A 57671-nucleotide genomic window follows, 5' to 3' on the forward strand; every position below is an offset into this window, starting at 1 on the left:
CCCGCGTACGTTTTCGCGCCGTTTTCGCGACAACAGTTTCGACACGCGGAACTGCGTTCCGCAAATTGACCTTGGCGCACCGGGCGTGGCATATTTGAAATGAACCTGCCCACGAACGAGAGGCAGGGCCAGAGCCTCAAGGCTCTGGCGGTGAGATAGGAAACGGCCAGGCAAGATGCCCAACAACACTGATAATAATGATGACGATAAGGATCGCCAGTTCGTCACCGCCCTCGCACGCGGTCTCGAGATCCTGCGTGCCTTCAAGCCTGGTGACGGGGGTCTCGGGAACCAGGAGCTCGCGGAGCGCACCAAGCTGCCGAAGCCTACGATCTCGCGCCTGACACATACACTGACAAAGCTCGACTATCTGACCCTAGATGACAGCACCGGACTCTATCAGCTCGGCCCGAGCGTGCTGTCTCTCGGCTACTCCTTCCTTTCCAATCTCGATATCCGCGCCCGGGCCCGCCCGCTGATGCAGCAGATGGCGAATGATGTGGACGCGGCGATCTCGCTCGGCACGCGCGACCGGCTCGAGATGCTGTATCTCGAAACCTGCCGCGGCGATGGCGCATTGACGCTACGCCTTGATGTCGGCTCCCGCCTTCCAATCGCGGAAACCGCCATGGGCAGGGCTTTTCTCGCGGCTTTGCCCGCAGACGAGCGCGAATATCTGATGGACCACATCAAGCGCAAGGACCCGGAACGCTACGCCAAGGTAAAAGACGGTGTAGATCAGGCGGTAGAAGACATCGCCAAATACGGCTTCACGTTCTCGCTTGCCGACTGGCACAAGGATGTGCATGCCGTAGGCGTCCCCGTCATCATGCCGGACCGTTCTGCCGTGTTCGCCCTCAATTGCGGCGGCCCGAGCTTCCTGCTGTCCCGCGAGAAGCTTGAGACCGACCTCGGACCGCGTCTTGTCCGGCTCGCGGAAACCCTGACCATGGGAAGTCAGAGTATTCGTGTTGTCGCCTCGAACACCTGAACCAGTTCACCTGCCTCCAGCTTACCTGTCGACCGGACGGACCTGAAATGACCGAGAGTTTCGAACGCAGCTTTTCCAAGGGCTCGTACCTTCACGCGATCACCGACCGCAGAGCGGAAGACGCTGCAGATCGCATTCTCTTGAGCGATGCCGAAATCGCGCTCGACGGTCGTGGTCTTAAAGAGGCTGTCGACAAGGCCGCCGACGCGTTGGAACTCTATGGCGTGCGTGGCGGTGACCGGGTCGTGCTGGTGAACGAGAACGCCGCCGCCCTGCAGGTCCTGATCTTCGCGCTGTCCCGGATAGGTGCCTGGACCGTGCTGGTCAACGCCCGTCTGACTGGCAACGAAATTCGCAAGATCACCGAGCATGCGGGTGCTCGTACCACACTCTTCACCACCGGCGTCTCGCCGGACGCGACGGCTCACGCTGCCGCCGCCGGTGCTGTACCGTTCGATATGGCGCCCCTCACAGGCGTTCAGATCGCCCCGCTAAACGACGCTGCCGTTGCCGAGCCGCTCGGCCGGGACGGGGCCGACCAGGTCGCTGCTCTGATCTATACATCGGGCACAACCGGACAGCCCAAGGGCGTCATGCTGACCCATGACAACCTGCTGTTCATCGCCGAGGTCTCCGGCAGCCTCCGCGCCATCGGCCCGAAAGATCTCGCCTACGGGGTCCTGCCGACATCCCATGTGTTCGGGCTGGCCTCGGTCTTCCTCGGCACCCTGGCACATGGCGGACATCTGCACACCGTCTCCAGGTTCGCGCCTAAAGATGCAGCCCGGGCTCTCGCCGAGGACGGTGTCACCATCTTCCAGGGCGTTCCGGCCATGTATGCCCATCTGCTGGAACTCGCGGCCAAGAACGGCGCCCCCCTGCCCGCCCCCAAGCTGCGCTATCTCTCCGCCGGCGGTGCCCCGCTCGACCTTACGGTCAAGGCCAAAGTCGAAGCGATGTGGAAGCAACCTCTGCATAACGGCTACGGGCTGACCGAAACCTCGCCGACCGTGACCACCACACGTATGGATGATCCGGCGAAAGACGAAACCGTCGGCCCGGCAATTCCCGGCGTAGAATTCAGGATCGCGGACCGGGATACCGGCCTGCCGAAGCAGACCGGCGATGTCGGCGAAATCTGGATCCGCGGCCCCAATGTGATGAAGGGGTATTATCGAGATACCGAACAGACCGCTCAGGTCATCACATCTGATGGCTGGTTCAGGTCCGGCGATCTCGGGCGTGCGGATGCCGCCGGCAATCTCTATGTCGTCGGCCGCCTGAAGGAGCTGATCATCCGGTCGGGCTTCAATGTCTACCCGGCCGAGGTCGAAGGCGTTCTCGCCCAGCATTCAGACATCGCCCTGTCAGCCGTGGTTGGCCGGGTGTCAGAAGATAATGAGGAAGTGGTCGCGTTTATCCAGCCCGTAGCCGGTCGGACAATCGAAAAGGACGCACTCGAATCCCACATGCGGGCCAATCTCGCGCCCTATAAATGCCCCAGCCACTACGTTTTCCTGAAAGCTCTTCCGGCAACCGCCACGGGCAAAATCCTGAAGGCTGAACTAAAAAAACAAGCGGACATCATCAGCTCCGGATGATCAATCAAGGCCGTCCCGGACACGCCGCGCAATGCTGCATTGCGCAATCAATTCCTTGACTTCCTTCACTTTAACCATCACTTCTACTGCCAAGCGGGGTAATCGCGCGACGGTCTCAAGCGGACTTTCTGTTACCCTGCAATTGGATAAATCTCCGTTTGCTCCAGGTGCGCGTGGAAGACGGGCTAAGACGATGCCCTATCGATCGTCTCCGGACTAGATAGCGCTACGTTGCAATGGACCAAATGACTCTGTGACTAGTAAGACTTTTTCAGAACTCGCCTTGTGCGAGCCCATCCTGCGTTCCCTGACGGAAGCCGGATACGAAACCCCCACTCCAATCCAACAGCAATCGATCCCCCTGCTTCTGGACCGCCGCGACCTGCTCGCGATCGCCCAGACCGGAACGGGTAAGACGGCTGCATTCTCGCTGCCGATATTGCATCAGCTTGCTGAAGCCGACAAAGCCGGACGCCGCAAGACAGCCCCGAAAACCGTTCGGGTTCTGATTCTCGCCCCGACCCGCGAGCTCGCGGTTCAGATCGGCGAAAGTATCTCGACCTACACCCGGCACCTTCGCCTGAAGAAGGTCGTTGTGGTTGGCGGCGTTGCCTTTGGCCCGCAGAAAGCTTCCCTCGGCAGCGGAGCGGATATTCTTATTGCGACCCCGGGCCGTCTGCTCGATCTCGTGAACCGCAACTGCCTTATCCTCGACCAGGTCTCGCACCTCGTGCTCGACGAAGCCGACCGTATGCTCGACATGGGCTTTATCCATGACGTGCGTAAGATCGCGAAACTGATCCCAGCCTCCCGGCAGAGCCTGTTGTTCTCCGCCACCATGCCGCCGAAGGTCGAACAGCTGGCTCAGTTCCTGCTGAAAGAGCCGGCCCGTGTGGAAGTGACGCCGGAACAGCTGACCGTCGAGCGTATTCACCAGACGGTGCACCACGTACCGTCCTCCTCCAAGCAAAGCCTCTTGCTTGAGATTCTGTCGAACCCCGACTTCAACAAAGTCATCATCTTCACCCGGACCAAGCATAAAGCGGATCGGGTTTCGAAGATGCTCACTGCCTCCGGGATCGAATCCGAAGCCTTGCATGGAAACAAGACCCAGAGCGCGCGTCAGCGGGCTCTGCAACGGTTCCGTAACGGCGCTTGCCGAGCACTTGTTGCGACGGATATCGCCGCACGCGGGATTGATGTCAGCGACGTCACCCACGTGATCAATTTCGAATTGCCGAACGAACCCGAAAGCTATGTGCACCGTATCGGACGCACGGCGCGGGCCGGCACCGAAGGTTCGGCTCTGTCGCTCTGCGATCCGGAAGAATTCGCTTACCTGCTCGATATCGAACGTCTTACGGGACAACGGATCGAAGTGATCGGCGGATCGGCTCCCGAGCGGCATCACGCGAACGACGGTGGAAAGCGTCGTGGCCAGCGCCCGAACGGACCGGGCAAAGGCCGTGGCCAGAACCGGCGTGGCGGTCAGTCTTTCGCGAAGAAAGACGGCAATGGCGGCGGTAACGGTTCAGGCGAAAAGTCGGATCGCCGTCCGCAGAAGCCTGGCAACAAGCCGAAGGCTCCGCACGGGAAACCGAATGGCGGCGGGGGTGAAACCCTCCGGCGCAAACAATCGAAACGCCGCGAGGCAGCTTAAGCTGGCGTTCGAATCATAACCGGTCCGGGCCATCGGGCCGGTTATGAAACTGGCATTGATTTAGTAAGGAGATGAAAATGGCGACAGGGACAGTTAAGTGGTTCAACACCACCAAAGGCTACGGGTTCATTAAGCCGGACGACGGCGGCGCCGATGTGTTCGTTCACATCACGGCACTTCAGACCGCTGGTCTGGACGAGCTGCCTGACGGCACCAAGATCACCTTCGATCTTGAAGAAGATTCCCGCCGTGGCCGGTCTTTTGCCGCAAATCTGAAAGTCGACTAATCGACATTCATGTCCCCGACCCTATCTGGGGTCCGGGACGACCTTCTCCCGATAGCGTGACTTAGAGACCGGTCCGTTCCAGCAGGGAAAGCCAGTTCTCCGCAGCAATCTTGCGGATCAGCGTCTCTCCGTATCCCGCCTGCCGATATCTCTCTATCAGCCGGGGCATGCCAGCAGCATCTCCGAGCGCCGCCGGCACGGTACAACCATCGAAATCAGAGCCGAACGCGACACCGTCCTCGCCGAGCTTTTCCAGCAGGTGGTCGGTATGCGCGACGATCTGATCAAGATCGGTTCGCCTGTCCTTGGCGCCGTCCGGCCGCAAAAACCCGACATGGAAATTGATGCCGACGAGTCCTCCACTCTCCCGTACAGCTTCCAGCTGTCGGTCAGTCAGATTGCGTGGCGATTGACAGATCGCATGCGCGTTAGAGTGCGAAGCCACCAGCGGCTTGGTCGAAAGCCCCGCAATATCCCAGAAGCCTTTTTCGGTAATATGCGAGAGATCCACCATGATCCCCATCGTATTGCAGGCGCGGATCAGGTCCCTGCCCGCGTCGGTCAGCCCGCTTCCGGTATCGGGCGAACCCGGGAAATCCATCGGCACCCCATCCGCGAACGCATTTTTCCGGCTCCAGACCGGCCCGAGCGACCGTAGTCCCGCCTGATAGAGCGCGTGCAGGTTGGAGAGATCGGGGCTGAGGCATTCCACACCCTCAATATGAAGGACGATCGCCAGTTTGCCATCCGCCATCGCATGCCGGGCTTCGCTGACCGAACGGGCGATAACAACATCGCCGCCGGACAAGCGTTCGATCGAGAGCGCCATATCGATCATCTTGCGGGTAAAGGGCTCCGCGTTTTCCTGCGACACCGGAGCGAAATTAGCGGGATCGTCCGGCGACAGGTCCAGAGATTCGTCATCGCGCAGGCGGGATGGTGTGAACATGGCAAAGAGACCGCCGCAGAAGCCACCCTTACGGGCACGCGGAAGGTCTAGATGACCGCTCTCTCCCTCTTCGAAAAAGCTCTTCGCGTCCCGACCGCCTCCAGCCAGAACAAGTCGCAGGAGCGTGTCGTTATGGCCGTCAAAAACGGGGATAAGGTCGGCAGACATGGCGCTTCCTTCGAGGCAGGCGTTTTGGGTAACAGGGGCAGCAGGATTTTGCGGGCTACTTGTCCAAGGATTGGACGGCCGGTCCCCTCACGAAACTCTGGACGGCATATTCGCGTCCGGAAGGAATTTTTTCCAGTCGATTTCGGTCAGCCACATTTCCAGTCTTGGGCTGACTTCTGTAATTTCCGGGAAATTCTTGTGATTTTAAAACAAAGAGACATCAGAAAGTCACGTAAAAGCAATCACTTCGTTACGCGACTCACCTAGAGAGAACGGGCGGCGCGGCAGGCGGCGGATGGCAACGGAGGCGCAGGGTAAACCAGCACAAGCAATGCCTTTCGTCGCAGGACGGCTCCAAACGAGAGCCGTCCCCCGCCGCACCAATTTCCCGTGCTATCCGATAGCTGCTTCAGCTCTCCGCCGATTCATCCGGGCAAAGAGAAGGACAGGCACGCTGAGGGTTCCGCCGATGAGCGTCATGTGCAGGTGCGACAGTCCCGGAATAACGTCCCCCGGAGCGGCGAAGAACAATCCCCCCACCAGAAGAAGGCCCCGTGCCGCCATCGGCAGCATCCCGGACCCGATCGTACCAAAGCCCGCGACATAGCCCTGTAGCGCACTGCCGAGGAGGTAAACACCGAGCAGCGCGGTTGCCAGTACAACGATCACCTCCGCCGTATCGCCCTCACCGATCAAAGCCGGGTTGAGCACGAAGAAGAACGGCACGAAATAGATGATGCTGCCAAGCCGCATGGCTTCGACACCGGCGGCAAGCGCATTGGTCCGGGCCATGGTCGCAGCGGCAAAGGCACCGAGCGCCACCGGCGGCGTGATGTAGGACACCATTCCCCAATAGAGGATGAAGAGGTGCACGGCGAGCTCATTGAGGCCAGCCTTTACCAGAGCAGGTGCAAGCACCACGGCGAGGAAGATGTAGCAGGCAGTGACCGTCATCCCCATGCCGAAGATGAAGCTGGTGATTGCCCCCATGACCAGCAGCATGAAGACAGAGCCGCCCGCGAGGAAGATCAGGTCATTGACCAGTGTCCCGGCAAGTCCGGTCGCCGAGAAAGCGCCCACAATCAGGCCAATACCAAGCAGCACCGCGACCAGTTCGGTCAAACCGCGTCCGATGCTGTAGATCAGATTAAAGAAGCCCTTCACGTCGAACCTGTGCTTCTTCGAGATCTGGTTGATTATCAGCAGCAGCGCTGTCGCATAGAAAGGCGCCCAGGTTTCCTGTCGCAAGAACATCATCAGGAAGATCAGCAGGGCAAAGACAAAGAGATAGTACCAGCCCTCTTTCATGGTCTCCCAGATTGACGGCAACTGTTCGCGCGGAATGCCTTTCAGATTATGGCGGGCCGCATAGGCATCGATCTGGATGAAGAGACCGAAATAATAGAGCAGCGACGGAATGGCCGCGGCCGCCGCGATTTCCAGATAGGGCCGCCCCAGAAAGGACGCCATGACGAAGGCCGTGGTGCCCATGACCGGCGGCATCAGCACGCCGCCAGTGGAGGCACAGGCTTCTGTGCCGGCTGCATAGCGCGCCGGGAAACCTGTCTTCTTCATCGCCGGGATGGAAATCGCACCGGTCGTCAGCACATTCGAGATGACACTGCCCGAGAGCGAGCCCATGAAGCCGGAAGCAAAGATTGCCACCTTCGCCGCACCGCCGCGCAGGTTGCCGACAAGCGCCAGCGCTAGGTTGTTAAAGAACGCGCCGCCGCCGGTATATTGCAGGGCCGCGCCGAAGATGATGAAGCCAATCACCAGATTGCCGAAGGCCCGCATCGGAATGCCGAAGGAGCTCTCGGACGAAATGATGTGATACGGGATCACGTCGACGAAAGGCTGCGCAAAGCCCGATATCGGGCCCGGCATGACATCGGCAAAGGTAGGATAGAGCGAGAAGACAAAGACGATCAGGAAGATCACCAAGCCACCGGCGCGCCGGGTCGCCTCCATGATGAGCGCCCAGAACAGGAAAGAAATCCAGCGGGCCGTATCCGGCGGCGCATATTCCCATCCCTCTTCGAGGCTGAGGTCGGCCGTGTAGGCAAAATAACCGGAAACACCTGCGGCCAGTGCAGCCAGAACCCAGTCATACCAGGCAACCGAGGCGCCAGGCTCACCGCGCAGCGGGAACGAAAGGAATGTGAGAGACAGGAACAGTCCAGCGAGCAGAAAGAGATACCGTCCTTCCAGGATCACGACCCCGGCGAAGAACTGCAAGTTGAAGAGCTGATTGACGGACAGCAAGACAGCCGCCGCAGTGAACAGGATGAAAATCCATTTGGCAACGCCGCTCAGCGCGCGGGTGCGCTGCTTTTCCTCGACTTCGCCACCATTATCTTTGTCCGTGCCGGACGACGGGGAAACTTGCTCACTCATGGGGAGCGCCTCAACTCACAAATGCTGGATCTGAAATGGTCGGAGGACGACGCATGGTGCGCCGTCCCCTGACGTTAAAGGAAGGTTGTTGGACTTAGAATACCGCGTCGAGACCGGCGGCATTCAGTGCCGCATGACGAGAAGTGCGCCATTCGGCAGCCCAAACGTCTTCGGCAACATTCTTGGCGAGGAAGTCAGCCCAAGCCTTCTGCAGAACGTCCTGACGCTTCAGAAGACCGTTGTTGTGCGCCTCTTCGGCGTCACCCCATTTGCCAACCTCTTTGTAGAATTTGACGGCGCCAGCGTGATACGGCACGACCCATTTTAGATTCTGCTTGTCCAGCGCCCAGCCATTGATGCCCGGTGCCTTACCGGCATAATCGTCAAACAGCTCAACCATCGCCTTGGTCATATTGTAGACGAGGTCTTCATCCTGATCCGGATAGGCGATCAGGACCGGATACGGATAAGCGGCAGTCGCAATCGGGTTTTCTTTCTTGATGGTGGCGCCGACGCTAGCCATGGTCGGCTGGAAGAACGGCGCGATTTTGGTCATGCGTGACCAGCCGTCCGCATCGCTCGCCGGGACCGGCGGCCACAGCAGACCACGCGGGCTGGCTTCCAGCTCGTACGCCTTGCCGGAGCTGGTGGAGGCGAAGGCCGCGTCGACCTGGCCATTCACCATGCCGGCCCAGGAAGCCCCAAAGCCACCGAACTCGACCTTTTCAACATCATCCCAGGTCAGGCCGCCAAAGGCGAGATAGGCCTCGGTGTTGACGTTCAGGGACGGCGAGCCCTTGACCCAGGCAACGCGCTTGCCCTTCAGGTCCTTGTATTCCTTGACACCGATGTCGTTGGCAACACCAACAGCGAGGCCGATGGCACCATTGTTCATCATCAGTGCGCGGACCGGCTGCGGCCCCCAACGCTTGGAACCGAAATCAAAGGCGCCTTCCTGGGCCATGAAGCTGGCGCCAACACCCGTCGCGGAGAACTGAACCTTCTTCTGGCGCAGCGGCTCGGTCCGGGAAACGTCGTTCTTGCCCGGCAGGACACGCAGGTTAACGCCAAGCTTGGTTTTCAGCGCGCCGCCGATAGCGACAGACTGATTGTAACCGGCTGTACCGGTGCCGTAAGCCGTCCAGGCCAACTGGCTCGGCAGCTTGGCATCGGCCATGACTGTACCGGCAAAAGCGACGGTGAAAGCAGCTCCGGCGAGCGCAGCACGCCGGAATGAATGCAGAGTAATGCCCATGAAAATCCTCCTTTAGGCTCCCTGGTGGCCCGGTTTCACGATGACTTGTGGTCCGGACCCCTTTGCAAAGTGCGACTTATTGATGGCATCGCACTTTTGCGAAATTGCGTTTCGCAAACAAAATATCCGCAATTGGCAAGCGGTCAAGAGATTGCGTTCGCGGAGCAACAACATTCAGGAACGAGACTAATCCGGACGCTGCACAAGCGGTATCTCCCGGCCCCTTCCTCTATGCCTCGGGAAAGCCTAGAATCACGGGAAAAAGCATAATGGGAGGACTGAGCATGACATCCGAAACGACGTACCCTCCGAAAATAGTCATTCGGGCCGGCACGGTTGCCGACCTCAGAGCCGCGTTGAGCGATGGCTGGAAGGATTTTCTGAAAGCTCCGGGATTCGGATTGTTCTTCGGAGGCTTTTTCGCTCTCGGCGGCATAGCCATCCTGGCCATGACCTGGGCGCTGGGGCTGTCCTATCTTGCTTACCCGACCGCAGTGGGCTTTTCCCTGATTGGGCCGTTTGCCGCCGTCGGACTGTACGAGGTCAGCAGGCGGCTCTCCGCGGGTCAGGATCTGGTATGGAGAGACGTTCTTGACGTCATCTTCGCTCAACGGCGGCGCGAGATCGGCTGGATGGCTTTCGTGACCATGTTCATGCTGATCATGTGGATGTATCAGGTCCGCGTTCTTCTCGCGATTTTTCTCGGTTTTCAGTCATTTACAAGTTTTGACGGTTTCCTGACCGTGATCCTGACCACCTATGACGGCCTCGCGTTTCTTATTCTCGGCCACGCTTTCGGAGCCGTGCTCGCGCTGATCCTGTTTTCAGCCACCGTCATTTCTTTCCCGCTCCTGCTGGAGCAGGAGCATGATTTCATCACCGCGATGATCACCAGCTTCAAGACCGTCACGATGAGTCCGCTCGTCATGATCGGCTGGGCAGCCATTATCGGATTGACCCTCTATCTGTCGATGCTTCCGGCTTTTCTTGGCCTGCTGGTCACCCTTCCCGTTCTCGGGCACGCGACCTGGCATCTGTACAAGAGGTTGATTTCTTTCGAAACTTAAGCGTTTTCGATCAAATGCCGGTCGATCAGGAGCATTTCGGCCTCGATCAGGCTCAGCAACTCTTCCAACACGTCGGCGCACACCGCCGTGGATGAACCCGCGTCCTTGAAGCAACTCTCAACCAGTTTCGATTGCTCGAAGATATCGTTCAGCCGCAAATTGCCCGCAACGCCCTTGATCTGGTGAGCGTAGCGATGCGCATTCTCGTTATCGCCCGCATCGACATGCCCGGCAAAGACCGACCGCGCATCCGAAAAACTTTCCCGGAACTGGGCGAGGAAACGGCCCACCATGGAGGCGTCGCCGATCATCTCAGCAAGCGGCTCATAGCGCTTTGCAAGGTCGTCTGACGTCAGAGCGGTTTGGTTGTTCTCTTTGTTCACGGCACCCTCTTCCAAACCCGCCTGTACATTAAAATGCTTCGCTCCACCGTTAGTAACAAGCATCGAACCTTCATCGCCAATGTTGCACCACTTCCAGAGAGCAGCGAACAATTTCTTGTTGTCGATTGGCTTCGCGACATGATCCTGCATGCCGACAGCGAAGCATTTCTCCCTTTCGTTCGCCATCGCATTTGCAGTCATTGCGATAATGGGTAAATCATCAAATTCCGGATCTTCCCGGATGATTTCCGTCGCCGCATACCCGTCCATGACAGGCATCTGAATATCCATCAGGACGGCGTCGAAGGTCCCTCGCCCCCCGGCTCTCAGCAGGTTCAACGCCACCACCCCGTTCTCCGCCTGTGTGATGTTGATGCCAGCCTTGCCGAGAACTGCCTCTGCAATCTCCCGATTAATCGCGTTATCCTCAACCAGCAACACCCGCAGCCCCCTCAATCCATCAACGGGAACGGACTGACCTTTCTTCCCGGTCACGAGGTCTGTTTTATCGAACAGAAGAGCGGCGCCATCGAACAGGACCGAAGCATTTAAGGGTTTCGTCAAAACGCCCATCGCCCCAGCCTCACGCGCAGCATTTTTCAGAAGGTCAGTTTCATCGGCCGAAACAATCAAAATCCGGGGCTTACCTATGCCTCTAGCCTCGGCAGCCTCGCAAATACTCCGGCATGCCATCAGGCCGTCGACATCCGGCATCATGTAATCGATCAGAAAGGCATCGAACGGCCCACTGTCGGCAGCGGCGGCTATTGCTTCCGCGCCGCCCTCGACGACATGCGCCTCGATCCCCATCCGGGACAGCATCTCGTGCATCAACACCCGGGCCGTTTCACTGTTATCGGCCACAAGGACGCGTTTTCCCTTGAGACACTCAAACGCCTTGACCTGGTAAGGGGTGGTAGCGGTCCCGATCGCGGCCTGTAATCTGAGGTGAAACGTGCTGCCTTTACCCGGAATGCTCTCGACCCAAATCTCACCACCCAGCAGATCGGCGAGCGACCGGCTGATTGAAAGGCCGAGCCCGGTGCCGCCAAAGCGCCGCGTGGTCGAAGGATCAGCCTGAGTAAAGGATTTGAAAACATTCGCGGCCTGCTGGTCAGTCATTCCCACGCCGGTATCCCGGACAGCGAAATGCAAGGTAGCAGTGCCATCCGCGATGGCCTCTGTATCAATGGAGAGGACAACCTCGCCCCGTTCGGTAAACTTCACGGCGTTGCTGAGGAAGTTCAGAAGGATCTGACCTATGCGGACCGGATCTCCCTTGAGATTCATCGGTGTGTCAGGATCGACATCGATCCGGAAGTCCAAGCCTTTTTCAGCGGCCCGCAACGCCATCACGTCACTGATTCTCCGGAGCTCGACATCAAGGCCAAAATCGACGGCCTCAAGGGTCATTTCACCGGCCTCGATCTTGGAGAAATCCAGAACGTCCTTGACGATGGACAGCAAGCTTTCGGATGACGCCTCGATCTTCTCCATATAGTCGCGCTGCTTTTCATCAAGCTGCGTTTCGGCGAGCAATCGGCTGAGCCCAATAACTCCATTGAGGGGCGTACGAAGCTCGTGACTCATGTTAGCCAGGAACATCGACTTTGCGCTGGTCGCAATCTCGGCCACCTCACGGGCGCGGCGCAGTTCTGCCTCCTGCTCCTTCAATTCAGTAATATCGATCCGAAGCCCAACTCTGCTGCCGTCGCTCGTCGTGCTCTCGATTGCCCGCGCCCAGCCATCTTTGAATGCTCGATCGAACCGTACGACATCTGGCGAACGATGCAGTGCCAACCGTTTCTCTATCCATTCTTCCTGCGCACCCTCCGCGATATTGAACAACCCGGAAGCGGCAGCCTTGCGTAACCCATCCTCGTAGCTGAGCCCGACTTCGGCTTTCACACCGAAAGCTTCCATGAAGGTCGCGTAATGGGAATTGAACAGAGCAAGTCGATCGTCGGAATCGTAAAGGCAGAAACCGTCCGGCAGCGCCTCAATTGCGTCGGTCAATTGCCTGTGTGCCTCTTCCGCCCGGCGCTCGGCTTGCTTCAGTTGCGTAATATCCAGACCGAACCACGCGACGGCGCCATTGGAGAGTTTCTGCTGATGAATCATCATGTGCCGGTCGCCCGACAACTGCAGATAGTGTGAGTGTTCCGGCAACCGGTGCGTCTCAAGTCTCTGAACGATCCATTCTTCTTCTCGCCCGATCGCATCCATTACATGACCTTCATAGGCAACGGCGCGAAGAACGTCCTCGAAAGCAATTCCCGGGACCAGCATGGAGGCGAAGTTCTGGTTCAGCTTTATGTAGGCATCGTTGCAGACGACCAGACAATCGTCCGGTCCCCAGAGCACAAACGGCTCCGTGATCTGCAGAACCGCTTCTTTCAGGAGCCCAGCTTCACGGCGGACCATAATTTCCGCAGTAATGTTCGACGCGAAACCGCGATAGCCAAGGAAGGATCCCTCGGCATCAAAACGAGGGGCGCCGTTCGTCCTCAGCCAGAGCTCGCCGTACGATGTAGGTCTATGCAGAATGAAATTCTCGAATGGACGTCTGGCAGCCAGATTATCGAGGTGGGCCTGCCAAGCTTCGGGCTGCACGTTGCCGCCACCAACTTCCGCGCGAGACTTACCGTAGTGCCATTCCGGCGGTCTTCCTGCTAACCGCTCCACCGAGCGGGACATATAGATGAAGCAATGGTTCTCGTCCGTCTCCCAGAACCAACCGTTTGAGACGTCGGCGAACGCCTCAAGTCGAGCCCTCTCTTCATCCAGTTCATCACTTACCAAGAAAGAGTCTTTCTCTCGATTCATCACCTGCTCCGAGAATCTTAAAGGTTCTCGCACATCGGTATCCTCGATACCAATGGTCAGGAACAAAGCACTCTCCAACTTCACCCCACAAGAATAAAGGCATGTTCCTTAGCGTGGGGTTAAATTCCGCGATTTAGAAAAGATCTCAGCTATTGTTCTGCTGAGAAAACGATCTGTTCTGGCACAACCCGTCGAAAAACATCTATCGATGGCTGATATTAAGGACGGGGCAATAAATTGCCATGCTGTAAAGGTCGGGAGGACGCAATGATCAAAGGGCTTCACCACAACGCGTATCGCTGCCGTGATTCCGAGGAAACGCGGGCTTTCTACGAGGATTTCCTCGGGTTGCCGCTGGTCCATGCCTTCGAGATCAAGGAAACCAAGAGCGGACGGGCGACCGGCACACTGCACTCCTTCTATCAAATGGACGACGGCTCGGCCCTTGCCTTCTTCGAAGCACCCGACCGGCCTTTCGAGTTCAAGGAGCAGCATGATTTCGATCTGCACATCGCGCTCGAAGTCTCGCCGGACGATCTGAAAACCATGCATCAAAAGGGAAAAGACGCGGGAATCGAGACAAGGGGCGTCGCCGATCACGGCTTCATCGACTCGATCTATTTTCGCGACCCTAACGGATATGTCATCGAGTTAACCGCTAAGCGCGAGGGGCATGACGAAACAATGGCAAGCAAGGACCACGCTCACGCGACCCTGAAAGACTGGCAGGCCCAGAAGGCCTGAAGGTCACGCCAGCTCGATTTCTGCGGCAGGGATCACCCTTGCGGGGCCGATCGGAGACAGGAAGTCGGACCAGACCGCGTTGTGATGCTCGATAATTTTCGCGGCGGATAAGTATGGCCGGTCCGCAGTTGTATGCCCATCGGACGGGACCAGTGTCGCGTAGCGCCGGGCTAGCGCCGACCGGATCGTGGTGTCGATACAGAAATCCGATGCGCATCCCGTCACGATAACCTGCTCGATATTCTCCTGTTCCAGCAGGCTCTCGACACCGGTCTCAAGAAACGCGTCACAGGACGTCTTGCGCACGACCATATCGGCCGGAGCTTGGTCCAGTTCCGGCAAAAGATGCCAGCCGGGCGCATCCGGATGATGCGGATCGCCCACCGGGCCGTCATGCTGCACAAAGATAACAGGCATCCCACGCGCGCGGACCTTTGCCGCCAGCAGGTTGATGCGTTCAACAGTTCCCAGCGTGTCGTGGCGGGCGGAATAGGGCGTGAAGGATCCGAGCTGCATATCGATGACGATCAGTGCGGTTCTCATGCTCGTCCCTTTGGTGGCGATGCGCCTCAGACTGCGCCGCTATCCTTCAGATTTTCAATCTCGCCGGAAGAATAACCCAGTTCCGTAAGGATCTCATTGGTCTGCGCGCCAAGCTCTGGTGGCGGAGCGGCCACGCGCGGCGCCTCACCGTCTATCTTCACGCCCGGAACAACGATACTGACATCCCGACCAACACCCGGAACCTTTTCGAAGGTCTCTACCAGCCCCCGGTCAGCGACCTGCGGCACGGCCAGGACTTCAGGAACCGTCAACACGCGGCCGGCCGGCACACCGGCTTCGTTCAGCCGGACCTCCCACGCCGCCGCATCGTCCTGCGTGAATGCTTCCGTCAGGAGGGCCGCCAGAGCAACCCGGTTTTCCAGACGGGCAGACCGAGTGGCAAAACGCGGGTCGGATATCAGCGCCTCACGGTTCAGGATGCGGCAGGCAGCCTCGAACTGCTCCTGCTTGTTGGCCGCGATATTCAGCAGTCCGTTCCGCGTCTCGAACGTCCCCGATGGGCTTGCCGTCACATTGTCATTTCCGAGAGGCTGCGGCGGCCGTCCGGCAATCAGGAAATTGGACACCGCCCATCCCATGGTCGCGAGCACGGACTCGAGCATGGCAACATCGATGAAGCGGGGCTCCGTCCGGTTTTTCTCCGCCAGTGCCGCGGAAATCGCCATCGCCGCGGTCAGTCCGCCGATGGTGTCCGCAACCGGGAAGCCAACGCGATACGGCGCGGTATCCGGCGCGCCGGTAATGCTCATGACACCCGACATGCCCTGGATGATCTGGTCATAGGCCGGCAGATCGCGCATCGGCCCGTCCTGCCCAAAGCCGGAAATCGCGCAGTAAACAAGATCTGAGCGGGACTGTTTCAGCACCTCGAAGCCGAGCCCGAGGCGCTGCATCACACCGGGCCGAAAATTCTCGACCACAACATCCGCCCCGGCGACAAGACGGCGAAACACAGCCTTTCCATCCTCGGACTTCAGATTGAGGGTGATGGAGCGCTTGCCCGCATTCTGGGCCAGGAAGGAGACTCCCATGAGAGCCTCGTTCAGCTCCCTGTCGGCACCGAGCTGACGGGCCAGATCGCCGGTTCCCGGCACTTCGACCTTGATCACTTCGGCCCCGAGATGGGCGAGCTGATGACAGCAGAACGGTCCCGCCAGCACATTGGTCAGGTCAAGAACCCGCCGTCCGGCCAAAGGCTTCGGTGATGTCATGCTCTCCGCCCCAATCGGATCGCTTCAGCTACTTGGTGCCGTACATCCTGTCTCCGGCATCGCCGAGACCGGGCATGATATAGCCCTTCTCGTTCAGTTGCCGGTCGATGGAAGCGGTGAAGACAGGTACGTCCGGCAATGCTTTCTGGAAGGTTTCGATGCCTTCCGGCGCGGCCAGCAGGCAGACGAACTTGATGTTCGTTGCACCTGCGGCCTTGAGCCGCTCGATGGCTGCGACAGCGGAGTTACCGGTCGCCAGCATCGGATCAACGACGATGAAGAGCCGTTCGTCCCGATGTTCCGGCAGCTTCATGTAATATTCGACTGGCTCCAGCGTCTTCGGATCACGATAGAGACCGATATGTCCCACCCGTGCCGACGGCACCAGTTCAAGCATACCGTCAAGCAGCCCGTTCCCGGCGCGCAGGATCGAGACGAAGCAGAGCTTCTTCCCCTCAAGGCGCGGGGCCATCATGGTTTCCAGCGGGGTTTCGATCTCGACGGTCTCGACATCCAGATCTCGCAGCACCTCATAGGCCAGAAGATGTGCGATTTCCTTCAGCAGATGCCTGAACTTGGAGGTAGCCGTGTCGGCCTTGCGCATGATGGTCAGCTTGTGCTGGACAAGCGGATGATCAACGACGGTGACGGGATGTGCGCTCAAGGGTCTCTCCTCGCTTCCGGTTCCTGACCGGGAAATGTCATATTTCGCCCAGTCATACGCCGTCATCCGAAAAGGGCAAGCCCGCTGGCGCCGATTTCAGCTCTTCGTCCGGTTCGCCAGCGCAATACCGCCCAGGACAAGGACGAGCGCGGCGGCATGATACCAGGCGAAGACTTCGCCCAACACCACCACGGCGAGCCCTGCCGCGAAGACAGGCACAAGATTGACGAAGACCCCGGCCCGGCCCGGGCCGATCAGATCAACACCGCGCAGGAAGAAGATTTGCGCCAGGAAGGACGGGAACAGGGTAACGAACAACACGATTCCCCAGCCCTTCAGCGTCGGCCACTGGAAATCACCTGCGTACGCCTCGAGCGCAGCCAGCGGCAGCGCGGTAATAAAGGCTGCGGCTGCCATGATGGTGAACATGGCGATACCAGAAACGTTTGGCCGCTTCCGCAGCGCCACCGTGTATCCGGCATAGAGAGCGCAGGCCATCACCATCAGCAGGTCACCGTGGTTGAACGCGAGCGCCGCAAGTCGCTCCAACTCTCCATGGGAGGCAATCAGAATGATACCGACCATGGTCAGCAGTACGCCGCCGCACTGCACCAGGGAAACCCGCGTGCCGTAGGCGAGCAGTGCACCGATCAATACGAAGACCGGAATGGAGCCCTGCAGGATGCCCATATTGATCGCCACCGTGGAATGGGCGGCAACGTAGAACAGCCCGTTGAACATGGTGAAACCGAGAGTACCGAGAGCGAACAGGAACCAGAATCGCTCCCGCAATACGGGCCATTCCGCCAACACCTTCTTACGAGAAACGATGCCCATCAGAATCACAACGCCGGCCCAGCGCAGCAGAACCAGAGCCATCGGTGAAACTTCATCGATAGCAAGCCGTCCCGCAACCGCATTCCCGCCCCACATCAACGTGGTTAGTGCGAGCAAAATATAAGCGTTCCCGTAGAAGGCGGCGCTAAGGCCACCCGCTTTCGGACCCAACATGAGTAGGCTCCCGGATGAGTGGTCCGGACAGAACGCCGGATTGCCGCAACATTGATAAGAAACAGCCCCTGTTGCAACTCGTTTATGTAATAAAATTACTCACGCCGCGCGAGAGGAAACTTCCGTCATATAGGCTTCCAGCACATCGGCTTCCGCCTTCGAAAGCCGGAGCCCCAGCTTGCTGCGCCGCCACAGGATATCCTCTGCGGTCGCTGCCCATTCCCGGTTCATCAGGTAACGCACTTCTGCTTCCGTCAGACCGGCACCGAAATCCCGTCCAAGATCCGAGAGCGCCTTTGCATCTCTGAGAATCGTTTCTGCCAATGTCCCATACTGGCGTTCAATACGAAGAGCCGTGCCGTCATCAAGAAACGGGTACTTATTCTTCAGGGCCTGGAGTCTGGCTGTGAATTCCAGCACCGGAAAATCGCCACCGGGCAGCGGTTCCGATCCGCTCCATTCCGGCCCTTTCGAGCCAAGAGCAGCCTCGATCTTTTTCATGACCGAGTTGGCGAGCCGCCGGTAGGTCGTCAGCTTGCCGCCGAAGATGTTCACCAACACGCCATCCTCGGTCTCACCCTCCTCACGAAGCACGTAATCCCGGGTCGCCTCCTGTGCTTTCGAGGCGCCGTCGTCAAACAAGGGGCGCACGCCGGAATAGGTCCAGACGATATCCTCAACCGAGACCTGCCGTTTGAAATACTCACCGGCGGCAGCGCACAGATAAGCTGATTCCTCCGGCGTGATCGCCACTTTTGCGGGATCACCCTGATAGTCCCGGTCGGTGGTTCCGATCAGGGTGAAATCGCGCTCGTAGGGAATGGCGAAGAAGATCCGGCCATCGGAATTCTGGAAAATATAACTCCGGTCATGATCGTAGAGCTTTGGCACGACGATATGACTGCCCTGCACCAGCCGGACATTTCGAGCCTCGTTGTGCCCGAAGGTTTCGCCCAGCACCCGGTCGACCCATGGCCCGGCGGCATTGACCAGCAACCGTGCCTCGATATCCCGCTCGGCCCCGGTGCGAAGATCGCGCAGCGTCACCCGCCAATGCCCCTCTTCGCGAACCGCCTTAACAACCTGTGTGCGGGTGTGGATATCCGCACCACGGTTCGCAGCGTCGCGTGCGTTCAGCACCACCAGACGAGCATCGTCCACCCAGCAATCGGAATATTCAAAGCCTTTCCGGAATGCCGCTTTGAGCGGCTCGCCCGCTTCATCCGACGTCAAATTCAGCACTCGGGTGGGCGGCAACAGCTTCCGCCCACCAAGGTGATCGTAAAGAAACAGGCCAAGCCGGAGCAGCCAGGCCGGGCGCAGGCCGGAATGGTGCGGCAGGACAAACCGCATCGGGCGCACGATATGCGGCGCCATGGCCCAGAGCACCTCCCGCTCCCTCAGGGACTCGCGGACCAGCCGGAATTCGTAATGCTCAAGATAGCGCAGACCGCCATGGATCAGTTTGGTCGACCAGGAAGAGGTTCCGCTGGCAAGGTCGGACATCTCCGCAAGGCAGACTGAATAGCCGCGCCCGGCCGCATCCCGGGCAATGCCGCATCCATTGATACCGCCACCGATTACGGCGATGTCATACATTGGAGAACCCTTCTCAGCTTGGATCATTTTCGCCCGGCGCCCCGGGCGCGCTGGCAATTGTCACGCCGTGGAGCGCGCAAAGCTCCTGAACGCTCTCCGGTACATCGGCGTCGGTCACCAGGACATCGATGTCGCTGAGGTGCCCGATGCGGACCGGCGCGTTGCGATCGAATTTCATGTGATCGGCGACGAGGATGGTCCGCCGCGCGTGCCGGATGATTTCCTGCGCAACGCGGACTTCGCGGTAGTCGTAATCGAGGATGGCGCCATCCTCGTCGATCGCGGACGCCCCGATTACGGCGTGATCGACCTTGAACTGGCGAATGAAATCAACGGTCGCTTCGCCGACGATACCGCCGTCCGTCCGCCGCACCAGACCGCCTGCGATAATGACTTCCGTGGACGGCGATTCCCGCAGGATGTTCGCGACGTTGATGTTGTTCGTGATCACCATCAGGCCTTCACGCTCACGCAAAGCAAAGGCGACCTGTTCCGTGGTGGTCCCGATATTCAGAATGACTGAACTGTTGTCCGGAATCAGCGCTGCCGCAACCGCGCCGATCCGGCGTTTTTCCTCGGCCGCGAGCGAGCGCCGCGCATCGTAGGCGTAATTGATCGCACCGGACGGATATACCGCACCGCCATGCACCCGCTGCAGCAGGCCGGCATCACAGATTTCGTTCAGATCCTTGCGAATGGTCTGAGGAGTCACGTCGAACTGAAGCGCGAGATCGTCAACCCCAACACGCCCGGATTGCCGGGCCATTCTCAGGATATCGGTCTGCCGTGGCGAAACCGCATCCATCTCGCGTCCTTTCACTTACCTTCGATCGAAAAATTCAGCCGCTGGAATCACTGCCTGAATGTTCATATGAAAACACACCAAGGCAGCTTTCGCGCCCAAAATTATCCTACATTCGTTTTCTTTCGATTTCCAGAGAAGCTTTGCATACAAAATTTTCTACGTCATTACAGTGATCACGCTAATTACGATAGCCATATAAAAAGCTAATTATCTATTTTAATTAATATTTTTATAAACCAGCCAGCCCTGAGAGACACTACCCCGCCCTCAACGTTGACGGCATTTTACGGACATTCAATCAGCATCACTTGACCTTCACTTTTTTTCGTTTGATAGTCATAAAAGCTTTCAAGCTGGGAGGAAAAGATGAAGAAGACACTGATGGCCGCAGTTGCGGTCACGGCTCTTCTCGCTGTGCCAAACGTCGCAAAGGCGGGCATGGCAGAAGCCGAAAAATGGATCAATAGCGAGTTCCAGCCATCCACTCTCTCCAAGGACGCCCAGAAGTCCGAGATGGAGTGGTTCATCAAGGCGGCCGAGCCGTTCAAGGGCATGGAAATCAATGTCCTGTCGGAGACCATTCCGACTCACGAATACGAATCCAAAACCCTGACCAAGGCGTTCGAGGAAATCACCGGCATCAAGGTGAACCATCAGCTGCTTGGCGAGGGCGAAGTCGTTCAGGCCGTTCAGACGCAGATGCAGACGAACAGGAACCTCTACGACGCCTACATCAACGATTCCGATCTGATCGGCACCCATGCGCGTCTGCAGCTCGCCGTCAACCTCACGGACTGGATGGCCGGAGAGGGCAAAGGCGTCACGCTGCCGACGCTCGACATCGACGATTTCATCGGCAAGTCCTTCACCACCGGCCCGGACGGCAAGCTCTACCAGCTGCCCGACCAGCAGTTCGCGAACCTCTACTGGTTCCGCTACGACTGGTTCAGCAAGCCGGAGCTGAAAGCCCAATTCAAGAAAATGTACGGCTACGAGCTGGGCGTTCCGGTGAACTGGTCTGCCTATGAAGACATCGCCGAATTCTTCACCGAACATGTGAAGGAAATCGACGGCGTTCGCATCTACGGCCATATGGATTACGGCAAACGCGCACCCGATCTCGGCTGGCGTATGACCGATGCATGGCTCTCCATGGCCGGTGCCGGCTCGAAAGGTCTGCCGAACGGCCGTCCGATCGACGAGTGGGGCATCCGGATGGAGGAAGGCTCCTGTAACCCGGCCGGCGCGTCCGTCACCCGTGGTGGCGGAACCAACGGTCCGGCGGCTGTCTATGCCATCCGCAAATGGGATGAATGGCTTCGTAAATATGCACCTCCGGGTGCGGCCGACTACGATTTCTATCAGTCGCTGCCGGCCCTCAGCCAAGGTAATGTCGCCCAGCAGATCTTCTGGTACACCGCCTTCACAGCTTCCATGGTCGCGTCCAAGGCCGACGGCAACAACACTGTAGACGATAACGGTGTGCCGCTCTGGCGCATGGCCCCGTCCCCGCACGGCCCGTACTGGGAAGAAGGCCAGAAACTCGGCTATCAGGATGCCGGCTCCTGGACATTGTTCAAGTCCACACCGGTCGATCGCCGCAAGGCAGCCTGGCTCTACGCCCAGTTCGTGGTCTCGAAGTCTGTGTCTCTCAAGAAGAGCCATGTCGGCCTGACCATCATCCGGGATAGCGACATCAACGACAAATCCTTCACCGAACGGGCACCAAAGCTCGGTGGTCTGGTCGAGTTCTATCGGTCGCCCGACCGGGTGAACTGGTCGCCTACCGGCGTGAACGTGCCTGACTATCCGAAACTGGCCCAGCTCTGGTGGCAGCAGATCGGTGACGTCAATTCCGGTGCCTTCACCCCGCAGGAAGCTATGGATCGTCTCGCCAGCGAGATGGATCAGGTGATGGCGCGCATGGAACGCGCGGACAAGGCAAACAACACCTATGGCGGTTGTGGCCCCCGCCTGAACGAAGAGAAAGACCCGTCCGCATGGCTCGGCAAGGGTGGCGCGAAAGCGGCTCTCGCCAACGAGAAGCCGAAGGGCGAAACAGTTTCCTACGATGAGCTGGTGAAACGCTGGTCTCAGAACTAGGACCGCTCTCCCTAACTCGGAGACTTCACTCCTCCGGGGCCGCATCCCTCGATCCGGCCCCGGATTTTTTCTAAAGTTCCAGACATTGCGGAATCGCCGGGACGGCCCGCGCGATCATCCGCCGACCTCTCGAGAGGCCATGACACTTACACTCAAAGGCGTAACCAAGCGTGTCGGTAACGCGGTGCATATCCACCCGACCGACCTGACGTGCGATCCCGGCAGTTTCAACATCCTGCTCGGCTCCACGCTCGCTGGCAAAACCACACTCATGCAGTTGATGGCGGGCCTCGAACGCCCGCTGGAAGGCGAGATCTGGTTCGATGGCCGGGATGTCACCGGCATGCCCGTGCAGCAACGCAACGTCTCGATGGTCTATCAGCAGTTCATCAATTATCCGAACTACACGGTCTTTGAGAATATCGCCTCCCCGCTCCGGGTGGCGCGCGCGCCGGACGACCTGATCCGCAAGCGGGTCGGCGAGATGGCCGAGCTGCTGCGCCTGACCCCGATGCTGGACCGCCTGCCCGGCGCCCTTTCCGGCGGTCAGCAGCAGCGCACCGCGATTGCCCGTGCTCTGGTCAAGGACGCGGACCTGGTGTTGCTGGACGAGCCGCTGGCGAACCTAGACTTCAAACTGCGCGAGGAATTGCGGGACGAGCTGCCGCGCCTCTTCGCTGACCGCAACTGCATCGTGGTCTATGCAACGACGGAGCCGACCGAGGCTCTCCTCTTCGGCGGCAATACCGCGACGCTATTCGAGGGTGCCGTGACCCAGTTCGGGCCGACCCGCGAGATCTACCGCAAGCCCAACAGCCTGCTCAGCGCCCAGGTCTTTTCCGATCCGCCTATCAACGTGATGTCCTGCGAGAAACAAGGCGATCACTTCACCGATGCCGAGGGCGCACGCTGGGTTGCCAATGGCCCCGCCTCTTCTCTTTCGGACGGTCCCTACACACTGGGCATCCGGCCACATTTCGTGACTACTGCCGCGACAGGCGCGGACCCGGTGCCGGTTTCCGGCCGGGTCATGGTGACCGAACTCAGCGGCTCGGAAAGCATCATCCATTTCGCCAAGGGCGGGAAAACCTGGGTTTCCCAGTCTCACGGCATTCACGCCTTCGAAGTCGGCGCCGAAGCCCACCTGCACGCCGATTTCGCGCAGGCCATGTATTTTGCTCCAGACGGCGCGCTGGCTGCCGCCGCCTCGGCGCGAGCTTAGGAGAGAGACGATGGCGAAGATCACCCTCGACGATCTCCGGCACGCTTACGGGCCAAACCCGGAGCGACCCGAAGACTATGCGCTGCAACAGCTCGACTTCACCTTCGAGGATGGCGGCGCCTATGCCCTGCTCGGCCCGTCCGGCTGCGGCAAGACCACGCTCCTGAATATCATCTCCGGCCTGCTGACACCAAGTCACGGCAAGGTTCTGTTCGACGAAAAGGATGTCACGGGGCTTGCTCCGGATCAGCGTCATATCGCGCAGGTGTTCCAGTTTCCGGTCGTCTACGACACCATGAGCGTCTACGACAATCTGGCTTTCCCGTTGCGCAATCGCGGCGTCCCGGAAGCGGAGGTCGATGCCAAGGTCCGTGAGATCGCGGCCATGATCGATCTCGAAGACACCCTGATGAACCGCGCCTCGGGCCTGACCGCCGACGGTAAACAGAAGATCTCCCTCGGCCGCGGGCTGGTCCGCTCCGACGTGAACGTGATCATGTTCGACGAGCCCCTTACAGTGATCGATCCGCACCTGAAATGGCAGCTCCGCTCCAAGCTGAAGGAGCTGCACCAACGGGTTAAGCGGACCATGGTCTACGTTACACACGACCAGACCGAGGCCCTGACCTTCGCCGACAAGGTGGTGGTGATGAATGTCGGCCAGGTGGTGCAGATCGGCACGCCGGTTGAGCTGTTCGAGACACCGGGCCACGAATTCGTCGGTCATTTCATCGGCTCGCCGGGCATGAACATCCTCGACTGCGAGGTAAAGGGCGGTCAGGCATTCCTGCACGGCCAGCCCGTCGCGACAAGCAATGCCGGCGCGGTGAAGGACGGGGCTGAAGGGGCACTTCGCCTTGGTATACGGCCGGAATTCGTCGCCCTCGTTCCAGACGGTAAATCCGGGGACGGCATTGCCGCCGACGTGGTCAAGGTCAGCGACAGCGGCCGCTACCAGATCGTTGAAACACGGGTCGGCAACATGCCGGTGAAACTGCTAGTCAATGAAGGCGTGGAGATCCCAACCGGGAAAACAACCCTGTCCTTCCGCGCAGACCGGACACGGGTCTATCGCGACGGCTGGCTGGTGGCCGGAGGAGCGGAAGCATGAACAAGTTGCAGAACAACAAAGCCTGGTTCTTCGTCCTTCCGGTCTTCGCGCTGGTTGCCTTCAACGCGATCATCCCGCTGATGACCGTGGTCAATTACTCGATGCAGGAGACCTTCGGGAACAACGAGTTTTTCTGGGCCGGAGTGATCTGGTTCCAGGACATCCTGCAATCCGAACGCTTCCATGCCAGCCTCGGACGGCAGGCCATCTTCACCGCCAGCATCCTCGCCATCGAAATGCCGCTCGGCGTCGCCATCGCTCTGACCATGCCGCGCAAGGGTCCCTGGGTTTCCGTCTGCCTGGTGCTGATGGCCCTGCCGCTCCTGATCCCCTGGAACGTGGTCGGCGCCATGTGGAACATCTTCGCACTGCCGGATATCGGCTTCCTCGGACATATGCTGAATGCCATCGGGTTCGACTTCAATTTCACCCGACAGCCCGGCGATGCCTGGTTCACGCTGATCCTGATGGATGTCTGGCACTGGACCTCGCTCGTGGTGCTGCTGGCCTATGCAGGCCTGAGCTCGATCCCCGACGCTTATTATCAAGCGGCCAAGATCGACGGCGCCGGAGGCTGGGCGATTTTCCGCTTCATCCAGCTGCCAAAACTGAAGCGGGTCCTGACCATCGCCTTCCTGCTGCGCTTCATGGACAGCTTCATGATCTATACCGAGCCCTTCGTGCTCACCGGCGGCGGGCCGGGTAACTCGACCACCCTGCTCTCCATCGATCTGGTGAAGATCGCCCTCGGCCAGTTCGATCTCGGCCCGGCGGCGGCGATGTCGCTGGTCTACTTCCTGATTATCCTGGCGCTGAGCTGGGTCTTCTACACCGTGATGATGCGGAACGAGGAACAGTGACATGAACGCGAAGAAAACCGCCGGCTGGCTGGTACCGAGCCTCTATATCCTGTTCCTGATGCTGCCGATCTACTGGCTGATCAACATGTCGTTCAAAACCACGAACGAGATCCTAGGCAGCTTCACGCTCTATCCGCAGGAGTTCACGCTCGACAATTACATCACCATCTTCACCGACCCGACCTGGTACATGGGCTATGTGAACTCGATCACCTATGTGACCCTGAACACGGCGATCTCGGTCGCGGTCGCGCTGCCCGCAGCCTATGCCTTCTCGCGCTACCGCTTCATCGGCGACAAACACCTGTTCTTCTGGCTGCTGACCAACCGGATGGCCCCGCCGGCGGTCTTCGCCCTGCCCTTCTTCCAGCTCTATTCGGCTGTCGGCCTGTTCGACACACACATCGCCGTGGCGCTGGCCCACACGCTCTTCAACATCCCGCTCGCTGTCTGGATCCTCGAAGGGTTCATGTCGGGCGTGCCGCGCGAGCTGGACGAGACGGCTTACGTGGACGGGCATTCCTTCTGGAGCTTCTTCCTGAAAATCTTCGTGCCGACCATCGCCGCCGGGATTGGCGTCGCCTGCTTCTTCTGCTTCATGTTCTCCTGGGTCGAGTTACTGCTAGCCAAGACCCTGACTGCGGTCGACGCGAAACCCATCGCGGCGACCATGACCAAGACAGCGAGTTCGTCAGGCTACGAGCTCGGGTTATTGGCCGCGGCGGGTACGCTGACAATCATCCCGGGCGCCTTCGTGATCTATTTCGTCCGCAACTACATCGCCAAGGGCTTCGCCCTCGGGCGGGTCTAGGAAGGAGACAGCTCATGGGACTAAGCTGGATGGCCTGGACCTGGCCCACCGCCGCCTTCTTCATCTTCATCGCCTGCTGCCTCGGCACCATGACCATGCTGGAGCTGCGCAATCCCGGCGGTGCCCCGCGCGACGGCGTGCTTGGGTTGACGACAACGCGCGGCGATCGACTGTTCATCTGGCTGCTCGGGAGCGCGTTTATTTTCCTGGCATGGCTCGGGCTTGTCAGCACATTGCTTTGGGTCCCGCTGGGGATTGCAATTGTCTTCGGGCTGCTGGTGTTCCGGTACGTGTGAGGCAAAGAGAACCGGCCTACCCCTCACCCAATCGGTTTCTCATTAAACGGACAGCGTAATTAGCGATGCGGGCCACATTCAGACGCTGACACCGAAAAGCCAGCCGACGCCGGCCGTGACAGCCATTGCAAATACGCCCCAAACCATCACACGCAAAGTGGCGCGCAAAACGGGCGCCCCTCCCGCTTTCGCTCCCGAAGCGCCTAGAGCGGCTAAAGCGATCACAGTAACAACAAGGACAACAGGAACAATCGAATCTGCGGGTGCGAAAAAGGCGGCCAACAGCGGGATCGCCGCCACGACACAGAACGTCAGGCCCGAAGTGATCGCAGCTTGGAGCGGGTTGGCCGCGTGTACTTCCGACAGCCCCAGCTCGTCCCGCACATGGGCGCCAAGCGCATCTTTCTCGGTGAGTTCTTTTGCAACCAAAAGGGCTGTCTCCGGACTGAGCCCTTTCTCTCGATAGAGGGCCGCGAGCTCCGCAAGCTCCTCGTCCGGAAGATCCTGCAACGCCTCGGTTTCCCGAGCGATGTCTGCCCGTTCCACGTCCGACTGCGAAGACACGGATACGTATTCGCCTGCAGCCATCGACATCGCGCCTGCCGAGAGGCCCGCAATTCCAGCTATTATGACGGTGCTTGGATCGGGATCGGCCGCCGCCACCCCGACGATCAAAGAGGAGACGGAAACGACCCCGTCATTTGCGCCAAGCACGGCTGCGCGCAACCATCCGCTTCGCGTGATGAAGTGAGGGTCTCCCGGGTGGGCTGACGCTTGGGGCATATTGTTGCCTTTCCAAATTTGAAACTGAGTCTACATGTTTAACCAAACGGCTCGCCCGTGGAACTGGGAGCTGTGACCTCTGCCATGAGAGCTCCGGCCTAAAGGAGCCTTCTCAGCTTCGGCTTTCGGCACGAAAGCAATGCCGAGTGCTCCCTTCCCTTTAAGCCGATTTATCGTCCATCGTCTGAACCGACCCTCCTGTCCGCACCAGTTCTCCGGAGACTTTTCTGATGGACCGCCTTCCTAAACTTACCCCCGGCAATCTCGCTCCGAAACAGGCCGAACTCTATGAAGCAATCACCGGGGGCGTGCGTTTCAAATCAGGCCCGGGCATCGACATGATGGAGCAGAGCGGTGCATTGCGCGGTCCATTCAATGCCTGGCTACACACGCCGGAGACCGGAGAAGCCGCACAGGCGCTCGGCGTGAAGCTGCGGTTCGAATCCTCACTCTCCGGCGCAATGCGGGAAGCTGCGATCCTTACCGTCGCGAAACACTGGCGCTCCCAATACGAATGGTGGGCACATGAGCAGATCGCCCTGAAGGAAGGCATGACACCGGATGAGATTGCCGCCATCAAGCGTGGTGAGGCACCGGCGGACAATCCCGACCTCGGTTCAATTCAGAAATTTGTCGCTGAGTTGATGCAGGCGGGCGATGTTTCGGACGAAACCTATGCCGACACCCATGCGCGCATCGGCGACCGGGGCATGGCGGATCTCGTCACCCTTGCGGGCTATTACGCAATGATCTCGGCAAACCTGAATGTCTTCCGCGTCTCAGTTCCAGACGGAGAAGAAGAACCGTTCAAGGACTGACAGAAACGGCCGTCCAAATCGCGGGCACAAAAAAACCGCCTCGCGGGCGGTTGGGGGGATCTGATCCGAAACGATCCGGGCGCGGCTAACGCCGCGCCCGGATCGAAGGAAGAATCAGCCGCCGTTAACAGCGGTTTTCAGAGCCTGACCGGCTTTGAACTTCGCCTGCTTGGACGCGGCAATATTGATGGTTTCGCCGGTCCGCGGGTTACGGCCAGTGGTCGCAGCGCGCTCGGAAACGGAGAAGGTGCCGAAGCCGACAAGACGGACATCGCCACCGCTCTTCAGCGTATCGGTTACCGCGTCGATCACACCATTGACCGCTGCTTCGGCCTGAGACTGGGTGAGGCCGGTTTTGGTAGCAACCGCTGCGCTGAGTTCGGATTTATTCATGAACTGATCTCCCGTTGATGATGGCCGAAGTCTCTGGGATTCTCGTTCCCGCTGCAAGCCCCGGAATTGCTCAAAAATATGAGTTTTCTCACGAGATTCGCCGCTAATTTTCGACACTTGCCCGAACCAAATTAAATATCCCTTTAAATCAAAGCCTTACGGAAACCCGCGTTAAATCTGATGTGAACAACACAGCCAATAAGCGTGGCCAAAAAGTGGCAAAAAACCGCACTGGAGCGGCACTTTCGGCCCATCTGAACGGCCAAAACACACCGACTCAGGCAGAATCAATTGCAAAGCGGATTGGCGTTAACCCTATTCAACTTGAAAGTCCTGGCGCTCGGTCGGGAGTCCGAGCGAGACCAAAGTGCTTGAAGCACGCGTCCGGCCGGTTGCCGCGAGTTCATCGATAGAGACTGTATCGGGTTCATCAACGCTGGTATGGATCACCGCAAACTGGATATCGCCAGTGCCTGCCCGAAGATAGCCACTCAAAAGGATACACTTGATATGAACGAAGAGCGCGCACGCGCGCGGTTCGAGACCGCGCTTGCAACCTACCGCCAGGAGTTCGAGACCTTCTTTCTGGCGCGGTTGCTGGATCTCGGTTTCGAATATGAAGAAGAGCTCTGCCGGGTCCGCTTTCCCGTCGAGGATTTCCTGTTCAATCCCCAGGGCAGCCTGCATGGCGGTGCCATCGCCACGGTCATGGATATCTCCATGGGCCATCTGCTGAAACATATAACGGGCACCGGCGGCGCCACGCTTGAGATGAAAGTGCAGTATATGCGGCCGCTGACCGGCGGCATGGCTACCTGCGAAGGCCGGGTCCTGCGGCGCGGGCGGTCGCTTTGCTTTCTTGAGTCCCGGCTGTTCGGCGAAGACGACAAGCTCGCCGCCATGGCAACCTCGACCTGGAAACTGCCGTCACCGAAATAACCGCAGTGCGTCAGGGTAATTTCGCAGCCTTTATCATGATCATGTCGGAGTTGCGGCGTCCCTCTGGCCCAGGGGATTCCATCCATCTCGCCACCGTCACCCCAAGGAGGCCAGAGACCGGAGCTTCAGGATTGTCGGAGAGCGGCAACAACAGCCGCTCTCCGAACGCATAACGGTTCACCGTATTGTAGACTTGGCCCTTCATGCAGACGATCGCGCCATCCCGGATCACCGGCATCCAGCGTCTGGTCACAAAATCCTTTACGTCCGGCTTCAGGATATCGCCCAAGGTCTTCCCCTTGAGATTTCCGTGCCCGAAGTTCTCCGCAATCTCGGTACCGGCCACGCGATAGCGGAACACATCCGGTTCTTCAAAATCGACAGGATAGATGCAGGACAACAAGGCGCCTATTTCACTGGGGTCGATGTCCTGACGGGAAGGTGCAAGCCGACCGTCGCGTTTACCGCTCCAGTATTTCAGCAGATCCAGAAGACGCGGGTCCTCGATATAATCCGTCACGTCTTCCAAAGAAGACACCCACTTGTTCGTCATTCCGGCTTCCATACAGTCCATACCCTATAGGAGGCGTCATTCCCTGTTAGAGTGAGGCGCCTCGCCGCCGCCCGATCTGAGCAAGCGGCGTGCATTGCATTATCAATCCGCTTTCAGCAAGAACGGAAGCAACTGCTTAAGGACGATCTCCGGCGCTTCTTCCGGCAGGAAATGACCGCACGGGGCCGGACCGCCCTCCACCGTACTGCTGCTCCATTCCCGCCAGGTACCCAGCGGATCGGCAGTGCCGCCGGGGCCCCCGAAGCCCCTCACCGCACCGAACATAAACAGCAGCGGACAGGAAAGCGTCCGCCCTTCCTGCCGGTCGGCCCTGTCATGTGCCACGTCAATGGTGGCTCCGGCGCGGTAATCCTCGCAAGTGCCCTCAATAGCGGCCGGGTCCCGCATGGCTTTCAGATAAGCCGCCATCGCGTCCTTCTGAAAAGTAAAGTCCGGGGCCGCCCATTTGCGCATCAGGTAGCTATAGAAGAAGTCCGGATCATTACCGATCATGGTCTCAGGCACCGGCGCAGGCTGCGCCAGATAGGACCAGTGAAAGCCGCCGACCGCACCGGCAAGATCCAGTTTTTCCCACATGTTGAGGGTCGGAATGACGTCGAGTGAGCAGAACCGCGTGGCCTGCTCCGGGTGATCCATACAGAGCCGGAAGCCGACCCGTGCGCCCCGATCATGCCCTACGACGGCGAAACGCTCATAACCGAGCGCCGCCATCACCTCGACAAGATCCCGCGCCATTTCCCGCTTGCTGTGCGCCGAATGATCGGGCGACGGCGCGGGTTTTCCGCTCGCGCCGTAACCGCGCAAGTCAGGCACGATCACCGTGAACTTCTCAGCCAATGCCGGGGCGATCTTGTGCCAGCAATCGCCGGTCTGCGGAAATCCGTGGATCAGCAGCACCGGATCACCTTTGCCGGCAGACCTGACGAAAATCTCGGTTCCGCTGGTCGCTACTCTCTCCGTCTTGAAGCCCTCAAGCATCACTCTCTCCCGCTTCGAAGCGCACGGTTCCAGTGAGGAACGCGGCAATTTCTGTTGTCACTGTTTCAGCAGCTTCCAGGTGCGGCGAATGCCGGCAATCCGGGATCATGTGGATCGTCACCGGACCGCCGACACGTTCCGCCACCACCTCGACCTGGGCCCTGGTGCCGTACTGGTCCTGCTCACCCTGAAGGCACAGGACAGGGACCGAGACAGTATCCAGGAAGTGCCGGATATCCCATGATCTGAAACCCGGATCGAGCCAGGCATCGTTCCAGCCCCGGAAGGCCGTATCGACATGCGCGTGATATTTGCCAAGGCGGGAGCGCAGGTCTCCATCTGAATACGCCGTCCGCGCTTCCGCGATGGCATCGAGACCCATTGCTTCGGTGAAGAAATGCGGCGCCATCAGAACCACGCCCCGAACCCGCGGATCGCGCTGCGCCCCGGCATGAATAGCCGCTATGGATGCGCCGTCACTGTGGCCAATCAGGATACCGTCTGTGAATCCGATGGCACCCAGAACTTCCGGAAGCACGGCGACGGCCTCACGGGTCATATAGTCAAGCGGGCGCGGCAACGGACAAGCATCGGAGCGTCCATACCCTGCGCGGGAATAGGCAAACACGCCACATCCCGTTTCAGCGACGAGCTTCTCTGGGAAATCGCGCCAGAGATCGACACAGCCGAGGCCTTCATGGAGGAGCACAAGAGTCGGCGCCTGTCCCGGCGGCGGGCCGACCGTATAGGCCTCCAGTATCGCACCGCCGGCCTGCACGCTGCCTGCAGCGCCTGCTTCATCCCAGAAATATGCCTGACCGGCCATTACGTCCTCATCTGGATTTGCATCGCATCGCCCCGGTTAAACCCGCAACGTAAAGAAGGGAACACGCAACGGAATCTCGTTCAACCTCCGGAGTGGCATCATTGATTAAGTCCAAATGCACGAACGCTGTGCTGCACTTTTGGAGGTTGCGTTCACGCCACAGATCACAGACAACGTACACATCAATGCATACGTTATTTCTATTTGTGGGATGTGTTCGAGATGAGTAGCAACCGCGTCTATCGCATCGCCCTGTTCGACGGAGACGGTATCGGGCCTGAAATCATGGCCCCGACGCGGACCGTTCTGGATATGGTCTCGAAACGGGTTGGCCGCAAGCTGGAATTCGAGACCCTGCCGGCCGGCGCACAGCATTACGCGGAAACGGGCGAGGCGCTGCCCGCCTCCTCTATCGAGGCCGCTCGCAGCGCGGATGCTATTCTGCTTTCCGCGATGGGCCTGCCGAACATCCGCAAACAGGACGGGACCGAGATCACTCCGCAGATCGATCTTCGCTTCGCTCTCGGCCTCTATGCCGGTGTCCGCCCGGTGAAACTCTATAAAGGCCAGCCTACGCCGCTCGCCGATCCGCGCGCCTTCGAGACCGATTTCGTGCTGATCCGGGAATCGACCGAGGGACTGTTCGCCCACATGCATGAGGGCAAGGTTGTCGATAACAGCTACGCGACCGAAACCCTGAGGATCACCCGCGCGACCAGTGAAAAACTGTTCGACTTCGCCTTTCGTCTCGCCGGGCAGCGCGCCGCAAAGCGTGGCACACCAGGCCGGGTCACCTGCGTCGACAAGGCAAACGTCTTCCGGTCCTTCTGGTTCTTCCGCTCGATCTTCGAGGAGCGGGCAAAGGCTTTCCCGGATATTGCCGCAGACAGCGCCTATGTGGATGCCTTCGCCATGTGGATGGTGCAGAAGCCCTGGGAGTTCGATGTCGTCGTCACCGAAAACATGTTCGGGGACATTCTCTCCGATCTCGGCGCCGGCATCATGGGGTCTCTCGGGCTCGCCCCATCGGCCGATATCGGGGACGAAAATGCGGTCTTCCAGCCCTGCCACGGCAGCGCTCCGGATATCGCTGGCAAAGGCTTGGCAAACCCGCTCGCCATGTTCCTTTCCGCCGGCATGATGCTGGAATGGCTCGCCGGGGAGCATGAGGACAGCGCGCTCTCCGAGGGGGCGCAGATGATCGAGGGCGCGGTCTCTAAAATTCTCAACAGCGGCTCGACCCTCACCCGTGATCTCGGCGGCGAGGCGGGCACACAGCAAATGTCGGATGCGATAATGGGCTTGGTAAGCGCATGAGTTTCAAGGTCGGAATGGTCGGTGGCGGCTACTTCGGCCGCTTTCATATAAATGCCTGGCGGCGGATAACGGATGTCGATCTTGTCGGCGTTGCTGATTTATCGGAATCCCGACGCAACGAACTGGCCAAACTCTATCCGGGTCTCGCGCTGTGCCCCGATATTGATACGCTTCTCGCGGCGGGACCGCCCGACCTCCTTGATGTCGCAGTTCCACCAGCGCATCAGGCCGACCTGATTCGTCCCCTGCTGGGCAGAATTCCAACCATCATAAGCCAGAAGCCGTTCTGTCGATCACTGGCGGAAGCGGAAGATCTGACCCAAGCTGCCGAACAGGCAGGCACGACGCTGATCGTCCATGAGAATTTCCGGTTCATGCCCTGGTACCGGGTAATCCGGGACGAGATCGAAAATGATCATGTCGGAACTGTCCGCCAAGCATGCTTCAGGTTGAGACCGGGAGATGGCGGTGGTGCTGACGCTTACCTGTCGCGGCAACCCTATTTTCGCGACATGGAGCGTTTCCTGGTCCACGAAACCGGCATTCATTGGATCGACGTTTTCCGATTCCTGTTCGGCGATCCGAAGACGATCTATGCGGACCTTTGGCGCGCCAACCCAGCCATCAAGGGAGAGGATGCCGGCCTGCTGATCCTGACCTGGCCGAATGGCCTGCGGGCGACGCTTGATGCAAACCGGACACTCGATCACGCGGCGGAAAACCATCGTCTCACTATGGGCGAGTTCACCCTAGAAGGCGAAACCGCTACGATTACTCTCGATGGGAACGGACGCCTTGCATACCGGCCGCGCGGCGAGACTGCTTCTAGAGAGATCCCCTACGATTTCGAGGACCGCGACTTCGGCGGCGACTGTGTTTTCCACTTCCAGCAGCATGTCGTTTCACATTTACTGAATGGGACCCCTCTCGAGACCCTTGCAAAAGACTATCTGCAGAATATCCGTATCGAAGAAGCCGCCTACCGATCAGCCGAACAACGGCAGCAAATTGATTTACAGACACGGCGCCACAGATGACCAACGAGAAACATCCGAGCGCAGGCGCGAAGGCCTATGACGCGATAAAGGCGATGATCCTAGATGGTCGTCTGAAGCCCTCCGCGTCTTATCTGGAAGCGGAGCTCGCCGAATGGATCGGTGTGAGCCGAACGCCAGTGCGCGAGGCAGGTCTCCGTCTCGAGCGGGAAGGCCTGGTGAAGGTTCGGCCACGGCGCGGCGTTCAGATCCTTCCGATATCGGTCGAGGACATGACCGAAATATATCAGTTACTGACCGCGCTCGAACCGTTGGCCGCCGAACTCGCGGCGCAGCGCGGTCTCAGCGCAGCCCAGGCAAAGGCCATGGACAAAGCAACGACGCGAATGGAACGGGCTCTGGAAAAAGACAATCTCGTTGCCTGGGCGCAGGGTGACGATGAATTCCATGCACTGCTCGTCGAGGCATCCGGAAACAAACGCCTTATCGAAGCGACCGCGCGCTACAGGACCCAGGTTCACCGGGCCCGCATGGCGACCCTCAGCCTGCGTCCCCGGCCAGAGCAATCGACGGTCGATCACCGTGTGCTGCTCGACTGCCTGTTGAAGGGAGATGCGGAGGGCGCGCGCGCCATTCACGTCGCCCACCGGCAGGCGGCCGGACAGATGCTCGGCGAATTGCTAGCACGGCACCGTCTCGACAATCTCTAGACCGCATCGAGCAGCCCGCGTCCGGGTCCGGGTCAGATTGCGACCCTGGGAAACCTGAGTTCGATAGTGGTGCCCTCGCCGGGCTTTGACCGGCACGCGACACGGCCCCCGAGCCGTTGCGTGACAAGGTTATAGAGAATGTGCATTCCCAGACCGGTTCCACCCCGGCCCTGCCGAGTGGTGAAGAACGGCTCAAAGATCCTGCGGGCCGTCTCTTCTTCCATTCCCTTTCCGAAATCCCTGAACGTCATCACAATTTCACCGGAGTTTTCCTGATTGCAGATGATCTCGGTTTTGCCACCGGCCCCGTCGTCATATGCGTGTATCGCGGCATTCATCGCGAGGTTTGTCACAATCTGACCAATCGCACCTGGATACCCACTCAGTTCGAGCTCACGGTCTCCCTTGAGCTCATTTGTGATATTCCTCCGGGTGAGTTCGGGGCCCAGACTAACGAGCACCTCTTCGATGTAGTCGATAAGGGCAAAGTTGCGCCGTTCGCCACTGGTCTGGTCGACGGCAACCTGCTTGAAGCTTGAAATCAATTCGCCTGCCCGCTTGGCGTTGCGCACCACGAGATCGGCCGCACCGTCGATCGTTTCAAGCCTTGAGATAAACTTCCCGCGTGTAAGCTGCCCACTTTCAACAGCCGCTTTAAGCTCGTCGATCTTTCCTGTCATTGCCGAGGCCGAGGTCAGGCAAATTCCGATCGGGGTATTGATCTCGTGCGCGACACCGGCAACAAGACCTCCGAGCGACGCCATTTTCTCTGCTTCGACAAGTTCCTCCTGCGTTTGCCGCAGGACATCGACGGTTTTCCGCAGCTCGTTCTCGACCTCCTTCTGCTCGCTGATGTCATAGTGCCAGGTAATGACAGCAGGCTTGCCGTCGAACTCGATCCGCTTGGCGTCGATCACAGCCCACCAGGTCGAGCCATCGATCCGGCGGCGCATCTCAGAGCGGCGGCCCATTAAGTCACCGTCCCGCAGCTGCGTGGTGACTGCTTCTGCAATCGCGTGACTTTCGAATGTGTCCCGAAAGTCCACTGCATTGATCTCGTCAATCGTCTCCGCGCCGAACATCCTGAGGAAGACGCTGTTCACGTAGCGGCGGTCGAAGGTATCCACATCGAAGATCGATATCCCGGCCTCGCTGCTTTCGAGTATCTCCCGAAAGCGCCGCGCTCCAGCCTCGAGTTCCTCTTGAGCCCGCTTTTGCTCCGTAATGTCGTAATGCCAGACGATCGTCGCCATCTCACCGTCGAATTCTATCGGTTTGGTCTCGACCTGGGCCCACCATTTCGAGCCGTCGACCCGCCGCCTTTCCATTTCAAATCTCTGCTGACCCGCACCGGTCTGAAGGTGCTCGATGACCCAGTCTGCATCCGCCGGATTCACAAAGGTTGCCCGCAGATCCATCCCGTTGAGTTCTTCGTGAGAGGCAAGTCCGAAACGGCGCAAAAAGCCCTGGTTCGCATAAACCCGCTCAAGGGTACCGCGACGAAACACGGAGACCCCGGCTTCACTTGTCTCGAGCATATCACGGAGCTGGTTTGCGTGCTGCGCCGTCCTGTTTTCGGCGTCAACACGGTCTGAAATATCCGTGATCCAGGCGATGGTGGCAGGCTGACCTTCGAACTCGATCTCCGACGCCGTACCCATGATCCAGAAGCGGCTGCCGTCAAGGCGTACCCGCTCATAGATCGCATCCTGTCTGTATTGGCCCTGATTGTGACGGTCGCGCATTTTGGCGCCTTCATTTTGGTCGGCAAACGTGTTGATAAACCCGAAAGCGTTTAGTTCCCCGACATCCTTTGCCCCGAACATTTCCAGCATGCGGTTGCTCGCATAGAGATATTCGCGGTCCTCCGATACGCGGTGAAACACACAAACTGCCGTGGTACAGGATTCGAGGATGGCCCGAAGCTGGACCGCGCTTTGAGCAAGTTGTTCTTCCCGTGATTTCGCGCCCGAAATATCGTGAACCCAGACGAGCGCCGCATCGCGCCCGGCAAAGTCGATATTCCGTGTACTGACAGAACTCCACCAGAGCTCTCCGGTATCAGGCCGCACGCGTTGTGCGATGACGTTATCGCGCTCCACGCCCTGGGCCAGGTCATCCGCCATTCTCTGATAGTCTTCGGGGTTTACGAATGTCTCTCGCCCGGCTACTTCCTGTCCAGTGTCCCGCTTGTGGCCGACAAGCTCCGCAAAAGGCCGGTTCGCATAGTGACGCACGAACGGCGCGGTGCTGAAGATACTGACCCCCATTGGAGAATTATCGAGCACACTGAGCAATCGCTCCTCGCGCTCTTGCAGGCTGTCTATGCGCTCGTCCGAGATCAGGCGCACAACAAACAACAAACCAATCGCAATAGCGCAAGCGGCGGAGGCCCGGAACCAGGGCACCTCTATTCCGGTCAGTTCAGCGAACCAGAGTGTATTGACATGAGTGGCCGGAAAAAGATCAGACGGCTGTGCGACAAGCGTGAATAGTCCATAGACGCCGAAGGCTGCGGCAACCAGCCGGAACGCCACCTTCTGCCTTTTGAGATAAGAACCATGACCGGCCGGATCTGGCTGAAGACGGAGAAATGCTGCGACAGCCAGGAAGGCGGCAGGGCTGCCCAGCATGAGTCTGGTAACGACATCGAACTCTGGCGCCGGCGCCCCGGCGAACCACAGCGCCAACAGAGACAGCACCCAAAGCAGGATCAGAAATAGGCCGGCAAGCCACCACCCGCGCCCGCGCAGGAGCCGAACCGCGCCAATAGTAAGCACGACATAAGACGCTGCATTGACGAGCTCTCTCAACACGACTCCCGACTGCAGGCCGTCGCGGCTCACCTCCAGGAACGAGAACATCACGAGCCATTCATTCACTCCATGAAGCAGTCCGAAAAAGCCAATCCACTTCAGGTCGCGTAGTCCCGGCAACGAATGCGCACCGTGAACAAACGTCAGAACAGCGGTGCCCATTGCGAAGAACGCAAGACCGTAGATGAAATATAGGTGAACCTGACCCAATCGTGCTGTCCCCGCAGTTCAGCAACACGCTATTAAGCGAAGTTTAAAATTGAATGAATCAATCTATGTCCCGTCGCGTGTGCCTTAGCGTCCACCTGCTCCGAAAATCCGAAGAAAAGCATCCGTTGCCCGCTGCGCGCGACGTCTGGTTTCCGCCGGGTCAAGCCGCGTTTGCAGGCCAAGCAATGCCCGAACCTGAAGGTCACGGGAAAGCAACCCGAGAAACTGTTCTCCTGCTTCCACCGGATCGTCCATCTTGAGAACTCCCTGCTTCTCGTAGCGGCGCAGGGCATTGATGACGAGCGGGAAGGTCGCTCCACGGCCTGACCGTTCCAGGGCCCGCGAAAGCGTCATGTCCCGGCTTGCTTCGGAAATCGCAGCCCGGTTGATGGCGAGCCCACTCTCGGACAACAGCAGACTAAGGAGCGCCGCACCGAAATCGGTCAGGAAATCCTCCACCGGCCCCTCTCCCTCGAGAAAAGGCGCAATTGTAGCCTGCAGGCGCTCTGCATTGCGCTGTATCAGCGCCTCAAACAATCCGCTCTTGTCCCCGAACCAATTGTAGAGCGTCTCTTTCGAAGCGTTCGCGCGCCGCGCTACGGCAAGCATCGACGTTTCGCGATAGCCGCGCTCGATCAGGATTTCTATGGCCGCATCGAGGATCTCGTTCCGGCGCTCGATCCGGTTCTGTTCTTTCATGTCCCGCCTCTCCGCTTACACGATCTTCATCGCACGATGAGCGGCTTGACCGCAACCGTACCGAATGGTACGGAATTGCTACCGTACCCATCGGTACTGTTTTGGGAGTTCACATCATGACCAATGAACCGATCAACGAAACGCCGGATCGCATTGCCGGTGCAGCCCTTCTCGCATTGCTTGTTGTTTCCGCTGTGATGCTGCTTGCTCTGGTTACGAAAACACCACCGCATCCTCCTCTTGCGACACCGATATTCGCGCTCGGCCCGTTCATAGGAGCCTCGCTTGCGGTCGGCGGTGCAGCACTGTTCCTCAGCCTTACGGGCAATCCGGCCTGGCGCTACGCCGCAATTCTCTTTGCAGTCACCATCTTGCCCTCCTTCGGGCCGCAGAAATTCCTTGTTCCGGAATTTCCCGAAATCTGGCCCGCCGTGATCCTCGCCCAGATCTCGCTGGTAACACTGGTCGTGCGTCTGGTGTCATCCTTCCGGACCTCTCGCTGGGCAACAGCACAGGCCGAAGGGAAGCCAATCCGATGAGCGACATTTTCGAAATCATCACCGCCGACTATCTCCTGACCACCTTGCTCATCACGCTCGTTCCAGGCACTGGCGTGATCTATACGTTGTCTGTCGGACTCTTCGCAGGGCGCACGAGTATCTTCGCTGCCGTCGCCGGGTGTACGGCCAGCATTGTACCGCATCTGCTGGCCAGCATCTTCGGCCTCGCGGCCATCCTGCATGCTAGCGCCACCCTTTTTCACCTAATCAAATATGCCGGCGTGATTTACCTGCTTTATCTGGCTTGGGGAATGTGGAGAGATCGCAGCGCTATACTGTCAGAGGCAACAGCCCACGAAACGCCCGGCCTATCAAACGGCCAGCTTCGCGCCGTCGCCTGGCGGGGTATCCTGATCAACGTACTCAACCCGAAGCTAACGCTTTTCTTCCTCGCCTTCCTGCCGCAATTCATCCCGGCAGGGACGCGCGAGCCGGGATTCGCAATCTTCCTGCTCGCAATGGTTTTCATGGGCATGACGTTCGGCGTGTTTTCGCTCTACGGGCTGTTCGCCGCACAGGTTCGCGAGCTCGTGTTATCTTCAGAGCAGGTAGTCTTGTGGTTACGGCGGCTGTTCGCCGCGGGATTTGCCGGGTTCGCCTTGAAACTCGCGTTAACACAGCGGGGAGACTGACGGGATGACTCAGCTTTCCGACCGCCAGACCGGCAGCAGCTCGTAGACCGTACCTTCGACCAGTTTGCTCCGGTCCAGGGCCGAGAGACGGTTCACGCCGATGATCTGCCGGATCTCCTTGATGTAGTGCGCGCCGCGCTCGGAATAGCGCGACAGGGCCGTGACGAGTGATTTTCCGGAGATCGGTTTGCCCGCAGCGCGCGCAGCAGCGCGGTGTTTGCGGAATTCCCGATAGGCCCGGTTCGTGTTCAGGTTCCGCAGATAGCTACGAACAGAATGTAGGGGCGTGCGAAACGCTGCAACCTTGTGATCGCCTTTCTCCGCCCTTTGCTCTTCGGGCACCATACCCTTCCGGCCAAAGGTCCATTGTCCGAACAGGGCATTGCCCTCGACCGCAAAGCGCGACGTGCCCCAGGCGCTTTCCGTCGCCGCCTGGGCAAGCGCCAGCGACGGCGGCACAATATCGATGCGGCGCTCAAGCGTTGCCAGGAGCTTGGTTACCGAAATCGCGTCACCGTCCGCCGGCAGACGATACTTTTTGGCCAATGATCGGAGCTCATCCAGATCATCCGCGAGCGGGACGCGTGTCTCCGCGAGCCGGAGCTTCAGCCGCATCAACGCTTCGCGGTCGGACGCGACCTCCTCATTCGCGATCAGGACCAACGGCAGAACCATGCGAAAAAAAATGCGCTTTTTCTCGGCGACGGTCACCTCGTTGACTGTCACCGCTCCGAACCGCTCCGGAACCCGCAGCAGAACCAGCCGCGGGACCTCGGTCTGCCCCGCTTTCCAGGTTTCCGCCGTGTAATTGAGCTCTTCGGTCAGCGGCGCCAGATCTCTAAAGGCCACAAACTCAACCCGCTCGACCGGGCGGCCGTCATAAGTGACCCCCCAATCATCGATCGGCTCGATCATTGGCGCGGTTTGATTGAACGCAGCGCAAGCCACCAACACCAAAAGAGCGGCGAACAGCGCCGACCCGAAACGACCCATTGCGATATCCCTTGTTCGACGTTCGGCTCAAGAACACCAGGTCCGATCTCATTCGGCGGCACTCGTTATCCTCAAGCCAAGAACGTCAGGAAAGTGGGGAATACACTAAAACCAAGGCGAATTCGAGGCTCCTGAATATTGCAGCTCAAGCCGCGCTCGATTCCCTGGCCAGACCGCCTTTTTCCCGGATGAAAGCCGCGATCTCCGCGATGCCCTCGCCGTTCTTCAGCTGGGTGAAGACGAACGGCCTGTCTCCGCGCTGGCGCTTGGTGTCCTCCGCCATCACACCGAGATCGGCGCCGACCAGTGGCGCGAGGTCGGTCTTGTTGATGACCAACATGTCCGAGCGGGTAATGCCCGGACCGCCCTTGCGCGGGATCTTCTCACCGGCGGCAACGTCGATCACATAGATCGTCAGGTCCGCCAACTCCGGGCTGAAGGTCGCCGCCAGATTGTCTCCGCCGGACTCGATCAGCGCCAGTTCCGCTTCAGGGAAGGACGATACCATCGTATCGATGGCGGCAAGATTGATAGATGCGTCCTCGCGGATGGCCGTATGCGGGCAGCCGCCGGTCTCCACCCCCATGATCCGTTCCGCTGCAATCGCGCCGGTGCGGGTCAGGATCTTCTGGTCTTCCTTGGTGTAGATATCGTTGGTGATCACGAACATATCCGTGTCCGCGCTCATCTCCCGGCAGAGCATCTCGCAGAGCGCTGTCTTGCCTGAGCCGACCGGCCCGCCGATGCCAACCCGAAGTGGTCCCGTTGCCATTTCTTTCTCCCTCACGATCTGAACAGCCGGCCATCCATGGCCTCATGCTGCATCGAACTCCACTCCGCCATCAGCGCCGCCATGCCGATATCCTCGGTGCCGCGCCCTTCAGCCGCGTGCCAGACTTCATCGACACAGGCTTCCAATGCCGCGATCACCCGCTGACCGTCCGTCTGGCCGAGCGGTACCGCCCTGACAGCGGCTGAAACGATATTATGAACGAAGGCCTGCAAATAAAGCGGCCCGGCCAGCTCCAGCCCGATACCGGCCACGGCGGTGACGGCGCCATAGGCTACCGGTAGCGGAGGGGCCGGCGGCAGAACCATCTGCTCAATATCACCCCATGCTGCCGAAACGGTCTTCACGAAAGCCGTTCCCTGCGCGGTAGCCTCCAGCCGCAACTCGGCGGTCGGGATCAGGGCGGTGGCGAATTCCGTGAGAGCACCAAGAGCCTCCGCATCGCCAGCCGAGGCATGCCGCCAGGCTTCTGACAGCAGGATCGCATCGCTGGCCCCGGAGCCGAACCTCACCAAACCTTCGATCCAGTCGCGCAACGTCTCCGCATCCGTGACAAGCCCGGCTTCTATCGCCGCCTCGACCCCGTGGCTGTAGCTGTAGGCTCCGACCGGAAAGGACGGGGAAAGCCAGGATTGCAGGCGCAGCGCCGCCCGGGTTGCCGAAACGTCAGTCATGGTGGTGATGATCGTGGGAATGCCCCGCATCATGACTGTGGTCATGGCCGTGACCGTGATCGTATGCCCCGCCTTCCGGCTGGAATGGCCGCTCCGCCTCCGTCACCGTGGCGCCAAGCCCGCGCAGCATGTCCGCGATCACATGGTCTGGACGCAGCAGGATCGCGTCTTCCAGAATCTGGGCCGGAAGGTGCCGGTTGCCTATATGCCAGGCGAGCCGGAGCAGGTGATGTCGGTCGGTCGACCGGACTTCCATCACCGCCTCCGGTGCCGCCACAACACGAATCCAGCCGCCTTCTTCCAGCGTCAGACCGTCACCGTCAGAAAGGGCCACGGCACGGGGCAGATCCAGCAGCACAGTCGCCCCGCCATCCGTGTCCAGCCGGATACGGCGGCGATGACGGTCATCGAAAGCCAGTGTCACCCGGTCAATTTCGCCATCGGCATCCCAATGTCCGGACGGCGCATGTGCCACCGCCCGGCCAAGGTCTTTCCCCACGGGGTCCGCGTTTGCCATCAAAGTCTCAATACATGAAATAGCGTTGGGCCATAGGCAGCACCGTCGCCGGCTCGCAGGTCAGCAACTCGCCATCGGCCCGGACTTCATAGGTTTCCGGATCGACAGAAATATCCGGCATGGCATCGTTCAGGATCATCGACTTTTTCGAGATTCCCGCTCGGGTGTTCCGGACTGGCAAGGTCTCCTTCTGCAATCCGAAACGGTTTCCGACATTGGCCTCGAAACCGGCCTCACTGACAAATGTGACTGCACTCTTCGTCAGAGAGCGTCCGAAACTGCCGAACATAGGCCGATAATGCTGGGGCTGCGGCGTCGGAATGGACGCATTCGGGTCTCCCATGATCGCGGTAGCGATGGTGCCGCATTTCAGCACCATGTCCGGCTTCACACCGAAAAAGGCGGGAGACCAGATCACCAGATCGGCAAGCTTTCCGACTTCGACGGAGCCGACATGCATGTCGATGCCCTGCGCGATCGCCGGGTTGATGGTGTATTTGGCGATATAGCGCCGGGCCCGGAAATTGTCGTTGTTGCCTTTTTCCTGCGGCAGCGCGCCGAACTGCTTCTTCATCTTGTCGGCGGTCTGCCAGGTCCGGATCAGCACCTCACCGACCCGGCCCATGGCCTGGCTGTCAGAGGCGATGATCGAGAAAGCACCCCGGTCATGCAGGATATCCTCGGCGGCAATGGTCTCCCGCCGGATCCGGCTTTCCGCGAAGGCCACGTCTTCCGGGATACTTTTCGACAGGTGATGGCAGACCATCAGCATGTCGAGATGCTCGTCGATGGTGTTCACAGTGAAAGGCCGCGTCGGATTGGTCGAAGACGGGATCACGTTGGAGAGCCCGCAAACCTTGATGATATCCGGCGCGTGCCCACCGCCTGCGCCCTCGGTATGGAAGGCATGAATGGTGCGGCCCCTGAAGGCATCCACCGTGTTCTCGACGAAACCGGACTCGTTCAGCGTGTCCGTGTGGATCAGCACCTGAACGTCCATCTCGTCAGCGACGGAGAGGCAATTGTCGATGGCCGCCGGCGTGGTGCCCCAATCCTCATGCAGTTTCAGGCCGCACACCCCGGCGAGCACCTGCTCGCGCAGGCCTTCGGGCTGGCTGGCATTACCTTTGCCGAAGAAACCGAGATTCATCGGGAAGGACTCGGCGGCCTGCAGCATGCGCTCGATATGCCACGGACCCGGCGTGCAGGTTGTCGCGTTCGTGCCCGTCGCCGGGCCGGTGCCGCCGCCCATCATCGTGGTGACGCCGGAATTCAGCGCCTCGTCTATCTGCTGTGGGCAGATGAAATGGATATGCACATCGATGCCGCCGGCGGTGATGATCTTGCCCTCGCCCGCGATGGCTTCCGTGCCCGGACCGACGATGATGTTCACACCGCTCTGCACATCAGGATTACCGGCCTTGCCAATGGCAAAGATACGGCCGTCCTTGATGCCGATATCGGCCTTCACCACGCCCCAATGATCGAGGATCAATGCGTTGGTGATGACCGTGTCCACGGCCCCGTCCGCGCGCGTTGCCTGGGACTGCCCCATGCCGTCGCGGATCACCTTGCCACCGCCGAATTTCACTTCCTCGCCATAGAAGGTGCGATCCTCCTCGACTTCGATGAACAGGTCGGTATCGGCAAGCCGGACCTTGTCGCCGACGGTCGGCCCGAACATGCCCGCATAGTCCTGTCTTGAGATTCTGTAAGGCATGTCAGGCTCCTCCCCCACCGAGCGGCCCCATCACCGCCTGATTGAAACCGTAGACTTTCCGGTCCCCTTTGAACGGCACCAGATCGACCGTCCGCGTCTGTCCCGGCTCGAACCGCACCGCCGTGCCCGACGGAATATCCAGCCGCATGCCGCGTGCCGCTTCCCGGTCGAAGGAAAGGAGCGGATTGGTTTCCGCGAAATGATAGTGCGAGCCCACCTGCACCGGCCTATCACCCGTATTCGCAACCTCGATGGTGATGGCCTCGGCGCCCTCGTTCAGAACGATCTCGCCGTCGGCCGCAATGATTTCTCCCGGGATCATGGCGCCCTCCTAGCGGATCGGATCGTGGACGGTGACCAGCTTGGTTCCGTCCGGAAAGGTGGCTTCGACCTGGACTTCGTGGATCATCTCGGCAATCCCCTCCATCACGTCGGAGCGTTTGACGACACTGGCACCCGCCGCCATCAGGTCGGCAACGGAACGGCCGTCCCGAGCGCCCTCGACCACGTAATCAGTAATCAGCGCGATCGCTTCCGGGTAGTTCAGCTTCACGCCCCGCTCCAGCCGACCGCGCGCGACCATGGCCGCGACCGAAACCATCAGCTTGTCTTTTTCCCTCGGTGTCAGATTCACCCCAGCCTCCCCTCAGGCATCCACATCAAATTCGCCAGCTCAAATTCGCCAGATCACGGGCATCCGCGCCGGCAGCCCGAGCCAGCGCACCCGCGCCGCGCTCCAGAAAGTGCCGACCGCGTTGCGCAGCCGCATGGCATCAGGCCCAAGCCAGCGCATCGCCAGAAGATTGTTATCGATGGCCGTCACGCCGCAACGGATATCTCCCACTGCGCCTGCCTGCATATCGCGCGCCCAATCAAGATCGTCGGCCGCATCCGGCCTGGCGAACAACGCCGTAGCGAAACAGCTCACATCACGAAGTGCAGACGAAGCATCGGCGGCACCAGCCGGGTCCGCCAACTCGAACCGGTCAGCCCAGACAAGGCGCCCGTCCCGCGTCAGATCCCAATGCTCACGATAACGCCCCGACGCAAATGTCTCTCCCATCGCGCTCCGGCCAAGGATGGAAATGGCACCGGCGAAGAGTGTGCTGTCTGCGGCAAGATCGAACCGGACACGCTGCCGGAACAGCGCGCGGTCGAACAGGATGGAGCCCTGCGGCAGCCACTCAAGCACGCCCCCTTCGGCGACCTGCATTGTCAGACGGTTTTCCGCCTCCACGCCGGAAGATTTGTAGATCTTCTCAGCCGCCTGGGCCGTCAGGGTCAGGTTGGCGCCGACGCCGACATTGATATCCGTCTCATAAAGATCTCCGCCGACAATCCCACCAGAAAGGTTCGCCAGAACGGCGGTCATCGGCTCCCCGACGCCGGGGCGCGGAAGCAGAATACGCAATGGCTGGGCGGAATAGAGGTCCGACGTCGCGGTCCGCCCGTCGCGGTTTTCCACGGAAAGGCGTGCAGCTCCTGTCGTGCGGTCCAGCTGCACGGTTTCATCGGTATGAGCGAGCGCTAGACTCAATACAGCTCCCCTTTTTTGCGAGAACAATCGCAATCGCCGTGCCAAAGGGTACTCTGTTCTCTCGAGGAATTTTAGATGTTTGTTTTCAAATAGTTAGAAAACACCGTCACGATGGCTCCCGTTAGCAAGTCACCGATAACCGCTCACGCCACGGGCAACGCGCCCAATCCTGCTCAAATGTTGGGCAAAGAGGCCTATTCCGCCTCCCACAGCTTCATCTCCGCTGTGAGTTTAGGACAGTATTCCGCCATCTCCTCCGCCACCGCCTTATGTCGATAAAGGCCGTCACGATATTCGAGCACCGTCGCCGGTATATCTACCGAAAGGCCGAGCAGCGGGATCAGCAGATCAAGCCAGCAGAGAGTCACCGGGAAGCCGCAATCCCCCAAGGTGAGCATCTCAGACGGCGGAGCTTTCTCCAGCAAACGGCCGAGGCCGTCCAACCGATCCGTCAGCACGTCCGCATGACGCCCGGCCTCGAAGCCACTCCGCTTGCGTTCGGGCATGTACGGAAACAACGCCCGGACCGCCGGCTCAAGCCGGGTATCGTGGTAGCGGGAACGCTCCCGGATGATTGCCCTGCCGGCTGGTGTATCCGGAAGCAACGGAGGCACGGGATGCACCTCATTGAGGTATTCGGCGATGGCCTCTGAGTCAGCCAGCAACAAGCTCCCGTCCCGCAATGCAGGCAGATTCCCGGCGGGAACGATCTGCCGGTACTCCATCGAGCCGTAACCACCCGGCGGCGGAATTTCTTCCCAGATCAGTTCCTTATGCCGCAATAAAATCCGCAATTTCGCGGAATAGAGACTGACCGGGATGGCGTAAATCTGAAGCATGACCGTTCCCCGACTGAAATCAGGCTACCAGACGCAACCTGATACGACTCTGCGGCCTCCGACCTGATCACATCATACTGCCAGAGCTCATATCGATAACGTCACTTTACTTAATTGTGCGGCGCAGCATAATCAAAATACCCCTGTTTATCCAAGGTGACCTGATGTTCTCGCTTGAAGGTACAACCGCACTGATCGTTGGTATTGCGAACGATCAGTCCATTGCCTGGGGATGCGCCAAGGCGCTGCAAAACCGCGGTGCGAAACTCGCCGTCACCTACCTGAACGAGAAGGCCGAACCACATGTCCGGCCACTGGCTGAACAACTCGGTGCCGAGATCATCATGCCACTCGATGTGCGCAGCGACGAGCAAAGCGAGGCGCTGTTCAGCGAGATCAGAGCACAATGGGGACGCCTCGACACCCTGCTGCACTCTATTGCCTTTTGTCCGAAAGACGACCTGCATGGCCGCGTAATCGATTGCACGGCTGAGGGCTTCGCTGCGGCAATGGATATTTCAGTGCATTCCTTCCTACGCCTGATCCGACGTTCGGAGCCGCTTATGGGAGATGGCGGGACCTGCATGACGGTCTCGTTCTACGGCGCTGATCGCGTGGTCGATCACTACAACATCATGGGGCCGGTCAAAGCCGCCCTCGAAGCCGTGACCAGGTACGCAGCCGCTGAACTTGGGCCGAAGGGCATTTCGGTCCATGCGCTGTCACCCGGTCCACTCAAGACCCGGGCCGCCTCGGGGATCGACTATTTCGACGACCTCATGAACCAGGCAGCGGCCCGCGCACCGATCCACAAACTTGCGACCATCGAGGATGTCGGCGCATTCGCGACCTTCCTCGCCAGCCGTGAAGCCGCGAATGTCACCGGCGGAGTTCATTACATCGATGGCGGCTACAGCGTCGTAGCATGAGGTGACAATTGACGCTGGGGCCGTTAACGTTCCCGAACGTTACTATTCGTCCGGATATCCAGGCCGGATCGTCTTTTGCCGCTCCCCCACCTCCATCAATCTTGAGTTTTCAATCCATTACGTAGAAACTTATAGTACTCAGCTGGTCTCTGACCTTCAGTGAAGAAAGAGCACGATCTGTTCCAAAGTCTGAACCAAAATAACAAGCAACGACGTTCGTCCGTTCCCGGTAACGGCGCATCAACGTGCTTTCGGCCGAACGAGCCTGTCTCATGCGAGGCCAGATCATGAGCACCAGCTCCAAAAGTTCCTCAACGGTGAAAAGCGTCAGTGTTCATCAGGCACGGCTCGTCATCATCGTTGCGACACTTCTTGGCCTGACCATTGGCATCGGTGAGTCCGTGCTTGAGTATTTCGGGCTGCGGTCGGACTTGTTCGAAACCACGGAAAAGGCTGCACAGGCGTTTGAGCGAGCCGCCTCAATTGCCGTCGTTGACCGCTCCCCTGAGCTGGCCGCGCTAGTTGTTGATGGCCTGCTTCATTTCGAAGCGATCATCTCCGTGGAGCTGACGGACCGAACCGGGGCCATCATAGTCAGCAAACAGCGCACTCTTCCGACCTCGGAGGACAACTGGCATCCGGTCCTCTTTCCACCCGTCACACATGCGGTATCGCTTGAGCTCAGAGATCCGGCGACACCCGGTGCCGCGACAGGATATCTCAACATTACGGCCTCCTCCTGGCGCATGTCCGAGCAGTGGTCGAGCCGCCTTGCGGTGGCTCTTCTTGCCATGATGGCCGGCATAGCAACTCTTGCCGTAATCCTGTTCTATATCTCTCAGAGGTTTGTGACTCGGCCATTGCTGCGATTAGCTTCAGCCTATCGCCAACTGAATGCGGATGATCCGAAGCAGAGCCAACTGCCCGAAGCCGAGGATTTCGATTGCCTGGAATATCGGGAGATCGCGGCCAGCGGGGCCCGCCTGATGCGCGATATTACCCGCAATTCAGAAGTGAGGGACCTCACGGCCAGCGAGCTTTTTCGCAGCCAGAAGCGTTTTCAGGACTTCGCGGAAATCTCTTCGGACTGGTTCTGGGAAACCGATCGTGACGGCGGAATCAGCTACATCTCCGGCAGCTTCACCAAGACCCTCAACAAGCGGAGCGGTGAGATTTACGGCCGGACTCTGGCGGAAACAGCCTCGGAAGACACCGAAACGCCAAAATGGCATGGCTTCAATGAAATCATTGAACAGCGCCGGCAATTTCGTGATTTCCGCTATGATATCGAGTCACAGCCGAGCGTCCGCAAAACCGTCAGCATAAACGGCAGGCCGTTCTACGACGAAGCCGGTACCTTTATCGGTTATCGCGGGACCGGCGCAGACGTCACAAATGAACGGCTTATTGCCGAAGCCCGGAACGAAGCCCTGCAAAGGGCTGAACATGCCAATCGCACAAAATCGGAATTCCTGGCAACGATGAGCCACGAGTTCCGAACGCCGCTGAATGCCATCATCGGTTTCAGCTCCCTGCTCGCAATGCCGAACACCAGAGACATGGCGGTGGAGCGCCTGACTGACTATTCCGGCGCCATTCAGGAAAGCGGCCAGCATATGCTGGAGCTGGTGAATGATATTCTGGACATCTCCGCCATTGAGGCCGGCAAGCGCACACTGACGCTTGAAGAGGTCAGCGTCGGTACTGTCTTCACGCATTGCATCTCGCAAGTGAAAGGTCTGGCCAAAAATAAGGGCATCACTATCGCAACCTCCGTCGAGATGGCATCGGACCTGATGATCGCGGATGAACGCTCGATCCGGCAGATCCTTCTGAACCTGCTGTCGAACGCCGTAAAATTCACCCCCGGCGGCGGGACAATCCGCTGTGTGGCGGAGGCTGACGGAAGCGAGGTTGTTTTCCGCATTGAAGACAGCGGCGTCGGCATTTCAAAAGACCGGCTGCCGACAATCGCCGAACCGTTCTCTCACTCATCCATCCATCCTCACGTCGCCAAGGAAGGCACCGGTCTCGGGCTTTCCATCGTCCGGTCCCTGGCGCATTTTCTCGGCGGCAGCTTCACGATCGAGAGCGAGCTCGGCACGGGCACCTGTGTGACAGTCATCCTGCCCAGAGTTGGCCAGGACACGTCGCTGACACAGGACATAGACGCTGCCGACTGAACAACCTCAGACAGTTAAATGGCCTCGGACATCTTCTTCCGCGAGCGCCGTCTTCGCCCCCGAGAGCACGATTTCCCCACGGTCCATCACAGCGATTTCATCCGCCAGATCTCGGGCAAACTCGAAATATTGCTCAACCAGGATCACGGCCATATCCCCACGCGCCGCCAGCAGAGCGATAATCCGTTCGATATCCTTGATGATCGACGGCTGAATGCCCTCGGTCGGCTCATCCAGCACCAGCAGGCTCGGGCGCAGCACCAGGGCGCGGGCGATAGCGAGTTGCTGTTGCTGACCGCCGGAGAGGTCTCCGCCGCGCCGCTTCATCATTTTCTTCAGTACCGGAAAAAGATCGAAAATCTCGTCCGGGATCGAGCGCTTCGCGCGCGGTAAGGCGGCAAACCCTGTCTTCAGATTTTCCTCCACCGTCAGCAACGGAAAAATTTCCCGTCCCTGGGGCACGAAAGCGACACCGGCGGACGCCCGGCGATGCACCGGCAGGGCCAGCAAGTCGATATCGTCCCAAAAGATACTGCCCGCACTCGGGCTTTCCAGACCGGTCACCGCCCGCATCAGGCTGGTCTTGCCGACCCCGTTGCGGCCGAGCACGCAGGTTATCTTGCCGCGCTCCGCCACAAGATCGATGCCCCGCAGTGCGTGGCTGGCACCATAGTGGAGATGAAGTCCCGAAACTTTCAGCATCTCAACGTCCCAGATAGACTTCGATGACGTGCGGATCGTTCTGCACCTGATCCATGGACCCTTCGGCGAGCACCGATCCCTCATGCAGAACGGTGACCTTCACACCCAGGGCGTGAACGAAGGCCATGTCATGTTCGACAACCACGATGGAACGCTCACCGCGCAGATCCCGCAGCAACTCAACTGTCGCCTCGGTTTCGGCGTCGGTCATGCCAGCCACCGGCTCGTCCAGGAACAACAGCTCCGGGTCCTGCACCAGCAACATGCCGATCTCCAGCCATTGCTTCTGACCGTGCGAAAGCTTGCCCGCCATCTGGTCACGCTCACCGGCAAGGCCGATCCGCTCTAGCGTGCTTTCGATCTGCGACCTGCGATCCGTGTCCAGCCGGTCGAACAGGCAGGCGAATGTGCTCCGGTCCGATTTGATGGCGAGTTCCAGATTGTCGAACACAGAATGGTTTTCGAACACACTCGGGCGCTGGAATTTCCGGCCGATACCGAGGGCGACGACCGCCGCCTCGTCCCGCTTTCCAAGATCGATATCGCCTTTGAAGATCACCCGTCCCTCGTCCGGCTTGGTCTTGCCGGTGATGACGTCCATCATCGTTGTCTTGCCAGCACCGTTCGGCCCGATGATCGCCCGCATCTCGCCCGGCTCGACGACGAAACTCAGATTGTTCAGCGCCTTGAAGCCGTCGAAGCTGACAGTCACCCCGTCGACATAGAGCTGGGATTCTGAATATGAGGCTCTTCCGGAAACGCTCATTGGCCGGGCTCCTCTGCAAGGGGTGAGGATGCAGGAGGATTCCGTTTACCCATCCGTCCCTTCACCCAGTCGATCGCGGCAGGCAGGCTGCCGACCAGGCCTTTCGGGAAGAACAGGGTGACAGCGATGAACATGCCGCCAAGCGCGAACAACCAGATTTCCGGGATCACTCCTGTCAGCACTGTCTTCGCGTAATTGACCAGCACACCGCCTGCAATCGCGCCGTAGAGCGTGCCGCGACCGCCGATAGCAACCCAGATCACGGCTTCGATGGAATTGGCCGGAGCGAATTCGCCCGGATTGATGATGCCCACCTGCGGCACATAAAGCGCACCCGCCAGCCCGGCGATCATTGCAGAGAGGACGAAGACGAAGAGTTTGAAATTCTCCACCCGGTAGCCGAGGAAACGCACCCGCGCCTCGTCGTCCCGGATGGCGGCGATCAGGCGGCCAAGCTTTGAGGCGACGATGGCCCGGCACATCAGATAACAGCCGGCCAATGCGACACAGGTCGAGGCCAGCAGCACGGCCCGCGTGTTGTCCGACTGCAGATCGAAGCCCAGGAGATCCTTGAAGTCCGTCAGACCGTTATTGCCGCCGAAGCCCATGTCGTTGCGGAAGAAGGCCAGCATCAGCGCATAGGTCATGGCCTGGGTGATGATTGAGAGATAGACCCCGCTGACCCGAGACCTGAAGGTCAGCCAGCCAAACACGAAAGCCAGCAGCCCCGGCACGAACAACGCCATCACCACGGCGAAGGGGAAGAAGTCGAAGCCGTACCAGTACCAGGGCAATTCCTTCCAGTTCAGGAACACCATGAAGTCCGGCAGCTCCGCATTGCCATAGACGCCCCGGTCGCCGATCTGCCGCATCATGTACATGCCCATGGCATAGCCGCCGAGGGCGAAGAAGGCGCCGTGACCGAGGCTGAGAATGCCGCAGAAACCCCAGATCAGGTCGATCGAGAGAGCCAGCATGGCAAAGCAGAGATACTTGCCGAGCAGGCTGACGAGATAGGTCGGCACATGCAGGGCCGACCCCGGGTCCGTGGTTAGGTTCAGCAGCGGTACGAGGATTGCGATCGCGGCCAGGATGGTAAGCAGGATGGCGCTAGCCAATCGTCCCTTCCCCGGTTCCTGGGCCTGCGGCGCGTATAGGCGTTGCAACAGCGACATGGCTCAGGACTCCACGGCACGGCCGCGGAGCGCGAACAATCCGCGGGGCCGTTTCTGGATGAAGAGGATGATCGCTACCAGCACCAGGATCTTGCCCAGCACCGCGCCGGCCCAGGGTTCCAGCAGCTTGTTCACGACGCCGAGCGACATCGCGCCTGCAAAGGCGCCCCAGAGATTGCCGACACCGCCGAACACCACGACCATGAAGCTGTCCACGATGTATGCCTGTCCAAGATTGGGACTGACATTGTCGATCTGGCTGAGGGCGACACCCGCGATACCGGCAATGCCGGAGCCAAGGCCGAAGGTCATGGCGTCGACCCGGCCGGTCGGAATGCCCATGGCCCGCGCCATCTCGCGGTTCTGCGTCACGGCCCGCATCTGCAGGCCGAAAGCGGTCTTCTTCAGGACGAGAAGGACGGCGCCGAGCACACAGAACGAGAACAGAATGATCCAGAGTCGGTTATAGGTCAGCGTTATGCCAGCGACCGATTCCATGGCGCCCTGCATCCATTCCGGCGCCCCGACTTCCCGGTTTGTCGGCCCGAAAATCGAGCGCACGGTTTGTTGCAGGACCAGACTGATACCCCAGGTGGCGAGCAGCGTTTCAAGCGGGCGGCCGTAGAGGAACCGGATACATCCTCGTTCCATGGCAATGCCGACAAGACCTGAGACAAGGAATGCGGCAGGCAGCGCGACGGCAAGTGACCAGTCGAACAGACCCGGTGCGAAAGAACGGAACACTTCCTGAACGACAAAGGTTGTGTAGGCGCCGAGCATGACCATCTCGCCATGCGCCATGTTTATGACGCCCATCACACCAAAAGTGATGGCAAGCCCCATGGCTGCGAGCAGCAGGACCGACCCGAGGCTGATCCCCTGATAGAGATGCTCGACGGTGCGCCACATCTCCAGTCGGCTCTCCATCGAGGCAAGCGTTTTCCCTGCGGTCGCACGGACCATCTCGTCAGGTTCGCGCCAGACATCGCCGTCTTTCAGCAGCAGGCGGGAGAGCATGACCCGGCTTTCCGGATCGGTTCTGTCAGCAAGGGACTGCACCGCAGCCAAACGCTCTTCCGTGCTCTCTGACTGCAATTTGATTGAGGCCTTGGCCAGTTGCAGCGCGTTTTTCACCGCCGCATCCGCTTCCTTGGCCAGCGCCGTCTCGACCAGCGGCAGCATCGCCTGGTCGCTCGACTTCAGCAGACCGTCCGCCGCTTCCAGTCGGCGCTGCGGGTCCGGGCTCATCAGTGTCAGCGTGCCCATGACCGCTTTGACGGATGAGCGGAGACTGTTGTTCGTCTTGACCCGCTTCACCTCTCGCGAGCCGACGGTCTCCAGCTCTGCACCGGTCACGGGGTCGGTCAGGAGAAGCTTACCGCCACTGGCTTTTTGGCCGATGACCACCTTGTCATCGCTCTTGCGCGTATAGAGATCCCGCCCGACGAGCGCTTCCAGGATAGGCACCACCTCGGGCGCACCTGTCGCGACCATACGATCGACGACAGCTTGCTTCTTGGAAAGGCTCGCCGCACCGAGCTCGGTAACGAGCGTTCCGAGATCGTCAGCAGCCGACGCACCGGAATGCGGCACCAGAACCGCGAGTACCCAGAAAACCATTAAGAACCGGAGTGCGCCCCCGCGCATCCATTGCCTTAAGGACATTAAATTTCCTTCCCATCCCTGCGCGCAATTCAAACGGTTCCGGAGCGCGGGACATCCCGCGCTCCGGTCCGGAAGTTTTTAGAAGCGCGGCTTTTCGCAGTTGCCGCAGACCCACGGATAGGTCCAGTCAGCGGTCAGCTTGGCGCTTTCCGGGATGAAGTCGGACCAGGCATCGCCGACCACCACACCATCGGTGGCGGAAACGATTTCGAACTGGCCGTCCTCGAGGATTTCACCGATCAGCACCGGCTTGGAGAGGTGGTGGTTGGTATTCATCACCGCCGTGCCGCCGGTCAGGTTCTTGACGGTCTGGCCGTACATCGCCTGACGAACCGCATCGACATCGGTGGTGCCGGCCTGCTCGACCGCCTGCACCCACATCTTGAAGCCGATATAGTGGGCTTCCATCGGATCGTTGGTCACCCGCTTCTCGTCCTTGATGAAGGCGTGCCAGGCTTTGATGAACGCATCGTTCTCCGGCGTGTCGACCGACATGAAGTAGTTCCATGCGGCCAGGTGGCCGACCAGCGGGCCCGCATCGAGACCGGCCAACTCTTCTTCACCGACGGAGAAGGCGACGACCGGAATGTCCTCGGCATTGATGCCCTGGTTGGCCAGTTCCTTGTAGAACGGCACGTTGGCATCACCGTTGATGGTGGAAACAACAGCGGTCTTCTTGCCCTGGCTGGCGAATTCCTTCACCTGAGCGACAATGGTCTGCCAGTCGGAGTGACCGAACGGCGTGTAGTTTTCCATGATGTCTGCATCTGCGATGCCTTTGGCATTCAGATACGAGCGCAGGATCTTGTTGGTCGTGCGCGGATAAACGTAGTCGGTACCGAGCAGAACAACGCGCTTCGCTTCGCCGCCCTCTTCGCCGAGCATGTAATCAACCGCCGGGATCGCCTGCTGATTCGGCGCGGCGCCGGTGTAGAAAACGTTCCGGGAGGATTCCTCACCCTCATACTGCACCGGATAGAAGAGCATGCCGTTCAGCTCTTCAAACACCGGCAGAACGGATTTGCGGGACACGGACGTCCAGCAACCAAAAGTCACAGACACACCGTCCTTGGAAATCAGCTCGCGGGCCTTTTCCGCGAAAAGCGGCCAGTCGGAGGCAGGATCAACGACGACCGGCTCGAGCTTCTTACCCAGCAGACCGCCTTTTTTGTTCTGCTCGTCAATAAGCATCAGCATGGCGTCTTTCAGTGTAGTTTCACTGATCGCCATGGTTCCGGACAGTGAGTGCAGGATACCGACCTTGATCGTATCCGCAGCCTGCGCCGCCCCCATACCGGCCGTTGCAGCCAGCCCGAAGGCCGTTGCCGCAAGGGCGCTTTTCCACTTTATGAGCTTCCCCATTATTAGTTCTCCCAGATCCAGGGTTGTTGTTGCACCGCACACCAAACAGCAAGCGCTGTGCCACAGCTCCCTTATTTGGGATAAACTGAATAAAAACATTATTTATCAGTTATTTAGAAGAACGAAATCATGCCAGAAGAACTATCAGAAGATGAATTTGACAATAAAATTTGCACCAATATTAAGCACTGCCTGTTTTTTAATCTAACCGTAACAGAAGACCGGACATTGACCTTTTGACACGAAGACCGCATGTCCTGTTGGGGAATCCAGTTCCCCAGACGGGGTTGTTGTTGCACCACTCGACCCTGGCCCGTGCACCTTTCTAGGTGCACGGGTAGGGCCGGGTCAGCGCACACAGCGCACCCTCCAATTCAGCGCGCAACACCCGCAGATTGGAGGCCTTGAGACAGACACGGCAGAACCAATAGAAGGCGGCGCTCGCTCGCTCAGAGTCGAATTCGATAAAATCTCAAGAAATATCAACGAATAATCAACAATGTGGCTGCACAGGCGGAATCACAAAGTTATACTGCTTTCCGCACATGGATTTGCCCGACAGAACGCCTGGGCTGCGCGGGGCCATTCGAAGAACATCAGGGGGCCGCTTAAATGTCTTTGAATATGTCTACGAAACTCATGGCGCTGGTCGTATTTATGGCCACCGCCCTTTGCGCATTCGCGGGTTTTTCCATCTGGACGATGACCGCCGTGAAAGGTCAGGTCGACCAGATCATTTTGACCGACACACCGGTTTCCGTTCTGGTTGGCTCGATCGTCGAAAGCCAGCTCGAACAGGAAATGGCCCTGCATATCGCCATATCGATTGCCGCACAGGGACGCGGCGATGCCGCAGACGACTATATTGCGAAGTTCGCAGCACACGGCACCGCTGTCGACGAACATCTCTCCTCGGTAAACCTGCTGCTTTCCCCGATTGTTGAAGCTGGCGGCGACCGCGGCACCCGCTATGCAGAAATCCAGAAGCTGCTGGCCGAAATCGAAGAAGCGCACGACCACATCACGAAGACCGGCAACACTGTTATTGTTCAGCTCAAGTCCTTGATCAAAGCGGCGGGGGGACGCATTCCCCGACTGTCGCACCTCAGCTCTCATATGAACAAGATCGAAGAGACCCAGGTCATCGTCGGGTCACGCGTGCATGAACTGCTGAAAAAGGTCAATGGCATGTCACAGGGATCCGTCGAAGAGATCCAGGCCGCCGAGGAATTGGCAATCAGCAGCCTGACCATTGCTGCAATCGTCGCCGTCACACTCTCTCTGATCATCGGTATTCCGCTCGCCATCGGTATTCGCCGTCGCCTGAATGCCGCGGTCCAGACCGTTGACAGGTTCGCCGCTGGCGACCTCTCGGTGCCCGTCCCCGTATCCAATTCGAACGACGAAATCGGCCGGGTATTGAAAGCGATCGACGCCATGCAACGCAATCTGCAAGGGATGCTCGGCACCATCAAAATGGCATCCGGCGGTGTCACCTCTGGCAGCAGCGAGCTTCGTCAGACCGCACAGCAGGTGTCGGACGGCGTGAACGATCAGGCCTCCAGCGTGCAGGAAACCTCCGCTGCCATGGAAGAAATGACTGCCGGTATCCGCCAGAACGCGAAGAACGCTGAAGAAACGGAAAAAGCATCGGAGCGCATGGCCGGTGAAGCCGGGCGTTGTGCCGAAGCAATGACCCAAACCGCAGCCGCCATGAAGGATATTTCCGACAAGATCCTCGTTGTCGAGGAAATCACCCGGAAGATCGAACTGCTGGCCCTCAACGCCTCCGTCGAAGCCGCGCGTGCCGGTGAACACGGACGCGGATTCGCGGTTGTTGCCTCCGAAGTCTCGCGCCTGGCTGAAATCAGCAAGCAAGCCGCAAGCGAGATCCAGGACGCTTCCGCCGACGGCCGGGAAGCTGCCGAAAACACCAACCGCCTGCTGAACGACCTGCTGCCGGAAATCACCCGAACGAAGGATC

The 57671-nt window shown here is 59.3% G+C and carries 53 protein-coding genes (1 of these 53 running past the window's edge); 22 read left to right on the top strand and 31 right to left on the bottom strand.

Annotation, left to right across the window (positions count from 1 at the left end; genetic code table 11):
• The first annotated feature begins 175 nt into the window (after positions 1 to 175).
• From VOI22_RS08405 to VOI22_RS08420, 4 genes are all read left to right on the top strand, one after another.
• Positions 176 to 991 carry an IclR family transcriptional regulator gene (locus tag VOI22_RS08405; RefSeq protein ID WP_028464512.1) on the top strand — a complete coding sequence of 272 codons (816 nt, stop codon included), beginning with the start codon at positions 176 to 178 and terminating at the stop codon, positions 989 to 991.
• 47 nt (positions 992 to 1038) lie between these two features.
• Positions 1039 to 2592: a class I adenylate-forming enzyme family protein gene (locus tag VOI22_RS08410; RefSeq protein ID WP_323796059.1), complete on the top strand. Its 1554-nt coding sequence runs from the start codon at positions 1039 to 1041 to the stop codon at positions 2590 to 2592.
• 253 nt (positions 2593 to 2845) lie between these two features.
• Positions 2846 to 4252, top strand: a complete 1407-nt coding sequence (locus tag VOI22_RS08415) for a DEAD/DEAH box helicase (RefSeq protein ID WP_323796060.1) — start codon at positions 2846 to 2848, stop codon at positions 4250 to 4252.
• Between the two features lie 77 nt (positions 4253 to 4329).
• Positions 4330 to 4539, top strand: coding sequence for a cold-shock protein (locus VOI22_RS08420; protein WP_028464510.1), 210 nt, complete (start codon positions 4330 to 4332; stop codon positions 4537 to 4539).
• Positions 4540 to 4600: 61 nt separating this feature from the next.
• On the opposite strand, the gene VOI22_RS08425 is transcribed toward VOI22_RS08420, so the two are convergent.
• The 3 genes from VOI22_RS08425 to VOI22_RS08435 form a co-directional block, all read right to left on the bottom strand.
• Positions 4601 to 5656, bottom strand: a complete 1056-nt coding sequence (locus VOI22_RS08425) for a dipeptidase (protein ID WP_323796061.1) — start codon at positions 5654 to 5656, stop codon at positions 4601 to 4603.
• A 393-nt stretch (positions 5657 to 6049) separates the two neighbouring features.
• On the bottom strand, positions 6050 to 8053 hold the full coding sequence (locus VOI22_RS08430) for a TRAP transporter fused permease subunit (RefSeq protein ID WP_323796062.1): 2004 nt from the start codon (positions 8051 to 8053) through the stop codon (positions 6050 to 6052).
• Positions 8054 to 8147: 94 nt separating this feature from the next.
• Positions 8148 to 9308 carry a TAXI family TRAP transporter solute-binding subunit gene (locus VOI22_RS08435; RefSeq protein ID WP_323796063.1) on the bottom strand — a complete coding sequence of 387 codons (1161 nt, stop codon included), beginning with the start codon at positions 9306 to 9308 and terminating at the stop codon, positions 8148 to 8150.
• A 284-nt stretch (positions 9309 to 9592) separates the two neighbouring features.
• On the opposite strand from VOI22_RS08435, the gene VOI22_RS08440 reads away from it, so the two are divergent.
• Complete coding sequence (locus VOI22_RS08440) at positions 9593 to 10375, top strand: DUF2189 domain-containing protein (protein WP_323796064.1); 783 nt, start codon at positions 9593 to 9595, stop codon at positions 10373 to 10375.
• Here VOI22_RS08440 and VOI22_RS08445 read toward each other — a convergent pair.
• Positions 10372 to 13560, bottom strand: coding sequence for a response regulator (locus VOI22_RS08445; RefSeq protein WP_323796065.1), 3189 nt, complete (start codon positions 13558 to 13560; stop codon positions 10372 to 10374). The genes VOI22_RS08440 and VOI22_RS08445 overlap by 4 nt on opposite strands.
• 291 nt (positions 13561 to 13851) lie before the next feature.
• On the opposite strand from VOI22_RS08445, the gene VOI22_RS08450 reads away from it, so the two are divergent.
• Positions 13852 to 14328, top strand: coding sequence for a VOC family protein (locus tag VOI22_RS08450; RefSeq protein WP_323796066.1), 477 nt, complete (start codon positions 13852 to 13854; stop codon positions 14326 to 14328).
• A 3-nt stretch (positions 14329 to 14331) separates the two neighbouring features.
• Here VOI22_RS08450 and VOI22_RS08455 read toward each other — a convergent pair whose 3' ends face one another.
• From VOI22_RS08455 to VOI22_RS08480, 6 genes are all read right to left on the bottom strand, one after another.
• Entirely contained in the window at positions 14332 to 14871 is a 540-nt protein-coding gene (locus VOI22_RS08455) for an isochorismatase family protein (RefSeq protein WP_323796067.1), read from the bottom strand.
• A gap of 26 nt (positions 14872 to 14897) precedes the next feature.
• Entirely contained in the window at positions 14898 to 16103 is a 1206-nt protein-coding gene (locus VOI22_RS08460; protein WP_323796068.1) for a CaiB/BaiF CoA-transferase family protein, read from the bottom strand.
• Positions 16104 to 16131: 28 nt separating this feature from the next.
• A complete protein-coding gene (upp, locus tag VOI22_RS08465; protein WP_323796069.1) occupies positions 16132 to 16767 on the bottom strand; it encodes a uracil phosphoribosyltransferase in 636 nt (211 codons plus the stop codon).
• Between the two features lie 96 nt (positions 16768 to 16863).
• Entirely contained in the window at positions 16864 to 17778 is a 915-nt protein-coding gene (locus VOI22_RS08470; RefSeq protein WP_323796070.1) for a DMT family transporter, read from the bottom strand.
• Between the two features lie 99 nt (positions 17779 to 17877).
• Complete coding sequence (glpD, locus tag VOI22_RS08475) at positions 17878 to 19377, bottom strand: glycerol-3-phosphate dehydrogenase (RefSeq protein WP_323796071.1); 1500 nt, start codon at positions 19375 to 19377, stop codon at positions 17878 to 17880.
• Between the two features lie 13 nt (positions 19378 to 19390).
• The gene (locus tag VOI22_RS08480; protein ID WP_323796072.1) at positions 19391 to 20182 is read right to left on the bottom strand and encodes a DeoR/GlpR family DNA-binding transcription regulator; all 792 of its coding nucleotides are present in this window, start codon (positions 20180 to 20182) and stop codon (positions 19391 to 19393) included.
• Between the two features lie 366 nt (positions 20183 to 20548).
• Here VOI22_RS08480 and VOI22_RS08485 point away from each other — a divergent pair, with 366 nt between their 5' ends.
• The 6 genes from VOI22_RS08485 (at position 20549) to VOI22_RS08510 (ending at position 26585) form a co-directional block, all read left to right on the top strand.
• Positions 20549 to 22285 (top strand): ABC transporter substrate-binding protein, encoded by a 1737-nt coding sequence (locus tag VOI22_RS08485; RefSeq protein WP_323796073.1) that lies wholly within the window; start codon positions 20549 to 20551, stop codon positions 22283 to 22285.
• Positions 22286 to 22424: 139 nt separating this feature from the next.
• Positions 22425 to 23507, top strand: coding sequence for an ABC transporter ATP-binding protein (locus VOI22_RS08490; protein ID WP_323796074.1), 1083 nt, complete (start codon positions 22425 to 22427; stop codon positions 23505 to 23507).
• Between the two features lie 10 nt (positions 23508 to 23517).
• Entirely contained in the window at positions 23518 to 24618 is a 1101-nt protein-coding gene (locus tag VOI22_RS08495; protein ID WP_323796075.1) for an ABC transporter ATP-binding protein, read from the top strand.
• Positions 24615 to 25478, top strand: a complete 864-nt coding sequence (locus VOI22_RS08500; protein ID WP_323796076.1) for a sugar ABC transporter permease — start codon at positions 24615 to 24617, stop codon at positions 25476 to 25478. The genes VOI22_RS08495 and VOI22_RS08500 overlap by 4 nt, the downstream gene beginning before the upstream one ends.
• Before the next feature lies 1 nt (position 25479).
• Entirely contained in the window at positions 25480 to 26289 is an 810-nt protein-coding gene (locus VOI22_RS08505) for a carbohydrate ABC transporter permease (protein ID WP_323796077.1), read from the top strand.
• Between the two features lie 14 nt (positions 26290 to 26303).
• Positions 26304 to 26585, top strand: coding sequence for a DUF2160 domain-containing protein (locus VOI22_RS08510; protein ID WP_323796078.1), 282 nt, complete (start codon positions 26304 to 26306; stop codon positions 26583 to 26585).
• Positions 26586 to 26663: 78 nt separating this feature from the next.
• On the opposite strand, the gene VOI22_RS08515 is transcribed toward VOI22_RS08510, so the two are convergent.
• On the bottom strand, positions 26664 to 27311 hold the full coding sequence (locus VOI22_RS08515; protein ID WP_416366120.1) for a VIT family protein: 648 nt from the start codon (positions 27309 to 27311) through the stop codon (positions 26664 to 26666).
• A gap of 287 nt (positions 27312 to 27598) precedes the next feature.
• On the opposite strand from VOI22_RS08515, the gene VOI22_RS08520 reads away from it, so the two are divergent.
• Positions 27599 to 28186, top strand: a complete 588-nt coding sequence (locus VOI22_RS08520; RefSeq protein WP_323796080.1) for a carboxymuconolactone decarboxylase family protein — start codon at positions 27599 to 27601, stop codon at positions 28184 to 28186.
• 114 nt (positions 28187 to 28300) lie between these two features.
• On the opposite strand, the gene VOI22_RS08525 is transcribed toward VOI22_RS08520, so the two are convergent.
• Positions 28301 to 28636 carry an HU family DNA-binding protein gene (locus VOI22_RS08525; protein ID WP_169721159.1) on the bottom strand — a complete coding sequence of 112 codons (336 nt, stop codon included), beginning with the start codon at positions 28634 to 28636 and terminating at the stop codon, positions 28301 to 28303.
• A gap of 453 nt (positions 28637 to 29089) precedes the next feature.
• Here VOI22_RS08525 and VOI22_RS08530 point away from each other — a divergent pair, with 453 nt between their 5' ends.
• Positions 29090 to 29518 (top strand): PaaI family thioesterase, encoded by a 429-nt coding sequence (locus VOI22_RS08530; RefSeq protein WP_323796081.1) that lies wholly within the window; start codon positions 29090 to 29092, stop codon positions 29516 to 29518.
• A gap of 10 nt (positions 29519 to 29528) precedes the next feature.
• Here the strand turns inward: VOI22_RS08530 and VOI22_RS08535 are convergent, their stop codons facing one another.
• The 3 genes from VOI22_RS08535 to VOI22_RS08545 all read right to left on the bottom strand — a co-directional run bounded on the left by VOI22_RS08535 (position 29529) and on the right by VOI22_RS08545 (position 31896).
• Entirely contained in the window at positions 29529 to 30071 is a 543-nt protein-coding gene (locus VOI22_RS08535; protein ID WP_323796082.1) for a PAS domain-containing protein, read from the bottom strand.
• A gap of 102 nt (positions 30072 to 30173) precedes the next feature.
• Positions 30174 to 31070, bottom strand: a complete 897-nt coding sequence (locus VOI22_RS08540) for an alpha/beta hydrolase (protein WP_323796083.1) — start codon at positions 31068 to 31070, stop codon at positions 30174 to 30176.
• On the bottom strand, positions 31063 to 31896 hold the full coding sequence (locus VOI22_RS08545; RefSeq protein ID WP_323796084.1) for an alpha/beta hydrolase: 834 nt from the start codon (positions 31894 to 31896) through the stop codon (positions 31063 to 31065). Before VOI22_RS08545 ends, VOI22_RS08540 begins: the two co-directional genes overlap by 8 nt.
• A gap of 222 nt (positions 31897 to 32118) precedes the next feature.
• Here VOI22_RS08545 and VOI22_RS08550 point away from each other — a divergent pair, with 222 nt between their 5' ends.
• The 3 genes from VOI22_RS08550 to VOI22_RS08560 are packed head-to-tail and all read left to right on the top strand — an operon-like array spanning position 32119 to position 34918.
• Positions 32119 to 33213 carry an isocitrate/isopropylmalate dehydrogenase family protein gene (locus VOI22_RS08550; RefSeq protein ID WP_323796085.1) on the top strand — a complete coding sequence of 365 codons (1095 nt, stop codon included), beginning with the start codon at positions 32119 to 32121 and terminating at the stop codon, positions 33211 to 33213.
• The gene (locus VOI22_RS08555; RefSeq protein ID WP_323796086.1) at positions 33210 to 34250 is read left to right on the top strand and encodes a Gfo/Idh/MocA family oxidoreductase; all 1041 of its coding nucleotides are present in this window, start codon (positions 33210 to 33212) and stop codon (positions 34248 to 34250) included. Before VOI22_RS08550 ends, VOI22_RS08555 begins: the two co-directional genes overlap by 4 nt.
• Positions 34247 to 34918: a GntR family transcriptional regulator gene (locus VOI22_RS08560; RefSeq protein WP_323796087.1), complete on the top strand. Its 672-nt coding sequence runs from the start codon at positions 34247 to 34249 to the stop codon at positions 34916 to 34918. The genes VOI22_RS08555 and VOI22_RS08560 overlap by 4 nt, the downstream gene beginning before the upstream one ends.
• Positions 34919 to 34950: 32 nt before the next feature.
• Here the strand turns inward: VOI22_RS08560 and VOI22_RS08565 are convergent, their stop codons facing one another.
• Both VOI22_RS08565 and VOI22_RS08570 read right to left on the bottom strand, forming a co-directional pair.
• Positions 34951 to 37944 carry a PAS domain-containing sensor histidine kinase gene (locus VOI22_RS08565; protein WP_323796088.1) on the bottom strand — a complete coding sequence of 998 codons (2994 nt, stop codon included), beginning with the start codon at positions 37942 to 37944 and terminating at the stop codon, positions 34951 to 34953.
• A gap of 84 nt (positions 37945 to 38028) precedes the next feature.
• Positions 38029 to 38643, bottom strand: coding sequence for a TetR/AcrR family transcriptional regulator (locus VOI22_RS08570; protein ID WP_323796089.1), 615 nt, complete (start codon positions 38641 to 38643; stop codon positions 38029 to 38031).
• A 116-nt stretch (positions 38644 to 38759) separates the two neighbouring features.
• On the opposite strand from VOI22_RS08570, the gene VOI22_RS08575 reads away from it, so the two are divergent.
• Together VOI22_RS08575 and VOI22_RS08580 are read left to right on the top strand one after the other, a co-directional pair.
• Positions 38760 to 39182 (top strand): hypothetical protein, encoded by a 423-nt coding sequence (locus VOI22_RS08575; RefSeq protein ID WP_323796090.1) that lies wholly within the window; start codon positions 38760 to 38762, stop codon positions 39180 to 39182.
• On the top strand, positions 39179 to 39835 hold the full coding sequence (locus VOI22_RS08580) for a LysE family translocator (RefSeq protein ID WP_323796091.1): 657 nt from the start codon (positions 39179 to 39181) through the stop codon (positions 39833 to 39835). The genes VOI22_RS08575 and VOI22_RS08580 overlap by 4 nt, the downstream gene beginning before the upstream one ends.
• Before the next feature lie 9 nt (positions 39836 to 39844).
• On the opposite strand, the gene VOI22_RS08585 is transcribed toward VOI22_RS08580, so the two are convergent.
• From VOI22_RS08585 to VOI22_RS08625, 9 genes are all read right to left on the bottom strand, one after another.
• Positions 39845 to 40828: a glucosaminidase domain-containing protein gene (locus VOI22_RS08585; protein WP_323796092.1), complete on the bottom strand. Its 984-nt coding sequence runs from the start codon at positions 40826 to 40828 to the stop codon at positions 39845 to 39847.
• 145 nt (positions 40829 to 40973) lie between these two features.
• Positions 40974 to 41600, bottom strand: a complete 627-nt coding sequence (ureG, locus tag VOI22_RS08590) for an urease accessory protein UreG (RefSeq protein WP_323796093.1) — start codon at positions 41598 to 41600, stop codon at positions 40974 to 40976.
• A gap of 11 nt (positions 41601 to 41611) precedes the next feature.
• Entirely contained in the window at positions 41612 to 42337 is a 726-nt protein-coding gene (locus tag VOI22_RS08595; RefSeq protein ID WP_323796094.1) for an urease accessory protein UreF, read from the bottom strand.
• Positions 42285 to 42809: an urease accessory protein UreE gene (ureE, locus tag VOI22_RS08600; RefSeq protein ID WP_323796095.1), complete on the bottom strand. Its 525-nt coding sequence runs from the start codon at positions 42807 to 42809 to the stop codon at positions 42285 to 42287. The genes VOI22_RS08595 and ureE overlap by 53 nt, the downstream gene beginning before the upstream one ends.
• A gap of 7 nt (positions 42810 to 42816) precedes the next feature.
• Positions 42817 to 44529 (bottom strand): urease subunit alpha, encoded by a 1713-nt coding sequence (gene ureC / locus VOI22_RS08605; RefSeq protein WP_323796096.1) that lies wholly within the window; start codon positions 44527 to 44529, stop codon positions 42817 to 42819.
• 1 nt (position 44530) lies between these two features.
• Positions 44531 to 44851: an urease subunit beta gene (locus tag VOI22_RS08610; RefSeq protein ID WP_323796097.1), complete on the bottom strand. Its 321-nt coding sequence runs from the start codon at positions 44849 to 44851 to the stop codon at positions 44531 to 44533.
• 9 nt (positions 44852 to 44860) lie between these two features.
• Positions 44861 to 45163, bottom strand: coding sequence for an urease subunit gamma (locus tag VOI22_RS08615; RefSeq protein ID WP_323796098.1), 303 nt, complete (start codon positions 45161 to 45163; stop codon positions 44861 to 44863).
• 39 nt (positions 45164 to 45202) lie between these two features.
• On the bottom strand, positions 45203 to 46066 hold the full coding sequence (locus VOI22_RS08620; protein ID WP_323796099.1) for an urease accessory protein UreD: 864 nt from the start codon (positions 46064 to 46066) through the stop codon (positions 45203 to 45205).
• A 194-nt stretch (positions 46067 to 46260) separates the two neighbouring features.
• Positions 46261 to 46905, bottom strand: a complete 645-nt coding sequence (locus VOI22_RS08625) for a glutathione S-transferase family protein (RefSeq protein ID WP_323796100.1) — start codon at positions 46903 to 46905, stop codon at positions 46261 to 46263.
• Between the two features lie 164 nt (positions 46906 to 47069).
• On the opposite strand from VOI22_RS08625, the gene fabI reads away from it, so the two are divergent.
• Both fabI and VOI22_RS08635 read left to right on the top strand, forming a co-directional pair.
• Complete coding sequence (fabI, locus tag VOI22_RS08630; protein WP_323796101.1) at positions 47070 to 47834, top strand: enoyl-ACP reductase FabI; 765 nt, start codon at positions 47070 to 47072, stop codon at positions 47832 to 47834.
• A gap of 287 nt (positions 47835 to 48121) precedes the next feature.
• Positions 48122 to 50017, top strand: a complete 1896-nt coding sequence (locus VOI22_RS08635) for a sensor histidine kinase (RefSeq protein ID WP_323796102.1) — start codon at positions 48122 to 48124, stop codon at positions 50015 to 50017.
• A gap of 6 nt (positions 50018 to 50023) precedes the next feature.
• Here the strand turns inward: VOI22_RS08635 and urtE are convergent, their stop codons facing one another.
• The 5 genes from urtE to urtA form a co-directional block, all read right to left on the bottom strand.
• The gene (gene urtE / locus VOI22_RS08640; protein ID WP_323796103.1) at positions 50024 to 50719 is read right to left on the bottom strand and encodes an urea ABC transporter ATP-binding subunit UrtE; all 696 of its coding nucleotides are present in this window, start codon (positions 50717 to 50719) and stop codon (positions 50024 to 50026) included.
• Between the two features lies 1 nt (position 50720).
• Positions 50721 to 51485, bottom strand: coding sequence for an urea ABC transporter ATP-binding protein UrtD (gene urtD, locus VOI22_RS08645; protein WP_323796104.1), 765 nt, complete (start codon positions 51483 to 51485; stop codon positions 50721 to 50723).
• A complete protein-coding gene (gene urtC / locus VOI22_RS08650) occupies positions 51482 to 52603 on the bottom strand; it encodes an urea ABC transporter permease subunit UrtC (protein ID WP_416366125.1) in 1122 nt (373 codons plus the stop codon). Before urtC ends, urtD begins: the two co-directional genes overlap by 4 nt.
• Before the next feature lie 60 nt (positions 52604 to 52663).
• Complete coding sequence (gene urtB / locus VOI22_RS08655; protein ID WP_323796106.1) at positions 52664 to 54325, bottom strand: urea ABC transporter permease subunit UrtB; 1662 nt, start codon at positions 54323 to 54325, stop codon at positions 52664 to 52666.
• 78 nt (positions 54326 to 54403) lie between these two features.
• On the bottom strand, positions 54404 to 55687 hold the full coding sequence (gene urtA, locus VOI22_RS08660) for an urea ABC transporter substrate-binding protein (protein ID WP_416366126.1): 1284 nt from the start codon (positions 55685 to 55687) through the stop codon (positions 54404 to 54406).
• A 612-nt stretch (positions 55688 to 56299) separates the two neighbouring features.
• Here urtA and VOI22_RS08665 point away from each other — a divergent pair.
• Positions 56300 to 57671 carry the 5' portion of a methyl-accepting chemotaxis protein gene (locus VOI22_RS08665; RefSeq protein WP_323796107.1) on the top strand. Its footprint extends 320 nt past the window's final position, so only the first 1372 of its 1692 coding nucleotides appear in the window; the start codon lies at positions 56300 to 56302; its stop codon lies off the right edge, out of view.

The sequence above is a fragment of the Nisaea sp. genome (genome assembly GCF_034670185.1).
Classification (GTDB): domain Bacteria; phylum Pseudomonadota; class Alphaproteobacteria; order Thalassobaculales; family Thalassobaculaceae; genus Nisaea.

Bases quoted from the DNA above. Each gene is read 5' to 3' on its own strand.
- VOI22_RS08520 (WP_323796080.1), top strand. From the start codon at position 27,599: ATGGACCGCCTTCCTAAACTTACCCCCGGCAATCTCGCTCCGAAACAG.
- urtD (WP_323796104.1), bottom strand. From the start codon at position 51,485: ATGAGCGTTTCCGGAAGAGCCTCATATTCAGAATCCCAGCTCTATGTC.
- ureG (WP_323796093.1), bottom strand. From the start codon at position 41,600: ATGGCAACGGGACCACTTCGGGTTGGCATCGGCGGGCCGGTCGGCTCA.
- VOI22_RS08580 (WP_323796091.1), top strand. From the start codon at position 39,179: ATGAGCGACATTTTCGAAATCATCACCGCCGACTATCTCCTGACCACC.
- VOI22_RS08545 (WP_323796084.1), bottom strand. From the start codon at position 31,896: ATGGCCGGTCAGGCATATTTCTGGGATGAAGCAGGCGCTGCAGGCAGC.
- urtA (WP_416366126.1), bottom strand. From the start codon at position 55,687: ATGGGGAAGCTCATAAAGTGGAAAAGCGCCCTTGCGGCAACGGCCTTC.
- VOI22_RS08595 (WP_323796094.1), bottom strand. From the start codon at position 42,337: ATGACCACAGTCATGATGCGGGGCATTCCCACGATCATCACCACCATG.
- VOI22_RS08625 (WP_323796100.1), bottom strand. From the start codon at position 46,905: ATGCTTCAGATTTACGCCATCCCGGTCAGTCTCTATTCCGCGAAATTG.
- VOI22_RS08450 (WP_323796066.1), top strand. From the start codon at position 13,852: ATGATCAAAGGGCTTCACCACAACGCGTATCGCTGCCGTGATTCCGAG.
- urtB (WP_323796106.1), bottom strand. From the start codon at position 54,325: ATGTCCTTAAGGCAATGGATGCGCGGGGGCGCACTCCGGTTCTTAATG.
- VOI22_RS08570 (WP_323796089.1), bottom strand. From the start codon at position 38,643: ATGAAAGAACAGAACCGGATCGAGCGCCGGAACGAGATCCTCGATGCG.
- VOI22_RS08635 (WP_323796102.1), top strand. From the start codon at position 48,122: ATGAGCACCAGCTCCAAAAGTTCCTCAACGGTGAAAAGCGTCAGTGTT.
- VOI22_RS08435 (WP_323796063.1), bottom strand. From the start codon at position 9,308: ATGGGCATTACTCTGCATTCATTCCGGCGTGCTGCGCTCGCCGGAGCT.
- VOI22_RS08495 (WP_323796075.1), top strand. From the start codon at position 23,518: ATGGCGAAGATCACCCTCGACGATCTCCGGCACGCTTACGGGCCAAAC.
- ureC (WP_323796096.1), bottom strand. From the start codon at position 44,529: ATGCCTTACAGAATCTCAAGACAGGACTATGCGGGCATGTTCGGGCCG.
- VOI22_RS08420 (WP_028464510.1), top strand. From the start codon at position 4,330: ATGGCGACAGGGACAGTTAAGTGGTTCAACACCACCAAAGGCTACGGG.
- VOI22_RS08470 (WP_323796070.1), bottom strand. From the start codon at position 17,778: ATGTTGGGTCCGAAAGCGGGTGGCCTTAGCGCCGCCTTCTACGGGAAC.
- fabI (WP_323796101.1), top strand. From the start codon at position 47,070: ATGTTCTCGCTTGAAGGTACAACCGCACTGATCGTTGGTATTGCGAAC.
- VOI22_RS08480 (WP_323796072.1), bottom strand. From the start codon at position 20,182: ATGGATGCGGTTTCGCCACGGCAGACCGATATCCTGAGAATGGCCCGG.
- urtE (WP_323796103.1), bottom strand. From the start codon at position 50,719: ATGCTGAAAGTTTCGGGACTTCATCTCCACTATGGTGCCAGCCACGCA.
- glpD (WP_323796071.1), bottom strand. From the start codon at position 19,377: ATGTATGACATCGCCGTAATCGGTGGCGGTATCAATGGATGCGGCATT.
- VOI22_RS08535 (WP_323796082.1), bottom strand. From the start codon at position 30,071: ATGACGAACAAGTGGGTGTCTTCTTTGGAAGACGTGACGGATTATATC.
- VOI22_RS08505 (WP_323796077.1), top strand. From the start codon at position 25,480: ATGAACGCGAAGAAAACCGCCGGCTGGCTGGTACCGAGCCTCTATATC.
- VOI22_RS08490 (WP_323796074.1), top strand. From the start codon at position 22,425: ATGACACTTACACTCAAAGGCGTAACCAAGCGTGTCGGTAACGCGGTG.
- VOI22_RS08510 (WP_323796078.1), top strand. From the start codon at position 26,304: ATGGGACTAAGCTGGATGGCCTGGACCTGGCCCACCGCCGCCTTCTTC.
- VOI22_RS08540 (WP_323796083.1), bottom strand. From the start codon at position 31,070: ATGCTTGAGGGCTTCAAGACGGAGAGAGTAGCGACCAGCGGAACCGAG.
- VOI22_RS08405 (WP_028464512.1), top strand. From the start codon at position 176: ATGCCCAACAACACTGATAATAATGATGACGATAAGGATCGCCAGTTC.
- VOI22_RS08440 (WP_323796064.1), top strand. From the start codon at position 9,593: ATGACATCCGAAACGACGTACCCTCCGAAAATAGTCATTCGGGCCGGC.
- VOI22_RS08425 (WP_323796061.1), bottom strand. From the start codon at position 5,656: ATGTCTGCCGACCTTATCCCCGTTTTTGACGGCCATAACGACACGCTC.
- VOI22_RS08560 (WP_323796087.1), top strand. From the start codon at position 34,247: ATGACCAACGAGAAACATCCGAGCGCAGGCGCGAAGGCCTATGACGCG.
- VOI22_RS08550 (WP_323796085.1), top strand. From the start codon at position 32,119: ATGAGTAGCAACCGCGTCTATCGCATCGCCCTGTTCGACGGAGACGGT.
- VOI22_RS08430 (WP_323796062.1), bottom strand. From the start codon at position 8,053: ATGAGTGAGCAAGTTTCCCCGTCGTCCGGCACGGACAAAGATAATGGT.
- VOI22_RS08500 (WP_323796076.1), top strand. From the start codon at position 24,615: ATGAACAAGTTGCAGAACAACAAAGCCTGGTTCTTCGTCCTTCCGGTC.
- VOI22_RS08585 (WP_323796092.1), bottom strand. From the start codon at position 40,828: ATGGGTCGTTTCGGGTCGGCGCTGTTCGCCGCTCTTTTGGTGTTGGTG.
- VOI22_RS08555 (WP_323796086.1), top strand. From the start codon at position 33,210: ATGAGTTTCAAGGTCGGAATGGTCGGTGGCGGCTACTTCGGCCGCTTT.
- VOI22_RS08460 (WP_323796068.1), bottom strand. From the start codon at position 16,103: ATGACATCACCGAAGCCTTTGGCCGGACGGCGGGTTCTTGACCTGACC.
- ureE (WP_323796095.1), bottom strand. From the start codon at position 42,809: ATGGCAAACGCGGACCCCGTGGGGAAAGACCTTGGCCGGGCGGTGGCA.
- VOI22_RS08485 (WP_323796073.1), top strand. From the start codon at position 20,549: ATGAAGAAGACACTGATGGCCGCAGTTGCGGTCACGGCTCTTCTCGCT.
- VOI22_RS08455 (WP_323796067.1), bottom strand. From the start codon at position 14,871: ATGAGAACCGCACTGATCGTCATCGATATGCAGCTCGGATCCTTCACG.
- VOI22_RS08410 (WP_323796059.1), top strand. From the start codon at position 1,039: ATGACCGAGAGTTTCGAACGCAGCTTTTCCAAGGGCTCGTACCTTCAC.
- VOI22_RS08575 (WP_323796090.1), top strand. From the start codon at position 38,760: ATGACCAATGAACCGATCAACGAAACGCCGGATCGCATTGCCGGTGCA.
- VOI22_RS08530 (WP_323796081.1), top strand. From the start codon at position 29,090: ATGAACGAAGAGCGCGCACGCGCGCGGTTCGAGACCGCGCTTGCAACC.
- VOI22_RS08610 (WP_323796097.1), bottom strand. From the start codon at position 44,851: ATGATCCCGGGAGAAATCATTGCGGCCGACGGCGAGATCGTTCTGAAC.